This window comes from Thiorhodococcus minor, assembly GCF_010820565.1.
Taxonomy (GTDB): domain Bacteria; phylum Pseudomonadota; class Gammaproteobacteria; order Chromatiales; family Chromatiaceae; genus Thiorhodococcus; species Thiorhodococcus minor.
This window is the reverse complement of record NZ_JAAIJQ010000010.1, coordinates 1-57,336: the sequence shown is the minus strand read 5'-3', so window position 1 is coordinate 57,336 and position 57,336 is coordinate 1. Positions and strand designations below refer to the sequence as shown.

At 65.8% G+C, this 57,336-nt stretch carries 49 protein-coding genes (1 of these 49 only partly in view); 20 read left to right on the top strand and 29 right to left on the bottom strand.

Translation table 11 applies throughout. From position 1 onward, the window contains the following. From mdh to uvrD, 6 genes are all read right to left on the bottom strand, one after another. Positions 1 to 402 carry the beginning of a malate dehydrogenase gene (gene mdh / locus G3446_RS05025; protein ID WP_164451331.1) on the bottom strand. It extends 531 nt beyond the left edge of the window, so 402 of the gene's 933 nt are visible here — the first part of the coding sequence; its start codon is at positions 400 to 402; its stop codon lies beyond the left edge, outside the window. A 106-nt stretch (positions 403 to 508) separates the two neighbouring features. Then, positions 509 to 1,771, bottom strand: a complete 1,263-nt coding sequence (locus G3446_RS05020) for a malic enzyme-like NAD(P)-binding protein (protein WP_245232308.1) — start codon at positions 1,769 to 1,771, stop codon at positions 509 to 511. Positions 1,772 to 2,077: 306 nt separating this feature from the next. Further along, on the bottom strand, positions 2,078 to 2,278 hold the full coding sequence (gene rpmE / locus G3446_RS05015) for a 50S ribosomal protein L31 (RefSeq protein WP_164451327.1): 201 nt from the start codon (positions 2,276 to 2,278) through the stop codon (positions 2,078 to 2,080). Positions 2,279 to 2,395: 117 nt separating this feature from the next. Next, positions 2,396 to 3,598 carry a radical SAM family heme chaperone HemW gene (gene hemW / locus G3446_RS05010; RefSeq protein WP_164451384.1) on the bottom strand — a complete coding sequence of 401 codons (1,203 nt, stop codon included), beginning with the start codon at positions 3,596 to 3,598 and terminating at the stop codon, positions 2,396 to 2,398. 44 nt (positions 3,599 to 3,642) lie between these two features. Then, positions 3,643 to 4,854: a 30S ribosomal protein S1 gene (locus G3446_RS05005; protein WP_164451326.1), complete on the bottom strand. Its 1,212-nt coding sequence runs from the start codon at positions 4,852 to 4,854 to the stop codon at positions 3,643 to 3,645. Between the two features lie 94 nt (positions 4,855 to 4,948). Continuing rightward, entirely contained in the window at positions 4,949 to 7,123 is a 2,175-nt protein-coding gene (gene uvrD, locus G3446_RS05000) for a DNA helicase II (RefSeq protein WP_164451324.1), read from the bottom strand. A 474-nt stretch (positions 7,124 to 7,597) separates the two neighbouring features. Here uvrD and hemE point away from each other — a divergent pair, with 474 nt between their 5' ends. Next, a complete protein-coding gene (gene hemE, locus G3446_RS04995) occupies positions 7,598 to 8,662 on the top strand; it encodes a uroporphyrinogen decarboxylase (RefSeq protein WP_164451382.1) in 1,065 nt (354 codons plus the stop codon). Between the two features lie 176 nt (positions 8,663 to 8,838). On the opposite strand, the gene G3446_RS04990 is transcribed toward hemE, so the two are convergent. The 7 genes from G3446_RS04990 to glgC form a co-directional block, all read right to left on the bottom strand. Then, positions 8,839 to 10,251: an FAD-dependent oxidoreductase gene (locus G3446_RS04990; RefSeq protein ID WP_164451323.1), complete on the bottom strand. Its 1,413-nt coding sequence runs from the start codon at positions 10,249 to 10,251 to the stop codon at positions 8,839 to 8,841. A gap of 250 nt (positions 10,252 to 10,501) precedes the next feature. Next, positions 10,502 to 11,308: an ABC transporter permease gene (locus G3446_RS04985; protein ID WP_164451321.1), complete on the bottom strand. Its 807-nt coding sequence runs from the start codon at positions 11,306 to 11,308 to the stop codon at positions 10,502 to 10,504. Continuing rightward, a complete protein-coding gene (locus G3446_RS04980) occupies positions 11,305 to 11,931 on the bottom strand; it encodes an ABC transporter ATP-binding protein (RefSeq protein ID WP_164451319.1) in 627 nt (208 codons plus the stop codon). The genes G3446_RS04985 and G3446_RS04980 overlap by 4 nt, the downstream gene beginning before the upstream one ends. Beyond that, positions 11,931 to 12,635 carry a tRNA (guanosine(46)-N7)-methyltransferase TrmB gene (trmB, locus tag G3446_RS04975; RefSeq protein ID WP_164451316.1) on the bottom strand — a complete coding sequence of 235 codons (705 nt, stop codon included), beginning with the start codon at positions 12,633 to 12,635 and terminating at the stop codon, positions 11,931 to 11,933. Before trmB ends, G3446_RS04980 begins: the two co-directional genes overlap by 1 nt. A 182-nt stretch (positions 12,636 to 12,817) precedes the next feature. After that, entirely contained in the window at positions 12,818 to 13,615 is a 798-nt protein-coding gene (locus G3446_RS04970; protein WP_164451314.1) for a thiazole synthase, read from the bottom strand. 54 nt (positions 13,616 to 13,669) lie between these two features. Beyond that, the gene (gene thiS / locus G3446_RS04965; RefSeq protein WP_164451312.1) at positions 13,670 to 13,870 is read right to left on the bottom strand and encodes a sulfur carrier protein ThiS; all 201 of its coding nucleotides are present in this window, start codon (positions 13,868 to 13,870) and stop codon (positions 13,670 to 13,672) included. A gap of 11 nt (positions 13,871 to 13,881) precedes the next feature. Further along, positions 13,882 to 15,153, bottom strand: coding sequence for a glucose-1-phosphate adenylyltransferase (glgC, locus tag G3446_RS04960; protein WP_164451310.1), 1,272 nt, complete (start codon positions 15,151 to 15,153; stop codon positions 13,882 to 13,884). Positions 15,154 to 15,492: 339 nt separating this feature from the next. Here glgC and glgB point away from each other — a divergent pair, with 339 nt between their 5' ends. From glgB to G3446_RS04940, 4 genes are all read left to right on the top strand, one after another. Beyond that, entirely contained in the window at positions 15,493 to 17,766 is a 2,274-nt protein-coding gene (gene glgB, locus G3446_RS04955; protein ID WP_164451308.1) for a 1,4-alpha-glucan branching protein GlgB, read from the top strand. After that, complete coding sequence (locus G3446_RS04950; protein WP_164451306.1) at positions 17,753 to 18,115, top strand: DUF2288 domain-containing protein; 363 nt, start codon at positions 17,753 to 17,755, stop codon at positions 18,113 to 18,115. Before glgB ends, G3446_RS04950 begins: the two co-directional genes overlap by 14 nt. Then, positions 18,076 to 18,528, top strand: a complete 453-nt coding sequence (locus G3446_RS04945; protein ID WP_164451304.1) for a YaiI/YqxD family protein — start codon at positions 18,076 to 18,078, stop codon at positions 18,526 to 18,528. The genes G3446_RS04950 and G3446_RS04945 overlap by 40 nt, the downstream gene beginning before the upstream one ends. A gap of 104 nt (positions 18,529 to 18,632) precedes the next feature. Further along, positions 18,633 to 19,205, top strand: coding sequence for an NnrU family protein (locus tag G3446_RS04940; protein WP_164451303.1), 573 nt, complete (start codon positions 18,633 to 18,635; stop codon positions 19,203 to 19,205). Positions 19,206 to 19,320: 115 nt separating this feature from the next. Here G3446_RS04940 and G3446_RS04935 read toward each other — a convergent pair whose 3' ends face one another. Together G3446_RS04935 and G3446_RS04930 are read right to left on the bottom strand one after the other, a co-directional pair. After that, positions 19,321 to 20,079, bottom strand: a complete 759-nt coding sequence (locus G3446_RS04935; RefSeq protein WP_164451301.1) for a slipin family protein — start codon at positions 20,077 to 20,079, stop codon at positions 19,321 to 19,323. Positions 20,080 to 20,091: 12 nt separating this feature from the next. After that, entirely contained in the window at positions 20,092 to 21,519 is a 1,428-nt protein-coding gene (locus G3446_RS04930; RefSeq protein WP_164451299.1) for an NfeD family protein, read from the bottom strand. 67 nt (positions 21,520 to 21,586) lie between these two features. Between G3446_RS04930 and moaE the strand changes: the two genes are divergently transcribed. Continuing rightward, complete coding sequence (moaE, locus tag G3446_RS04925) at positions 21,587 to 22,045, top strand: molybdopterin synthase catalytic subunit MoaE (RefSeq protein ID WP_164451297.1); 459 nt, start codon at positions 21,587 to 21,589, stop codon at positions 22,043 to 22,045. A 98-nt stretch (positions 22,046 to 22,143) separates the two neighbouring features. Here the strand turns inward: moaE and G3446_RS04920 are convergent, their stop codons facing one another. The 6 genes from G3446_RS04920 to G3446_RS04895 are packed head-to-tail and all read right to left on the bottom strand — an operon-like array spanning position 22,144 to position 27,968. Beyond that, a complete protein-coding gene (locus G3446_RS04920) occupies positions 22,144 to 22,485 on the bottom strand; it encodes a Na+/H+ antiporter subunit G (protein ID WP_164451295.1) in 342 nt (113 codons plus the stop codon). Between the two features lie 8 nt (positions 22,486 to 22,493). Further along, entirely contained in the window at positions 22,494 to 22,763 is a 270-nt protein-coding gene (locus tag G3446_RS04915) for a K+/H+ antiporter subunit F (RefSeq protein ID WP_164451293.1), read from the bottom strand. After that, positions 22,757 to 23,251 (bottom strand): Na+/H+ antiporter subunit E, encoded by a 495-nt coding sequence (locus G3446_RS04910; RefSeq protein ID WP_164451292.1) that lies wholly within the window; start codon positions 23,249 to 23,251, stop codon positions 22,757 to 22,759. Before G3446_RS04910 ends, G3446_RS04915 begins: the two co-directional genes overlap by 7 nt. Then, entirely contained in the window at positions 23,248 to 24,804 is a 1,557-nt protein-coding gene (locus G3446_RS04905) for a monovalent cation/H+ antiporter subunit D (RefSeq protein WP_164451291.1), read from the bottom strand. The genes G3446_RS04910 and G3446_RS04905 overlap by 4 nt, the downstream gene beginning before the upstream one ends. Next, a complete protein-coding gene (locus tag G3446_RS04900; RefSeq protein ID WP_164451290.1) occupies positions 24,801 to 25,142 on the bottom strand; it encodes a Na+/H+ antiporter subunit C in 342 nt (113 codons plus the stop codon). Before G3446_RS04900 ends, G3446_RS04905 begins: the two co-directional genes overlap by 4 nt. After that, the gene (locus G3446_RS04895; protein WP_164451289.1) at positions 25,143 to 27,968 is read right to left on the bottom strand and encodes a monovalent cation/H+ antiporter subunit A; all 2,826 of its coding nucleotides are present in this window, start codon (positions 27,966 to 27,968) and stop codon (positions 25,143 to 25,145) included. It abuts the gene before it with no gap. Here G3446_RS04895 and G3446_RS04890 point away from each other — a divergent pair. The 3 genes from G3446_RS04890 (at position 27,967) to G3446_RS04880 (ending at position 30,354) form a co-directional block, all read left to right on the top strand. After that, positions 27,967 to 28,572, top strand: a complete 606-nt coding sequence (locus tag G3446_RS04890) for a hypothetical protein (RefSeq protein WP_164451288.1) — start codon at positions 27,967 to 27,969, stop codon at positions 28,570 to 28,572. The genes G3446_RS04895 and G3446_RS04890 overlap by 2 nt on opposite strands. Before the next feature lie 378 nt (positions 28,573 to 28,950). Next, positions 28,951 to 29,523 carry a Uma2 family endonuclease gene (locus G3446_RS04885; RefSeq protein ID WP_164451287.1) on the top strand — a complete coding sequence of 191 codons (573 nt, stop codon included), beginning with the start codon at positions 28,951 to 28,953 and terminating at the stop codon, positions 29,521 to 29,523. 90 nt (positions 29,524 to 29,613) lie between these two features. After that, entirely contained in the window at positions 29,614 to 30,354 is a 741-nt protein-coding gene (locus G3446_RS04880) for a DUF3581 family protein (protein ID WP_164451286.1), read from the top strand. Between the two features lie 80 nt (positions 30,355 to 30,434). On the opposite strand, the gene G3446_RS04875 is transcribed toward G3446_RS04880, so the two are convergent. Both G3446_RS04875 and G3446_RS04870 read right to left on the bottom strand, forming a co-directional pair. After that, positions 30,435 to 31,049, bottom strand: coding sequence for a Uma2 family endonuclease (locus tag G3446_RS04875; RefSeq protein ID WP_164451285.1), 615 nt, complete (start codon positions 31,047 to 31,049; stop codon positions 30,435 to 30,437). A 138-nt stretch (positions 31,050 to 31,187) separates the two neighbouring features. Further along, positions 31,188 to 32,396 carry a hypothetical protein gene (locus G3446_RS04870; RefSeq protein ID WP_164451284.1) on the bottom strand — a complete coding sequence of 403 codons (1,209 nt, stop codon included), beginning with the start codon at positions 32,394 to 32,396 and terminating at the stop codon, positions 31,188 to 31,190. A 163-nt stretch (positions 32,397 to 32,559) separates the two neighbouring features. On the opposite strand from G3446_RS04870, the gene G3446_RS04865 reads away from it, so the two are divergent. Continuing rightward, a complete protein-coding gene (locus G3446_RS04865; protein WP_164451283.1) occupies positions 32,560 to 33,699 on the top strand; it encodes a glycosyltransferase in 1,140 nt (379 codons plus the stop codon). Between the two features lie 348 nt (positions 33,700 to 34,047). On the opposite strand, the gene G3446_RS04860 is transcribed toward G3446_RS04865, so the two are convergent. The 3 genes from G3446_RS04860 to G3446_RS04850 form a co-directional block, all read right to left on the bottom strand. After that, entirely contained in the window at positions 34,048 to 34,485 is a 438-nt protein-coding gene (locus tag G3446_RS04860) for a thiol-disulfide oxidoreductase DCC family protein (protein WP_164451282.1), read from the bottom strand. After that, on the bottom strand, positions 34,482 to 36,047 hold the full coding sequence (locus G3446_RS04855) for an ATP-dependent DNA ligase (RefSeq protein ID WP_164451281.1): 1,566 nt from the start codon (positions 36,045 to 36,047) through the stop codon (positions 34,482 to 34,484). The genes G3446_RS04860 and G3446_RS04855 overlap by 4 nt, the downstream gene beginning before the upstream one ends. A gap of 237 nt (positions 36,048 to 36,284) precedes the next feature. Then, on the bottom strand, positions 36,285 to 38,276 hold the full coding sequence (locus G3446_RS04850) for a Tn3 family transposase (protein WP_164451280.1): 1,992 nt from the start codon (positions 38,274 to 38,276) through the stop codon (positions 36,285 to 36,287). A gap of 115 nt (positions 38,277 to 38,391) precedes the next feature. Here G3446_RS04850 and G3446_RS04845 point away from each other — a divergent pair, with 115 nt between their 5' ends. From G3446_RS04845 to recD, 10 genes are all read left to right on the top strand, one after another. Then, positions 38,392 to 38,997: a recombinase family protein gene (locus G3446_RS04845; RefSeq protein ID WP_164451380.1), complete on the top strand. Its 606-nt coding sequence runs from the start codon at positions 38,392 to 38,394 to the stop codon at positions 38,995 to 38,997. A gap of 38 nt (positions 38,998 to 39,035) precedes the next feature. Next, positions 39,036 to 39,290: a UPF0175 family protein gene (locus G3446_RS04840; protein ID WP_164451279.1), complete on the top strand. Its 255-nt coding sequence runs from the start codon at positions 39,036 to 39,038 to the stop codon at positions 39,288 to 39,290. After that, positions 39,280 to 39,792 carry a PIN domain-containing protein gene (locus G3446_RS04835; RefSeq protein ID WP_164451278.1) on the top strand — a complete coding sequence of 171 codons (513 nt, stop codon included), beginning with the start codon at positions 39,280 to 39,282 and terminating at the stop codon, positions 39,790 to 39,792. Before G3446_RS04840 ends, G3446_RS04835 begins: the two co-directional genes overlap by 11 nt. Before the next feature lie 144 nt (positions 39,793 to 39,936). Continuing rightward, complete coding sequence (locus G3446_RS04830) at positions 39,937 to 40,185, top strand: hypothetical protein (RefSeq protein WP_164451277.1); 249 nt, start codon at positions 39,937 to 39,939, stop codon at positions 40,183 to 40,185. 1 nt (position 40,186) lies between these two features. Next, complete coding sequence (locus G3446_RS04825) at positions 40,187 to 40,546, top strand: CIA30 family protein (RefSeq protein ID WP_209262267.1); 360 nt, start codon at positions 40,187 to 40,189, stop codon at positions 40,544 to 40,546. Between the two features lie 565 nt (positions 40,547 to 41,111). Further along, a complete protein-coding gene (locus G3446_RS04820; protein WP_164451275.1) occupies positions 41,112 to 43,898 on the top strand; it encodes a DUF4214 domain-containing protein in 2,787 nt (928 codons plus the stop codon). Between the two features lie 370 nt (positions 43,899 to 44,268). Next, on the top strand, positions 44,269 to 44,676 hold the full coding sequence (locus tag G3446_RS04815; protein ID WP_164451274.1) for a VanZ family protein: 408 nt from the start codon (positions 44,269 to 44,271) through the stop codon (positions 44,674 to 44,676). A gap of 102 nt (positions 44,677 to 44,778) precedes the next feature. After that, positions 44,779 to 48,312, top strand: coding sequence for an exodeoxyribonuclease V subunit gamma (gene recC / locus G3446_RS04810; protein ID WP_164451378.1), 3,534 nt, complete (start codon positions 44,779 to 44,781; stop codon positions 48,310 to 48,312). Positions 48,313 to 48,965: 653 nt separating this feature from the next. Then, positions 48,966 to 52,697: an exodeoxyribonuclease V subunit beta gene (recB, locus tag G3446_RS04805; protein WP_164451273.1), complete on the top strand. Its 3,732-nt coding sequence runs from the start codon at positions 48,966 to 48,968 to the stop codon at positions 52,695 to 52,697. Next, positions 52,694 to 54,958, top strand: coding sequence for an exodeoxyribonuclease V subunit alpha (recD, locus tag G3446_RS04800; RefSeq protein ID WP_245232307.1), 2,265 nt, complete (start codon positions 52,694 to 52,696; stop codon positions 54,956 to 54,958). The genes recB and recD overlap by 4 nt, the downstream gene beginning before the upstream one ends. Positions 54,959 to 55,204: 246 nt before the next feature. On the opposite strand, the gene G3446_RS04795 is transcribed toward recD, so the two are convergent. From G3446_RS04795 to G3446_RS04785, 3 genes are all read right to left on the bottom strand, one after another. Then, the gene (locus G3446_RS04795) at positions 55,205 to 55,642 is read right to left on the bottom strand and encodes a bacteriohemerythrin (protein ID WP_164451272.1); all 438 of its coding nucleotides are present in this window, start codon (positions 55,640 to 55,642) and stop codon (positions 55,205 to 55,207) included. Positions 55,643 to 56,104: 462 nt separating this feature from the next. Then, the gene (tsaA, locus tag G3446_RS04790) at positions 56,105 to 56,554 is read right to left on the bottom strand and encodes a tRNA (N6-threonylcarbamoyladenosine(37)-N6)-methyltransferase TrmO (RefSeq protein ID WP_167757065.1); all 450 of its coding nucleotides are present in this window, start codon (positions 56,552 to 56,554) and stop codon (positions 56,105 to 56,107) included. Positions 56,555 to 56,606: 52 nt separating this feature from the next. Continuing rightward, positions 56,607 to 57,221 carry a histidine phosphatase family protein gene (locus G3446_RS04785; protein WP_164451271.1) on the bottom strand — a complete coding sequence of 205 codons (615 nt, stop codon included), beginning with the start codon at positions 57,219 to 57,221 and terminating at the stop codon, positions 56,607 to 56,609. Positions 57,222 to 57,336 lie beyond the last annotated feature (115 nt).

Genomic DNA, 57,336 nt, shown 5'->3' with positions numbered 1-57,336 from the left:
GCCAGTGCGCTGCGCTACCCGGTAGGTCAGCGCATCGACCGGGTTGGAGACGATCAGCACCATGGCATTCGGTGCGTGCGCAAGGATGTTGTCCGTCACTTCGTCGACAATGCGGACATTGGTCTCCAAGACGTCCGCCCGCGACATGCCAGGCTTGCGCGGGATGCCCGCGGTGACGATGACGAGATCGGAGTCCTTGAGGATGCGCGGGTCGTTGCTGCCCTGAACCGCGCAGTCGAACTCGAAGAAGGGAGCGGTCTGCAGGATGTCGAGAGCGATTCCCTCCGGGACATCCTCGCGCACATCGAGCAAGGCGATCTCTCGACAGTACTCTTCCTCTGCCAGGATCTGCGCGGCTGTCTCACCGACGCGTCCGGCACCGACAATGCTGATCTTTCTCACGTCTCTGCTCCTCCGGTCAATGGGGTTGTTCCGTCGGATGCTCGGGATCTCCGAGAGCTGCCAGCATCGGTAACCGTCCGCCCGAGCGTTCAGGCAATCATACTGGTCATGACGCGGATTGCGGAATACGGGCGACACCGCTTTGAATCGCCGCCAGGGCTACCGCGCGAGGCACCCTGTCCCGCAGACGCGGATCGAACGGCTTGGGAATGATGTATTCCGGACCAAAGCCCAGCGTTTCGATCCCATAGGCTTGGAGCACCTCGGCCGGCACCGGCTCGCGGGCCAGGGCGCGGAGTGCCTCGACGGCCGCGATCTGCATATCCTCGTTGATGCGCGAGGCCCGCACGTCGAGCGCGCCACGGAAGATGAAGGGGAAGCCGAGGACATTGTTGATCTGGTTCGGATAATCGGACCGCCCCGTGGCCATGATGAGGTCGTCCCTCACCTTCATGGCGACCGCCGGGCGGATCTCCGGAACCGGATTGGATAGCGCGAAGACCACCGGACGCGGTGCCATCGAGGCCAACATCTCCGGCGCGACCAGATCCGGCCCGGATACGCCGATGAAGACGTCGGCGCCCTCCATCGCATCGCTCAGGCTGCGCCGATCGGTGTCCGCCGCGACCCCGAACTTATAGGGATTGAGGTCTTTCCGGCCCGTGTGAATGATTCCCTGGCGGTCGACGCAGAAGATATTGGAGCGGTGTGCGCCCAAGGTCATCAGCAGCCGCACGCCGGCGATACCCGCGGCACCGGCTCCGAGCACGACGATGCGCGCTTCTTCCAGGCTCTTGCCTTGTAGCTCGAGCGCGTTCAGCAGCCCCGCGGCGATGATGATGGCGGTGCCGTGCTGATCGTCGTGGAAGACGGGGATATCGAGCTGCTCGATCAGCGCCTGCTCGATCTCGAAACAGTGCGGCGCGGCGATGTCTTCGAGGTTGATCCCGCCGAAGGTCGGGGCGATCCGCATGACGGTCTCGATGAATTCCTGGGGGTGCTGGGCCTGGACCTCGATATCGAAGCAATCGATATCCGCGAAACGCTTGAAGAGAACGGCCTTCCCTTCCATCACCGGCTTGCTGGCTAGCCCGCCGACGTTGCCGAGACCAAGCACCGCACTGCCATCCGTGATCACTGCAACCAAGTTGCCCTTGTTGGTGTAGTCGTACGCCTGCCGAGGATCGTCGTGAATTCGCCGTACCGGCTCGGCGACGCCCGGCGTGTAGGCGAGCGAGAGATCGTGCTGCGTTTCCGCTGGCTTGGTCACCGAGATACCGATCTTGCCTGGCTTGGGGCGCGCGTGGAAATCCAGCGCTTGCGCGTTCAGGTCTGCGTCGGGATGGGCGAAGCTCTCAGGGTCAGTCAAGGTGCACTCCAGTGGATAAGGGTCGGCCGTTTGCTGGCCGAGCCATAGCCCGCCCCGCTCGAGCAAATCTCGAGCCTTCCCAGTGCGGGCGAGAACGTCCATGAGGGCGCACGAGAATTCCGTGCATCGGCAGGCGGCGAGGATGCCATCCTCTCCTCGCATCCAGGACGAGTCAAATGAAGGCTGCAAGGATAATAGATCGGGCCAATATTCGGGCGGCCCAAATGCGGGCGAAGGGAGGGGCGGGAGGCCGATCCGCGCGCTTGTCGCGACGACGATCGGGCGCCCCGCGCTCGATCCGAAACCTCAGCGCGAGTATTTGCGACGGAACTTGTCGACCCGGCCCGCAGTGTCCAGCACTTTCTGCTTGCCGGTATAGAACGGGTGGCAAGCCGAGCAGACTTCCACGTGCAGCTCTTCGCCCTTGGTCGAGCGTGTGGTGAAGTTGTTGCCACAGCTGCAGACCACCTTCACGTCGGTGTAATTGGGGTGGATTCCTTCTTTCATGATGACCCTTTTGGCCGTGTGGGCCGGTTGGAGAACTTGGAAAACGCTCAAAGATACCAGGCGCCGTTACCCTGCGCAACGCGAACTTCGTGCTTGGACTTGACAAAGCGCCTCGAATCAGCGCCTCGAGGCCTCGGGCGGCAGGAATAGGGCGACAAGATCGTCTAAGAAATCACGGCCAAGGTCGGTCGGCAGGAGACGCTCCTCGTCCTCCTGCAGCAAGCCTCGCCGGATGCCCTCGGCGACATGCGGCTCCATCAGCGTCCAAGGCCGGCCTGTCATCGCGGAGAAGAGGGAGCGCTCGCAGCCTGAGGTCAAACGCAACGCATTGAGCGCAAATTCGAGCACCAGGTCCGTGTCCCTCAGATCCCTAAGGCCGCTGAGCAGCGCTCGGGGCGAGCGCTCGAGATAGGCATCGGGATGGCGATGCTTTGCCATGCGTTGAATGCGAAAGCCGTCTTCCGCCTGGCCTGTCGTCGTGAGCTTTCCGTGGGCACCAGCCCCGATCCCCAGGTAATCCCCGAATTGCCAATAGCCCAGATTGTGTCGGCAACGTCGGCCAGGCTGTGAATAGGCCGAGACCTCATAGCGCCCATAGCCGGCGGTGCCGAGGATCGTCTCGCCTTGCTCGCCCATGTCCGCGACCAGGTCGGGGTCGGGCATTCTGGGTGGACGCGCATGGAAGGACGTGTTGGGCTCCAAGGTGAGCTGGTAGTAGGAGAGATGCTCAGGCTCCAGGGCGATCAGCGCCTCCAGGTCCTCCGCCGCTGTCTGCAGACTTTGATCCGGGAGGCCGAACATCAGGTCCAGATTGAGGTTATCGAAGCCGGCCGAGCGCGCCATGCGAACGGCCGCTCGCGCCTCGCTCGGATCATGGACGCGCCCTAGGTGCTCGAGCTGAGTCGCCGAAAGACTCTGGATGCCGATCGACAAGCGATTGACACCAGCTCCGCGATAGGCGGCGAAGCGGCCGGCCTCAGCGGCACCAGGGTTCGCCTCCAAGGTCACCTCGACATCCCCCGCCAGCTCGACCCGAGCCGCAATCCCGTCCATCAGGCGATGAATGGCCGCGCCGGGAAAGAGGCTCGGGGTTCCGCCGCCGATGAAGATGGATTGCAGCGGCCCAGAAACGCCGAACCGAGCGAGATCGGCATCGAGATCCGCAATCAGACGCTCGACGTAGCGATCGAAGGGCGCAGTTTCGGCCAGGGCATGCGAATTGAAATCGCAGTAGGGGCATTTCCGGATGCACCAGGGCATATGGACATAGAGCGAGAGGGGCGGCGCCGGGAGCCGGAGCAAGGAATCGGGCAGACGCATCGGATGCCGCGGATCCAGCCAGGAGCCCCCTGGCTGGTCGTCGCTCACTCACCTTTGTCGAGCGTCTGTTTCAGCAGCTCTCCAAAACTGCCCATCGCCTTCTCCCCCGTGCCTTCGGACGGCTTGGCTTGCTTGTTGGGCATGGGGACTGGCGATTCGCCCGCGCGCTTCTCGTCGAGCGACAGACTGATGCGGCGGCGCTCGACATCGACACCGATGACGCTGGCCTCGACCAGGTCACCTTCCTTGAGGACATCGCTCGGATGGTTGATGCGCTTCTCCGCGCCCAGCTCGCTGATGTGAGCCAGACCATCGACGCCTGGCGCCAGCTCGATAAAGGCCCCGAAGGGCTGGAGTCTGACCACCTTGCCCTGGGTGCGCGTCCCGAGCGGGAAGGCCTCGATCGCGTCCAGCCAGGGATCGCGGCTCAGTGCGCGAATCGAGAGTGCGATCTTCTCGCGCTTCTTGGCCCCGCTCGGTGGCTCGATCCGCAGCACGCTCACCTCGACCGTCTGCCCCGCCTCCAGGATCTCCTTCGGGTGCTTGACGTGCCCGAAGGCAAGCTCGCTGATGTGGATCATGCCTTCGAGTCCGCCGATATCGACGAAGGCGCCATAGTCCTTCAGCGAGGTCACCTTACCCGTGAGAACGGCACCTTCCTTGAGCTTCGCGCGGGTCTCTTCGGCCAGACGCTGCTGCTCTTCTTCCAAGAGCGCGCGCCTGGACACCACGAGATTGGGCCGTCGTCCGCCCTCGAGCTTGGTGACGCGGAAGTCGAGCCGCTGTCCGACGAATTCCGACAGATCTTCGATGAAGCGGATGTCGACCTGAGACGCCGGGCAGAAGGCACGCAGACCGGCGACTTGCACCTCGACGCCGCCCTTGACGGCCCCAGTGACCTGGCCTTGGACGGGAAGCCCTTGGCGGAAGGCCCGCTCGACCTCCTCGAGGCCGTGATACTTCTGACCATGCTGGCTGCCGAGCAGCAGCATGCCGGTCTCCTCGTCCTTCCCTGTGACGTGACTCTCGATCTTGTCGCCGACGGCGTGCTTGAGCTGACCCTCAGCGTCCTTGATGGCTGTCAGCTCCAACCGGCCCTCCGCTTTCGCGCCAAGGTCGACAAAGGCAACTTCCTCGCCGATGGCAATCAGAGTCCCCGTGACCCTGTCGCCGATCTTGGGCTCCCCCTTGCTCGTCTCCGGGTGGGCTTGGTCGAACTGATTGAGAAGATCTTCGAAACTTTCTGATTCAGACATGGCTTAGGCTGGCGCCGTCGGGTTACTGATTTCGGCTATTGTAGGGCGGAATTACCCTGGACCACAGCCACCGCCGAGATCATCTGCCCGCGGCTCAGCCGGCGGCCTCGAGCCGCGCGTAGGCGACCACGAGCCACTTGGCGCCGACATCCTGGAAATTGATCTGGATGCGCGCCTGCGCACCACGTCCCTCGCTATTGAGCACGACGCCCTCGCCGAACTTGGGATGACGGACGCGCTGACCGAGCTGAAAGCCGTCCGGGGCCGCCGCCCCAGAGAAGCTGCCGGTCGCGGCGGACGCCCCCGTCAACTGCCGCTTGACTCCACCGCCCCGGACCTCTTCCACCAGCTCGGGCGGGATCTCTCGCAGGAAACGCGATGGGGCGGGATAGTCTTCGCGGCCGTAGAGGCGGCGGCTCTCGGCGTGGGTGAGGTAGAGCTGCTGCATCGCTCGGGTCATGCCGACGTAGCAGAGTCGCCGCTCCTCTTCGAGCCGGTCCGGGTCCTCGGCGGACAAGCTATGCGGGAAGAGCCCTTCTTCGAGACCCACCAGGAAGACGATGGGGAACTCGAGTCCCTTGGCGCTGTGCAGCGTCATCAGCTGGACACTGTCTTCGAACTGATCCGCCTGGGTCTCCCCGGCCTCCAGCGCCGCATGGGCCAGGAAGGCCCCGAGTGGATCGCCTTCCTCATCCTCGAGCTCGTTCTCGAAACGCGCCATCGTGTCGACCAGCTGCTCCAGGTTCTCGACGCGATCCTGTCCCTTGCCGTCCTTGCTCTTTCGATAGTGATCCGGCAGTCCACAGGTCTCCACCATGCGGTTGGCGACATCGACCAATGGAAGCCCTTCGGCCGCTTCCCTCAAGCCCTGGATGAGATCGAGGAACTTGCGCAGCGCTCCGCTCGCACGGGCCCCGAGGGCGCCTGTCGTGCTGAGGTCCTGCGCGGCTTGCCACAGCGAGACGCGCGCCTCCCGCGCATGCTGGCGAAGCAGGTCGAGCGTCTTGTCCCCAATCCCGCGGGTCGGCGTATTCACCACCCGCTCGAAGGCCGGGTCGTCGTTCGGATTGGACAGCAGGCGCAGATAGGCCAGTGCATCGCGAATCTCGGCACGCTCGAAGAAGCGCAGACCGCCATAGACCCGATAGGGGATCTGGGCCTGGATCAAGGCCTCCTCGAAGAGCCTGGACTGCGCCGTCGTCCGATAGAGGATGGCGCACTCGTCGCGCCGATAGCCCTCCTCCTGCACGAACCGGCGAATCCGCTCGACGACGAAGCGCGCCTCGTCCACCTCGTTGAAGGCGCTATAGCGGCGGATGGGGTCGCCCTCGGTATCCTCCGTCCAGAGGTTCTTTCCCAGCCTTGACGGATTGTTTGCGATCAAGGCGTTGGCCGCGGCCAGGATGTTGCCCGTCGAGCGATAGTTCTGCTCCAGCCTGATGATCCGCGTGCCAGGATAGTCGTTCTGGAAGGACTGGATGTTCTCGACGCGGGCACCCCTCCAGCCGTAGATCGACTGATCGTCGTCGCCGACGGCGAAGAGATTCTCGTTCTGGCCGGCCAGGAGTCTGAGCCAGGCGTACTGGATGGCATTCGTATCCTGGAACTCATCGACCAGGATATGCCGAAAGCGCTGCTGGTAGTGATGCAGGATGTCCGCTCGGTCTCTCAGCAGCTCGAGCGAGCAGAGCAGCAGATCCGCGAAGTCCAGCAGTCCGCCACGGATGCGCACCCGCTCGTACTCCTGATACACGGCGACCATCTTCTCCATGAAGAAGTCGCCGCCGCTGTCCAGGTGCTGCGGACGCAGCCCCTCGTCCTTCTGCTTGTTGATGAAGCCCTGCACCTGGCGTGGCGGGAAGCGCGATTCGTCCAGCTCCATCGCCTTCAGGATGCGCTTGACCGAACGGAATTGGTCGTCCGCGTCCATGATCTGGAAGTGCTGCGGCAGCTTGGCGTCTTGCCAGTGTGCCCGCAGGAAGCGGTGCGCCAGGCCATGGAAGGTGCCGACCCACATCCCTCCGACCGAGGTACCGAGCATCTCCTCGATACGTCCCCGCATCTCGCGCGCGGCCTTGTTCGTGAAGGTGACCGCCAAGACCGACCAGGGCGGCACGCGCTCGACCTGAAGCAGCCAGGCGATGCGATGAACGAGCACGCGTGTCTTGCCGGAGCCAGCACCGGCTAGGACCAGCAAGGTCCCGGCCTCGGCGGAAACAGCATCGCGTTGAGCGTCGTTGAGGGTATCGAGCAAGTGGGAAACGTCCATCGCGAGATTCTAGCAACCTTGCCAGGGCTGCCCCAATCGCTCCTTGGGCTTGGCTGCGCCCAGGTCGTGAATTTGGGCACCTGCGCTTGGTTAATTCAACTAAGCAGAGTTAAAGATAGTAATAATAAGCCCTGTGGATAAGGCCGATTACGAGAATATCACTTTTAAAACAAAGTGTTAGAGTTAATTCTTGGTTGCTCGAGTCTGTGGATAACCCGTGATCAACATTTCGACTCGATTTGCTGCACAAGATATCCACAGCCGGGCACCCCTGCTTATCAACAGCTTTTTGATCATCGTAAGCGATTGATTTATAAAGATGCGCCTTGAGCGCCAGCCGAGATTCACCGGTGCCGAATGTGCGACTGCCCTGTCCTCGTCGCCTGCGGATGGCCAAGGCGCGACCCGACCGTAGTAGAATGGCTGGCTCGACCAGTCGTGGACCTTCACAATTTTCAGATCGGGCACCGCCTCATGACCCAGTTGACCAATGACACCTTTCTCCGCGCGCTGATGCGCGAACCCGTTGATTACACTCCGGTTTGGATGATGCGCCAGGCTGGCCGCTACCTGCCGGAGTACCGCGCGACACGCGCGAAGGCGGGCAGTTTCATGGCGCTCTGCAAGAATCCGGAGCTGGCATGCGAGGTCACGATTCAGCCGCTCGATCGTTTCCCGCTGGACGCGGCCATCCTCTTCTCGGACATCCTGACGGTGCCGGATGCCATGGGGCTGGGGCTCTACTTCGCCGAAGGCGAGGGCCCGCATTTCGAGCGTCCGGTGCGCACGGCCGCGGACGTCGACCGCATTGCTATCCCGGATCCGGAAGGCGAGCTGAAGTACGTTATGGATGCCGTGTCGACCATTCGCCGCGAGCTCAATGGCCGGGTGCCGCTGATCGGCTTCTCAGGCAGTCCTTGGACGCTGGCGACCTACATGGTCGAGGGCGGGGGCGCGAAGAACTTCTCGCATACCAAGGGGATGATGTTCGATCGTCCTGATCTGCTGCATAAGCTCCTCACCAAGACGGCGGATTCCGTCACCACCTACCTCAACGCCCAGATCGCCCGCGGCGCGCAGGCCGCGATGATCTTCGACACCTGGGGTGGGGCACTGGCGCCCGCGAACTACCGCGAGTTCTCCTTGGCCTATATGCAGCGCGTCGTCGAGGGTCTGACCCGCGAGTCCGAGGGCCGTCGCGTGCCCATCATTCTCTTCACCAAGAATGGCGGGCAGTGGCTGGGCGATATGGCGAAGACAGGCTGCGATGCCTTGGGCGTGGATTGGACGACCGATCTGGCGGATGCCCGCCGCATGGTCGGCGACAGCGTGGCGCTGCAGGGCAACTTGGATCCCTGCACCCTCTACGCCTCGCCCGAGCGCATCCGCGAAGAGGTTGCGCGTGTCCTCGCAAGCTACGGCAAGGGCCCCGGCCATGTCTTCAACCTGGGGCACGGCATCACCCCGGACGTCAATCCGGAGCACGCAGGTGCCATGGTCGAGGCCGTTCACGAGCTGAGCCGGCAGTATCACGTCTGAACCGAGACTCGGGCCGTCTGGTCTCGAGGGGATTGGGACTCGGGGGCTTCGGCCCCCGAGCTTCTTTCGACCGCCCTCTCCGGAGCCACTTGTCGGCGCGCCGAACGGGCGCCAACTGCCTGCGTTCAACCAGCTGGCCGGTGGAAGCTGACAGCGCTTCCGAGGCTCACCAGGCCTCAGGATGCAGCGGCAACCGCCTCCTGGTCGGCGGCCGGGCTCTGGCCGCGGGTATCTTCGTAGCCCGTCAGCATCTCACGCTCGAACGCGCCTTCATTGATGCGCGCCCCCAAGTAGGCGGCGATGGTGCGCATGTCCTTCTCGCCGCTGCCCAGACAGCTTGTGCCGCCCGGAGAGGGGGTCATGTTGAAGATGATCCCATTGCCGTCCGTGAACTTGGCCTCGCCCATGCGCAGCTTGCGCGCGGCCTTGTCGATGAGCTGAGGGCGGATGCCGCCAAAGCCCTCGGCGTAGCTGATGTCCTCGACGCGAATCGAAGGAACGATCTTGCGGATCTCCCGGGCGAAGAGGTGCCGGTTGAGCTTCGGGACCTCGTAAAGAAAGTTGCGCAGGATGTAGTTGCGGATATCCGGGACCTTAAGCTGATCCCAGACCACGCCGGCGACTTGCCGGTCGAGGCGCAGCACCTTGAAGAACTCCTTGATCGTCGAGCGATCGTAGCGCTCGAGCATGGGCAGCATCAGTGCGGTCGGTCCGAAGCGCGTCTTGCCGCGCTCCTTGACGTCGTGATCGCCATGCACCGCGGCAAAGGGCAGATTCGGATTCTGGACCCTGTAGACCTTGCCGTTGAGCGCCTCGGGCGCGAAGTAGAAGGACCCGGCGACAGGCAGGCAGGAGTATTCGAGCCCAAGCCCCATCTCCTGGGCCATCAGGAGCGAATGGCCGCCGGCGCAGACCACGACGGCGCGCGCCTGCAGCAGGCCTCGGCTAGTCTGCAGCACATAGCCGTCTGTCTCCTTGCGAATGCCGTCGACCTTGGTGCCGAAGAGCTGTGAGATCTGTTTGTTGGTCGTTCGATCCAGACGCGCGCAAGCGTTCGAGAACGACTGCGCCAGGGCCTGAAAGTCGACCGCGCAGTAATCGTCAGGGGTCCCGGTGGCGACGATCTCCTCGTCCCGCCATGTGCCGTTCTTAATGGCGACATTCGGCTCGATCTCCGCAATGTCTTCGCGCTCGAGCAGTCGCATGCGCGGAAACAGCTCCTTGAATCCCTCGTAGCGATTGCGGATGTAATCGCATTCCTGCTTGCCAACGCCCAGCACCATCTTGGGCATCCGGAAGACGATCTTGTCGCGCTCCTCGGCGGGGAGCTTGGTGGCGTAGTTGACCACCATGTAGGCGGTCCGCTTGACCGACGCGGCCTTTTCGAGCGTGTAGTTGGTCTCGATGTCGCCGCAGTGGATGGTCTGGCTGTTGCTGTGGGCGTGCGAGTTGACGCTGGCGACACTGTCGTACTTCTCGACGAGACAGAGTCGATTCAGGTCGGTGAACTTCGCGAGCTCATAGAGGAGGGCGGTTCCGGTGACTCCGGCGCCGACGATGAGAACGTCGTAATGGGTCGAGGCAGACATGACCTGGGTCTCCTTCAGCGGCTAGGGTGCCGTTCATCGCAGACAGGCACGAGCCGGCCTTTGTGCGACGCAACAATGGCAGCACACTAGCCGAAGCCAAGACCCAAGAGAACGCAAGGCTCCGGATTTAATAGATTAAAATAGTCAATTATTATTCGGCGCCGCAGACCCTATCTGCTGCGCCTTTCCGTTGCCTGAAGTGTGCTCGGGAAAGTATGGAAATCGAGATCGATCAGTCGCTTAGTGCGGGTCAGAATTTCGACCCATCGGCCAGGCGGTCGAGTCGCAGCCGTTGACGGTCATCGAAGAGGCGCCGAGAGCCCAGCCAGACCGCGACCATGGAGCCCAGTCCGGTCCCTCCGGAGATGAGGAACATGATCAGCAGCTGATACTTGGCTGCCTCCATCGGAGGGCTGCCGGCGAGGATCTGGCCCGTCATCATGCCGGGCAGGCTTACCAGACCCGCGGTGCTCATGGCGTTCACGATGGGGATGAGGCCGGAGCGCAGCGCGTCGCGACGGATGTCCTGGATCGCCGTCTCCCAGCTCTGGCCGCCGAGCAACCGCGCCTCGATCTTGCCGCGCGACTCCCACGCCTGGCGGGTGAGGTTGTCGAGCGCGATCGCCACGCCGTTCATGGTGTTGCCGAGCATCATGCCGAGGAGCGGGATGAGGTACTGGGGCTGGTACCAGGGCTCGACGCCGATGACGACCGTCAGCGCCATCAAGGTCACGCTGAAGGAGGACAGGAACATCGAGAAGGCCCCGATCCCATAGCCCCAGCCGCCGCGATAGCGCCGCTTTTGGCGCTGCATGACCTCGAAGCCGGCGACCGAGAGCATGACCAGTGCCATGAGTCCGATCAGCGCCAGGTTGGTCTGGGCGAAAAGCAGTTTCAGCACCATCCCCACCAGGGTGAGCTGAACGGCACTGCGTGATGCGGCGATGAGCACGCGCCGCTCGACCCCCAATCTCAGCCTCCAAGACATGCCCGCGAGCAGAAAGATGAGGATGGACGCGATCCCTAGATCCCAGGGACTGAGGTGGATCATGGTCATGGCTCTGGCACCAAGGCTCCATCCAGGATGGTGTAGGCACGGCTGCCAAGGCGCTGGCGCTGCACGGGGTCGTGGCTCACCCAGAGCACGGCTGCGGTCGCCGTGCGGCGGTAGTCGTCGATGAGGCGCTCGGCCTGATCGCGATTGGCTGGATCCAGGTTGGCCGTGGCTTCGTCCAGGAGCAGTGCTTCCGGGCCTTGGGCGAGCAGGCGGATCAGGGCCAGCCGCTGGCGCTCGCCGGTCGAGAGCCGCGCGACCTCCCAGTCGAGCACGTCGCGCTCGAAGCCGAGGATGCCGAGCCAGCCGCCGATTCGGTCTTGTGTGGTCGCGGCGTCCATGACGCCATGGGGGAGGTGCTCACCGACGGCGTCGCCCCACCAGAAGGGCTCCGCGGGCAGAAGTCCGACGCGGCGGCGCCAAATCGGCGGGGCCAGCGCAGATCTCGCTTCACTGCCCAGCCAGACCTCGCCCTGGTGCGGATCGAGATCCGCGATGGCCCGCAGCAGTAGACTCTTTCCCGAGCCCGAGGGACCGGAGAGGAAGACCAGCTCGCCGGCGTCGATGTCCAGGTCTAGGGGACGGATGAGGGGGTGACTGATCGCCTTGAGGCGGAGCGCAGCCATCAGCGGCGCCGGTATAGGAGATCGTGGACCGGGTGGCCGAGGCGCTCGCCGCGCTGCTCGAACTTGGTGAGGGGCCGTGTCGCTGGCCGTGGCGCGTAACGCCCGACGCCGACCGTGCTCTCGAAGTGGTCGCTCGCGCCATCCAGAACCTCAAGCATTTGCTCGGCGTAAGGCTCCCAATCCGTCGCGGCATGGAAGATGCCGCCGGGCCGAATGGTCTTTGCGAGCAGCGCGATCAGTTGTGAGCTCAGGATGCGCCGCTTGTGGTGCCTGCGCTTGGGCCAAGGATCTGGAAAGAAGAGCTGGACGGCGTCCAGGCTGCCTGGCGCGATGCCTTGCGCCAAGACCTCGACCGCGTCATGGCGCATCACCTTGAGGTTGGTCAGCTCTCGGCGCTCGATCTCGAGCAGCAAATGCCCGACCCCGGGGCGATGCACCTCGATGCCCAGCCAGTTTCGATCAGGATCCGCGGCGGCCATCTCAGCGAGGGACTCACCATTCCCGAAGCCGATCTCCAGCACAAGAGGTCTTGCCGAGCCGAAGACTGTGCTGAGGTCGATCTGCTCGCCGGGCGTCCAGTCGATCCCGTGGAGCGGCCAGAGCTCCCGGAAGGCGCGCTCCTGCGCGGCGGTGAGGCGGCCCTCGCGCAGGACGAAGCTGCGAACGGGGCGGCGATGAGGGGTGTCTGTCGAGTGGGCGTCCAAGTCTCGGTCTATCCAGGTTGTGCGAATCGGTCGTCGGGAGGGCGTCGCTGCCGAGTGCTCGACAGGTGCGAGGGCAGGCGGTCGATCGAAGGCCGAGGGGCGCTGCGTGGTCTCGGGGCGATCCGAATGGCAAGCGCGGGGCTCGGGCCGGTGGGCTTCCAGCCCCGCGCGGCGGTAGGCGCTTAGAAGAAGAGCCCCTCGATCGGAGAGGAGGCGGAAGCAAACCGCTTCGCCGGCATCCGCCCGGCAAGGAAGGCCTCGCGCCCGGCCTCGATCCCCTTGCGCATCGCACTCGCCATGAGCACGGGATCCTTGGCCGCGGCGATGGCCGTATTCATGAGCACGCCGTCACAGCCCAGCTCCATGGCCTCGGCCGCGTCGGACGCCGTGCCCACACCGGCGTCGACGAGGACGGGCACCTTGGCATTCTCCACGATGGTCAGGATGTTGAGCGGATTGCGAATGCCGAGGCCCGAGCCGATGGGCGCCGCGAGCGGCATGACGGCGATACAGCCGATGGCCTCCAGCTCGCGCGCGACGATCGGGTCGTCGTTCGTATAGACCATCACGTCGAAGCCGTCCTTGACCAGCTCCTCCGCCGCCTTGAGCGTTGCCATGACATCGGGGAAGAGGGTCTTCTCGTCGCCCAGGACTTCGAGCTTGACCAGGTTGTGACCGTCGAGCAGCTCGCGCGCCAGCCGGCAGGTGCGTACCGCGGTCTCCGCGTCATAGCAGCCGGCCGTGTTCGGCAGGATGGTGTAGCGCTCCGGGGAGAGCACGTCGAGGATGTTCGGCTCTCCAGGGTTTTGGCCGAGATTGGTCCGGCGCACGGCGATTGTCACGATCTCCGCGCCGCTGGCACCGATGGCGCGGGCGGTTTCGTCCATGTCCTTGTACTTACCCGTACCGACGAGCAGGCGCGAGCCGTATTCCTTGCCGGCGATGATGAGGCGATCGTGACTCTGATTCTCTGTAGACATGAATCTCTGTGGCAGCTGCTAGTGTGTGAAATGCGGATGCGTGAGCCTGAGCATTCAGCCGCCGCCGACGGCTTGAATGATCTCGACCTTGTCATTCGGGCTCAGTTGGTGCTCGGCGAATCGGCTGCGGGGGACGAGCTCGGCATTGACCTCGACCGCAAAACGCTGGCCGGTGAGCGAGAGCGTCTCGACCAGCTCGGCCATGCGCGTCCCCTCGGCGACCTCGCGCGGCTCTCCATTCAGAGTGATTTGCATCAGATGCGTCCTCAGCGAACGTGGTTGGCGTCCTGGCCGAGCATCTCGGGGGTGACGAGCGTGATGCCCCCCTCGCTCACGTAGAGCCCGGCACGGCGATCGGCCTCTGGATCCACGCCGATCTGCGTGCCTTCGTCGAGCTGGCAGAAGCGGTCTATGACTGCGTTGCGAATCACACAGTTCCGCCCGATATCGACGTCCGGCAGGATCACGGAGTCCTCGACGCTGGCGTAGGAGTTCACCCGCACGTTGGAGAACAGCAGCGAATGGCGCACGGTCGCTCCGGAGATGACGCAGCCGCCGGAGACCATGGAATCCACCGCCATGCCGCGCCTGTCGTCGTCGTCGAACACGAACTTGGCGGGGGGCAGCTGCTCCTGGTAGGTCCAGATCGGCCAGTTCTTGTCGTACAGGTTCAGCGGCGGCGTCACGCCGATAAGCTCCAGGTTGGCCTCCCAGAAGGCGTCCAGGGTGCCGACATCGCGCCAGTAGGCCTGCTCGCCGCTGCGCGGGTCCTTGAAGGTATGGGCCATGACCCGGTACATGCGGATCACATTGGGAATCACATCCTTGCCGAAGTCGTGGCTGGAGCCAGGCATATCGGCGTCTTTGAAAAGCTGTTCGAACAGGAAGCCGCGATTGAAGACGTAGATGCCCATGGAGGCGAGGCAGCGGTCCTTGGTGCCCGGAATCGGCTCCGGATCGGCGGGCTTCTCCGCGAAACTGGTTACACGCTGATCTTCGTCGACGGACATGACGCCGAACTCGCGCGCGCGCTCCGTGTCGACCTCCAGGCAGCCCACGGTCATGTCGGCGCCGCTCTCGACGTGATAGGCGATCATGGCGCCGTAATCCATCTTGTAAATGTGGTCGCCGGCGAGCACCAGGATGTATTCCGGGTCGTGGTCACGGATGATGTCGAGATTCTGGAAGACGGCATCCGCGGTGCCTGCGTACCAAGCCGTTTCCGCGACCCGCTGCTGCGCCGGCCAAAGCTCGACGAACTCACCGAACTCTCCGCGCAAGAATCCCCAGCCCTTCTGGATGTGCAGGATCAGCGAATGGGCCTTGTACTGCGTCAGCACACCGATGCGACGGATTCCGGAGTTGATACAGTTCGACAAGGGGAAGTCGATGATGCGAAATTTTCCCCCGAACTGAACGGCTGGCTTGGAGCGCCATGCGGTCAAGTGCTTCAGCCGCGATCCCCGTCCCCCGGCAAGGATCAGCGCCAGGGTGTTGCGCGTCAGGCGGCTGATGAACCTGGGGTTGGATTGGGGCATAAATCCTCCTGTCAGAGACGACGCTGCGGGGTGTATCAGATCGCCCTTATGGTACCATCAAGCAGCATTCCAACCCCCTCGGATGGGGGCCGGGCGCGGAGATATGGGGTCGAATTCCGCGCTTTCGACAGCAATGTAGTCGTGGGCGCAAATAATTCCAGACGAGACGACTGGACGTCGAGGAGACGCCCTGCTTGGGCCCGCCTTCCTCGCTCAGCGCGACGGTGCCATCAGCACCACGGCCTCGCGCTATCCATGCTCACCCGAATCCACACTAGACGAGAGTCGCCGCGTCCGGCGTGCCGGACCCGCCGCTAGCACGAGGTAGACACTTTAGAGATGGCAACCACAACTGGCTCGGCACCCAAGCTCCCAGACACCCTTCTACGCATCGTCGAGGCGCGTCACCATGACCCCTTCTCTGTGCTGGGTCGGCATGAGGAAGGCGGCAAGGCCGTGGTTCGCATCTTCCTGCCGTTGGCCGAGACGGCGCGCGTCGTCGAGGCGGACCTGCCGCTGGAGCGCGTCGAGGGCACGGATCTCTTTGTTGGTGAGGCAGATCCGGGCAAGGTTCCCGAGCGTTACCAGATCGAGTGGACGGACGGGGCCGGTACGACGCACAGGGCGCATGATCCCTACTGCCTGCCGCCGCTCCTATCGGACTTCGACCTTCACCTCTTCGGAGAGGGTCGCCACTGGCATGCCTACCGCGTCCTGGGCTCGCACTATCGCGAGATCGACGGCATCTCGGGGATCCAGTTCGCCGTCTGGGCGCCCAATGCGGAGCGCGTCAGCGTGGTTGGCGACTTCAACGCCTGGGACGGACGCATGCACCCGATGCGGGTGCGCGGCGGTTCCGGTGTTTGGGAGCTCTTCATCCCAGGCCTGCAGCCCGGCGGCTACTACAAGTACGAAATTCGCGACCGCGCGACGCACATCCATATCAAGATCGACCCCTACGCCCAGGCGTTCCAGGAGCGCCCGCAAACAGCCGGCATCCTGGCCGCGTCCAGCGCCTTCCGCTGGTCGGACGAGGACTGGATGGAGGCGCGCAAGGATGTGAGCTGGCAGCATCGGCCCATGTCGGTGTACGAGGTTCATCTCGGCTCCTGGCGGCGTGACGAGGACGGCAACTTCCTCAACTACCGCATCCTTGCCAAGGAGATCGCCAGCTACGCGCAGGACCTCGGGTTCACCCACATCGAGCTGCTGCCCGTCACCGAGCACCCGCTCGACGCCTCTTGGGGCTACCAGTGCACGGGCTACTTCGCCCCGACGGCGCGCTTCGGCACTCCTGACGACTTCCGCTTCTTCGTCGACTACATGCACCGCCAGGGAATCGGTGTGCTGCTGGACTGGGTGCCGGCCCATTTCCCAAAAGACGCCTATGCCCTCGCGCGCTTCGACGGCACGGCGCTTTACGAGCACGCCGACCCGCGCATGGGAGAGCACAAGGACTGGGGCACGCTCATCTTCAACTTCGGCCGCAACGAGGTGAAGAACTTCCTGCTCTCGAGCGCCCTCTATTGGCTCGAAGAGCTCCACATCGACGGCCTGCGCGTCGATGCGGTCGCCTCCATGCTGTACCTCGACTATTCGCGCAACGCCGGGGAGTGGATCCCGAACAAGTACGGGGGCAATGAGAATCTCGAAGCCGTCGATTTCATCCGCGAGCTGAACATGGTCACCCATGAGCAGCATCCCGGCACCCTCATGGTTGCGGAGGAATCCACCTCCTGGCCGGCGGTGTCGCGGCCGACCTACCTCGGTGGCCTCGGCTTCAGCATGAAGTGGAACATGGGCTGGATGCACGACACCCTGTCGTACATGCAGAAGGACCCCATCTACCGCCACTTCCACCATGACCTGCTGACCTTCGGGCTGCTCTACGCCTTCACGGAGAACTTCGTGCTGCCCTTCTCGCACGACGAGGTGGTGCACGGGAAGAAGTCGATGCTGGACAAGATGCCGGGCGACGCCTGGCAGAAGTTCGCCAGTCTGCGGCTGCTCTACACCTTCATGTTCAGCTATCCGGGCAAGAAGCTGTTGTTCCAGGGCTGCGAGTTCGGCCAGGGACGCGAGTGGAACTTCGCGGCCTCTCTCGACTGGGAGCTCCTCGAGCGGCCTCAGCATCAGGGTCTGCAGCAGCTGGTCTCGGACCTCAACCGGCTTTACAAGACCTTGCCCGCGCTTCACGAGGTGGATTTCGAGCCCTCCGGCTTCGAGTGGATCGACTGTCACGACAGCTCGCAGTCCGTTCTGAGCTATGTTCGCAAGTCGAAGTCCGGCAAGGAGATCGTCGCCGCCGTCTTCAACTTCACACCAGTGCCTCGCGGAAACTACCGCATCGGCGTGCCGGCGCCGGGCTTCTATCGCGAGGCGGTCAATTCCGACGCCGAGCTCTACGGCGGCAGCAATGTCGGCAATCAAGGGGGCATCGAGTCGGAGCCCGTGAGCTGGATGGGGCGACCGCACTCCCTGATGGTTGCGCTGCCACCCCTCGCAGGGCTGATTCTGGTGCACGAGCCTGACCAGGGCGAGCTGTTGGAGGCGGAGGCCGAAGAGCCGAGCGAGTCGGCGCTCGAAGTGGAAACGCCGAATGGATCTCATTGAAGGCTCTGAAGCGATGGAAGGTGCCGACGCGCTCGAGCGTGCCAAGCTCAACCAGGAGACCGCGAAGATCCGCTGGACCGAGCTTCAGCGCTTCTTCGCCCAAGGTCTCGTGCTTTGCGTGCGTCCAGGTCTCGACCTCGTCGACGTCGCCTTGGCCATGGCCAAGGACGATGCGGAAAAGATCGGGGCCGAGCGCTCGGCCGGCCGAATCGCGGCCGTCACCGACCAGCAGGCGCGTGAATGGCTCGCACAAGACGCCTGTCTCTGGGCGGTCGTCGTTAAGCCCTGGATCTTAGCTCAGGAGGCCCAATGCACATCTGGGTCGATGCCGACGCCTGCCCGCGGGTAATCAAAGACATCCTCTTCCGCGCCGCGGAGCGCCACAAGGTGTCGCTCACCCTGGTCGCAAACCAGCCGATGATGCATCCGCCATCGCGCTACATCCGCGCCATCCGCGTGTCGGCCGGATTCGATGTCGCTGACAACGAGATCGTCAAGCGTCTCCAAACGGGGGATCTGGTCATCACCGCCGACATCCCGCTGGCCGCGGAAGTCGTCGCCAAGGGCGGTCACGCCTTGAATCCGCGCGGCGAGAGCTATACCAAGGAAAATGTCCGCGAGCGGCTCAACATGCGGGATTTCATGGAGACGCTGCGCGCCAGTGGTGTCGATACCGGCGGTCCCGCGAGCCTAGGCGCACGCGACCGTCAAGCCTTCGGGAATGCGCTCGACGCCTTCCTGGCCAAGCGTCTGAGCCGTTGACACCCGCAAGAACGCCTTAGCGTCTCTCGCGGGCGGCGCCGCGAAGGCTTGCGAGCCAAGTCGTGGCTGGGCTTCCAGACAATCAAGACTTAAGGAGTCGTCGGATGGCAGTACTCATTCTCGGACTCGTCCTCTTCCTCGGGACGCACGCGATCTCGATCTTCAAGCCCGGTCTCCGCACCCAGGTCATCGACCGGTTCGGCGTCGCCGCCTGGCAGGGCGTCTTCGGCCTGTTGTCACTGATCGGCTTCGTCCTCCTCGTCAATGGCTATGCCGCCACCCGCGAGGCACCCCTCGTCCTCTACGATCCCCCGAGCTGGCTGCGCCACGTCAATCTGCTATTGATGCTGCCGGTCTTCCCGATTCTGTTGTCGACCTATCTGCCCGGTCGCATCCAGACCGCCGTCAAACACCCGATGTTGCTGGCGGTCAAGATCTGGGCCTTCGGTCATCTACTCGCGAATGGAACCCTTGCCGACGTGCTGCTGTTCGGCTCCTTCCTGGCCTGGGCGGTCGCGGATCGGATCTCGCTTAAGCACCGCGCTGGCCCGCCCGTGCAGGGCGCACCGCCAAACCGCGTCAACGACGCCATCGCCGTTGTCGGCGGCCTAGTGCTCTACCTGCTCTTCATCTTCTGGCTGCACAAGGCGCTCATGGGCGTTGCGCCCATTGGCTGATCCGATCCACTCCGTCGAGCGGCGAGCAGCGCATCGCTGCCTCGCTCGCGCCTTCCGAAGCGCGTCCGGTCGGCGCGTCGGCTTGCAGCGCGGCAAAATGCCTTCGGTCCAGGCCTCACTCCGCGTCGCGCCTCTTACCCAGTAAGGGCTCGATGAGGTCCATCGGCAGTGGGAAGACGATGGTCGAGGCGCGGTCTCCGGCCACCTCGGTCAGCGTCTCAAGAAATCGCAGCTGCATCGCCTGCGGCTGCTCGGCGAGCTTGCGGGCCGCTAGCATCAGCTTCTCTGCCGCTTGTTGCTCGCCCTCCGCGTGAATGACCTTGGCGCGCCGTGCGCGCTCCGCCTCGGCCTGTCGCGCGATGGCGCGGATCATGGATTCGTCGAGGTCGACATGCTTGATCTCGACGTTGGCGACCTTGATGCCCCAGGCGTCCGTCTGGTTGTCGAGGATCTGGCGCACATCGTTGTTGAGCTTTTCGCGCTCGGCGAGCATCTCGTCGAGCTCATGCTGACCGAGCACGGAGCGCAGCGTGGTCTGCGCCAGCTGGCTGGTCGCCATGCGATAGTCCTCGACCTGGATGATGGCGCGCTCGGGGTCGATCACGCGGAAATAGACCACCGCATTGACCTTGACCGAGACATTGTCACGCGAGATGACGTCTTGGCTCGGCACGTCCATGACCTGAACGCGCAGGTCCACGCGCACCATGTTCTGAATGCCGGGAATGACGATGATGAAGCCGGGTCCCTTGACGCCGGTGAAGCGGCCCAGGGTGAAGATGACGCCCCGGACGTATTCGCGCAGGATGCGAATCGAGGCGACGAAGAGTCCGCCTAGCAGAATCACTGGAAACAGATAGATCTCGATAGGCATGAGCAGTCTCCTTCAGGACTTGGGGCCGGGCTCGACGATCAGCGTCAAGCCGTCTCGGCCGATGACAGAAACCTGGGTGCCGGGCGAAATCGCTCCTTCCGAGCGGGCGCTCCACACCTCGCCATGCAAATGCACGCGGCCCGCGCCGGGAAAACCGGAGACGGCTCGACCGGTGGCACCCACGAGCTCCTCGCCGCCGGTGACGATGGGGCGCCGGTGCGCCTTGAGCGCGAAGCCCAGGACGACGAAGACCAGGATGGCGCTCATCAGCGCCAGACCGACGATGAGCGCGAGCGAGATGCCGAAGCCCGGCGCCTGGGTGTCGATGAGGATCAGGGATCCAAAGACGAAGGTGGCGATGCCGCCGAGCCCCAGTCCCCCGAAGCTCGGCGAGAAGACCTCCGCCACCATGAGCGCCAAGCCCAATCCGATCAGCGCCAGCCCGGCATAGTTGATCGGCAGGAGCTGGAAGGCGTAGAGCGCCATTAGCAGGCTCAGGGCGCCGGCCGTTCCGGGCAGCACCACGCCTGGGTTGGAGAACTCATAGATCAGACCATAGATCCCGACCAGCAGAAGGATGTAGGCCACGTTGGGGTTGCTGATCACGGAGAGCAGGCGCGTCTTCCAATCGGGCTGCAGGGTCACGACACCCGAGCCTAGGATGCGGACTTGAGTACGCCCGTCTCCCAGCCTCAAGGAGCGGCCGTCGATGGTGTCGAGCAAGGCCTCTAGGCTCGGCGCGACGGTGTCGATGACATCGCGCTGCAGCGCCTCCTCGGCGGATAGGCTCGCGCCCTCGCGGACCGCACGCTCCCCCCACTCGGCGTTGCGGCCATGCAGGGCCGCGAGACTGCGGATGTAGGCCGCCGCGTCGTTGACCACCTTGCGCGTCTTGGCGTCGCCGGAAACCGCCTTCTTGGCGCTCGGCTCCGAGCCAGGCTCAGCGTCGGCCGCCTCGGACGCCGCCTCATCCTCCGACCCTCGGCTTGGCGATGGCGTGGACGTCGGCAGTCCGCCGAGCTGGACAGGCGTCGCCGCGCCAAGATTGGTGCCTGGCGCCATGGCGGCAAAGGGACAGGCGTAGAGGATGTAGGTCCCGGCGCTCGCCGCGCGCGCACCCGTGGGTGCCACGTAGCAGGCGATGGGCACCTCGGCCGAGGTGATCGCCTTGACGATGGAGCGCATCGAGGTGTCCAGGCCACCCGGGGTGTCCATGCGGATGACGAGAAGCGGGGCATTCCGCTCCTCGGCTCGGCCGACCGATGCCTGGACATAGCTGGCGGTCGCCGGGCCGATGGCACCTTCGATATCCATCACCAGGATGTCGCGGTTGCCGGTATCATTGGGTGCGTCCGCCGTCGCGAATCCCGGCGCTACGCCCAGCAGGAGGTAGACGAGCCAGATTGCGGCCGACCGCCACCACGCGAATGAATCTGCCATTGCCTCTTCTCCACAACGGCCCAGATGGGTCTCCATCCAAAGCTTAGACCTTGTTTCGGAGTCAGCCGTGACACCGCGTATCCGCGTTCAGCCCGAGCCCTTCGATATCGCCGCCGAGCAAGCCGCTCTGTATCAGGGAAATCCGCGCGTCGGCGCCCTCGTGGCCTTCGTCGGGCTGATGCGCGATCTCAACGATGGAAGGCAGGTCCATCGCATGACCTTGGAGCACTATCCGGGGATGACCGAGAAGGCGCTGCGCGAGATCGCGGAAGAGGCGGCTGCGCGCTGGAGCCTGGAAGGGCTCACCATCATCCACCGGGTCGGCCCCTTGGAGCCGCAGGACCCCATCGTCTTCGTCGGCGTGGTCAGTCAGCACCGCGGCGAGGCCTTCCGCGCCTGCGAGCTTCTGATCGACTATCTGAAGACAGGCGCGCCCTTTTGGAAGAAGGAGCACACGGCAGAGGGCGAGCGCTGGGTCGAGGCCCGCGCGTCAGATGATGACGCCGCTGGCCGCTGGCGGGATTGATTCGAGGTTTTGGATTGGAGCCGCAAAGGCCCAAAGGACGCGAAGAAGCACGAGGGCTTGCTCGGCTCGACGACCACCGCGAAGTTGACGACCAGGGGCTATTTGCATTCCCCCGCGTCCGCTTCCTCGACCTCGCGCGGCGGCGCCACCAGGGATTTCACCCGCAGATGCAGCGCCGCCTTCGAGAGCAGATGCGCGCTCACGGGCGCGGTGATGAAGAGGAAGAGCGTCACTAGGATCTCGTGGAAGCTGATCCCGTCGTCTTGGGTGCTGAAATAGATCATGGAGGCGATGAGCAGGCTGCCCACGCCCAGCGTCGTCGCCTTGGTCGGACCGTGCAGCCTGCTGTAGAAATCCGGCATGCGGGCCAGACCGAGCGAGCCGATCAGGGTGAAGATGGCTCCGACGACGATCAGAATGGAGAGCGCGGCTTCCAGCATGCTTGGACCTATTCGATGATGTCCCCGCGCAGCAGGTACTTGCAGAGCGCGACCGTGCCGACGAAGCCCATCATGGCGATGAGGATGGCGGCCTCGAAATAGAGCTCGGAGCCCAGATGGATGCCGAGCAGCACCAGCAAGGCGATCGAGTTCACGTACAGGGTGTCCAACGCGAGGATGCGGTCCGGCTGATCAGGTCCGCGCAGCAGACGCCAGAGCGTGAGTGCCATGGCTGCGGTGACCAGACCGAAGGCGATGGCCAAGGCCGTGCTCAACATGGCTCGAAGACCTCCAGTAGGGGCGCCTCGTAGCGGCGCTTGATGGTTTTCACCAAGTCATCCGGATCCTGCACGCTGATCCCCTGAACGACGAGGCTGCGCCGATCCGGACTCAGCCAAGACGAGACCGTGCCCGGCGTGAGCGAGATGGTGTTGGCCAGGAAGCTGATGCCGATGTCCGTCGTCAGGCTCAGCGGGACCACGACGAAGGCCGGCTCGATGTGCCTCGGGCCGCGCAGGATGAGCCAGGCGACCGCCAGATTGGCGACCAGGATGTCATAGAGCACCACGAGGATGAAGCGCAGCAGGGTGAGGGGTTTGCGCAAGCGCACCTGATCCGGCCAGAAGCGCAGCGTGAAGAGCGGGATGGCCCAGCCCAGCAGAAGACCCAGGATGATCGCGCCGGGCGAGAGGCTGTTGACCAAGAGGACCCAGATGATGGCCAGGGTCGGCGTCAGGATCGGATGGGGTAGCAGCCAGTGTTTCATCGATCGACCCCGCCAGTCACTGGGCTCAAGACAGCCTGGATATAGCCTTGCGGATGGAGGAGCTGCTCGGCGGTCGCGGTGCAGAAGCCCAGGACGGGGCCGGATGCGGCGAGCAGTCCAAGGCAGAGCGCGAGCAGCCCCGCGACGGCCACCAGCCGCATCGTCTCCTGCCACTCTCCCAGCGATGCAACGACAGGTGCGGAGGGGGCCGCCTCGGCCGGCAGCGCATCCGCCGTCTTGAAGAAGAGGACGCTGCCGGAGCGCCCCAGGGCGATCATCGCGAGCAGTCCGGATGACAGGACGCTCGCCAAGACCCAGGGCCAGCTCGACGCGTCCAGCGCCGCCTGCAGGACCAGGAGCTTCCCGACGAAGCCCGAGAGCGGCGGCAGCCCGGCCATGAGCAGTGCCGCGAGGAAGAAGAGTCCACCGAGCAAGCCGGCCTGCCGCATTTGAGGTCCGGCGGTCAGCCGGTCGAGCGACGCGCCCCGCCGACAGGCGATGACGTCCGCCAGCAGGAAGAAGGCGGCCGTGGCGAGGGTCGTATTCACCAGATAGTAGAGCCCGGCGGCGATACCCGCCGTGCTGTCCAGCCCGAAGGCGGTCAGGAGGAGTCCGACCGAGACCACGACGAGGTAGCCGACCTGACGCCTCAGCTCATCCGCCGAGAGGGCCCCCAGGGCGCCGAGCAGGAGTGTGATCAGACCCAGCGGCAGCAGCCAGGTCGCGTAGAGCCCCGCGACCGGACCCGCCTCGGGTCCGAACATCAGGGTGCCGACCCGCAGCAGGCAGTAGGCGCCGACCTTGGTCATGATGGCGAAGAGCGCCGCCACCGGCGCCGAGGTGGCCGAATAGGCCTCCGGCAGCCAGAGGTGCAGCGGAATCAGGGCCGCCTTCAGCGCGAAGACCGCGAACAGCAGCAGCCCGGCGGTGCGCGCCATCCCCAGGTTCTCCGGCGTGGTCTCCGCCAGCTTGACCGCGAGGTCGGCCATGTTCAGGGTCCCGAGCACCCCATAGAGGGTGCCTGCGGCGAAGAGAAAGAGCGTGGAGCCCGCCAGATTGAGCACGACGAAGTGCAGCCCGGCGCGGGTGCGGCGCGCGCCGCCGCCATGCACCAAGAGCCCATAGGAGGCGAGCAGCAGGATTTCGAAGAAGACGAAGAGATTGAAGAGATCGCCGGTCAGAAAGGCGCCGTTGAGACCGAGCAGCTGCAGCTGGTAGATGGAGTGGAAATGCCGGCTGCCGCGATCCGTCCCCTGCACGGCATAGAGCAGGGCGAAGAAGGCCAGCAGCGCGGTGATCAGGAGCATCCAGGCGGCGAGTCGGTCGGCGACCAGGACGATGCCATAGGGCGCTGGCCAGTTGCCCAGGTTGTAGGTCAGGACATCGCCGCCGCCTACCGCCGTCAAGAGCGCCAGGGCCACGGCGACCTGGACGCCCACCGCGGCGAGATTGAGACCGCGACGGAGCCACAAGGGCACCTGGTGCCGGGTCAGGAGCAGCGCGATTCCCGCCAGCAGCGGGACGAGGACGGGCGCGATCGTCAGTGTCGTCACGGCGCCTCCTCTTGGCTCGGGCGGCCGTCGACGTGGTCATTGCCCAGCTCGGCGCGGGCCTTCAGCGACAGCATGATGACGAAGGCCGTCATCGCGAAGCTGATGACGATCGCGGTCAGGACCAGTGCCTGGGGCAGGGGGTCGGTGTAATGGGTCGCCGACTCGCGGATGATGGGCGGGGCGCCGACGGTCAGCCGGCCGCTCGCGAAGAGAAAGAGGTTCACCGCATAGGTCAGGAGTGTCAGCCCGAGCACGACCGGGAAGGTTCGCGCTCGCAGCATCAGGTAGACGCCGGCGGCGGTCAGCACGCCGACGATGAGGCTCATCAAGGCTTCCATTCAGCGCGGCTCCTCTTGCAGCTCGGGGCCGGGATGACTTGCATCATGCATGAGTCCCAGGTGGATGAGGATCAGCAGGGTCGCGCCGACGACGACCGCGAAGACGCCGAGGTCGAACGCCAGGGCCGAGGCGAGCTCGAAATCCCCGACCACCGGCCAGTGGACATGGGTGAAGGCCGAGGTGAGGAAGGGATAGCCGAGCGCGATGCTCGTCAGGCCCGTCAGGGTCGCGATCAGCAGGCCCACGCCGATCAGGGGATGCATGTTGCTCGACATGCGCTCGTGGGTCCAGGCGACCCCATTGGCCAGATATTGCATGATGAGCGCGACCGCCGTGATGAGCCCGGCGATGAAGCCGCCGCCGGGCTGATTGTGTCCGCGCAGGAAGATGAAGACAGAGACCAGCAGCGCCAACGGCAGCAGCAGCCGGGTCAAGGCCGCCATGATGCTCGGGTGGCTGTCCCAGTTCCAGGGACCGCCCCTGGAATCGCACTTCAGGCCGGGGAGCTCCAGATCCTTGAGCATGGCGTAGATCCCCAGTCCAGCCAGTGCCAGGACCGAGATCTCGCCCAGGGTGTCATAGCCGCGGAAGTCCACGAGGATGACATTGACCACGTTGGTGCCGCCTCCCCCCGGGACGCTGTTGTCGAGAAAGAAGCTCGAGATGGGGGCATGCGGACGCGTCAGCATCGCCCAGGTCAGGGCGCCGGCGGAGCCGCCGGCCAGCAGGGCCAGCGCCGTGTCGCGGAGGCGCCGCGGTCGGCTCGACTCGGCGGGGCTGTGCTGCGGCAGGAAATAGAGCGCGAGCAGCAGCAGGACGATGGTGACTACCTCCACCGAGAGCTGGGTCAAGGCCAGGTCGGGCGCGGAGAACTTCACGAACACCAAGGTCACCAGCAGCCCAGCGGCGCCGATGATCACCAGGGCCGCGAGCCGTTTGCGGTGCAGCATGAGGGTCGCCAGGGTGGCGGCGATCAGCGCCAGGGTCATGGCGATGCTGACGGGGTCGGCCGCAAGTAAGGCGCGCGATCCGGTCAATGGGCTGCCGCTCCCCAGGGCACCCGCCAGGCCGATCGCGATCACCGAGACCACGAAGATGACGACCAATCGCTGCAGTGAGCCGCGGTCTAGCGTCTGCGTGACGGCTCGCGCGAAGCCGATGATGCCGCCGAGGGTCCACGCATAGGCGGCACCGGCGTCCAGCACACCCTGGAGTCGCTCCGCCAGCCGAAACAGCGGCCGGCGCGCGGCGTAGACGAGCAGGCCCCCGAGGAGCGCGATCACGCTCATCAGCAGCGGGATGTTGAGCCCGTGCCAGATGGCGATGTCGAAACGCGGCGGAGGTGCCTGAAGCACGCTGGTCGCAGCGACCCGAAGCGGCCAGGCAACCGTCATTGCGGGGAACAGCCCCACCAGCACGCAGATGCCCACTAGGATCTCGCCTGGCAGCTTCATCCAAAACGGTGGCTCATGCGGGGTCTTGGGGAGATTGACGGGGTCGCCGTTGAAGAAGACGTCGTGGATGAAGCGCAGCGAGTAGGCCACCGCCAGCACCCCGGCCAATGCCACCAGCGCGGGCAGCATCCAGCCCCAATTGAAATCGAGGAAGAAGTCGGCGGTCTCGGCGAAGAACATCTCCTTCGACAGGAAGCCGTTGAACAGCGGCACGCCGGCCATGGAGGCGGCGGCCACCATGGCCAGCGTCGCCGTATAGGGCATGAACTTCCAAAGGCCGTTGATGCGCCGCATGTCGCGGGTGCCGCACTCGTGATCGATGATGCCGGCGGCCATGAAGAGCGATGCTTTGAAGGTGGCGTGGTTGATGATGTGGAAGAGGCCGGCCACCGCCGCCAGCGGCGTCCCTAGACCGAAGAGCAGCGTGATCAGCCCGAGATGGCTGATGGTCGAATAGGCGAGCAGGCCCTTGAGATCATGCTTGAAGAGCGCGAACCAGGCGCCGACGAGCAGGGTGCTGAGCCCCGCGCCGATCACCAGCCAATTCCACTCGGCTGTGCCTGAGAGCACCGGGAAGAGGCGCGCGAGCAGAAAGATACCGGCCTTCACCAGGGTTGCCGAGTGCAGATAGGCCGAGACCGGAGTCGGGGCCGCCATGGCGCGCGGGAGCCAGAAATGGAAGGGGAACTGCGCCGACTTGGTGAAGGCCCCGATCAGGATGAGCACCAGCATCGGGGTGTAGAGTGGGTCGGCGCGGATGACATCGCCTTGCGCCAGGATGGCGGAGAGGTCGTAGCTACCCGCCATCTCGCCGAGCAGGATGAATCCGCCGAGCAGCGCTAGACCGCCCAAGCCCGTCACCGTGAGCGCCATGCGCGCACCCTGCCGGGCCTCTTTGTCTTGGTATGAATAGCTGATCAGCAGAAAGGAAGAGAGGCTGGTCATCTCCCAGAAGATCAGCAGGACGATCAAGTTCTCCGACAGGACCACGCCGAGCATCGAGCCCATGAAGAGCAGCAAATAGGCGTAGAAACGTCCCATGCCGGGCTTGGGATTCTCCGCATCGTCGGAGAGGTAGTAGCGGGCGTAGAGGATGACCAGCAGCCCGATGCCCAGAATCATGGTGGTGAACAGCAGGGACAGGCCATCGAAGCGGAAGGCCAGCTCGACTCCGGCTTGCGGAATCCAGCTCCAGCGTTGGATGATCAGCTCGCCCTGGAAGGGCGCCGCCATGCTTGGCGCGAGCATCGCCAAGGCAAGCAGGGTCATGCCGCCGGCGACCCAGGCGGTTCGCCGCGCGCCGAAGCGCGCGGCCCAGGCGGTCAAGATGGCCCCGACGAATGGGGCGAGCACGACGAGTGGGAGATTCATGCGATTGCGTTCTGTGATGAAGACCCTGTTCCGAGGCGGGCACAAGGATACCATCGATGGCGAAGTCCCTTGTGCATGGCGACCCGAGGTGCCGACTGTAATGCCGAACCGCCAGATCAAAGCCTCCCTGCTGCTCGCGCTGAGCCTTGTCTTGCCCGCTGCCGCCCAAGCGGGCGAGAGCCGGATCGATCTGACCGACGGCAGCCTGATCTCGGGCGAGCTGATCGGGATCGAGGGCGGCCACTACCATATCCGCTCCGCCACGCTCGGCAGCCTCTCCATTCCGGAAACCAGCATCCGCTCTCTGCAGCCTCTGGGCGCTGCGGGCGCAGCACCTTCTCATGCGCCGAGCGCGACCGCAGCAACAGACTATTCGGCGGACATCGCCTCCATCCAGAAGCAGCTCATCACGGACCAGGGCCTGATGGAGCAGGTCACGGCACTGCAGCAGGATCCGCAGATCCAAGAGGCCCTATCGGACCCAGAGCTGACCCGCATGGTCCTCTCCGGTGACCTCGAGGGATTGCGTGCCGACCCGCGCTTTCAGCGGCTGATGCAGCACCCCAGCATTCAGGCGCTCATGGGACAGGTCCTGGGCCACTGATCTCCAAGAGCGCTGCCAGGCTCCAGCCTCCAGCCTCCAGCTTTTCGCAACCGGCCACACGGCTATCAAGTGATGGCAGTGTGGACTCAGGCGGTTTCCGGGAATCTTCGTACCAATCGCCCGCAAGCGGGCTCCTCCCGAGACGGGCGTGTAGGAGCCCGCTTGCGGGCGACGTCTCGGGGATAAGCGGGATCAAGGCTCCACTCAGAGGCTCTGCGACTTCATCCCTTCGCTGGTTTCCGGAGGACGATGGGGTGTTGGTACGGCGATTTTGAGAAACCGCCTCACCCGGCGAGTGAGGGCATCAGCAATCCCAAAGTGCGGCAAATAGTCGCTGGCGGCTGGCTATACTGACACCAACGCGACAGGAGACACCCAATGTCCCTACAGCCAAAGCCCAGCATGACCTTCGAGGACTGGCTCGCTGCTGAGCGCGTCGCCCTGGACAGCCGCAGCGAATATGTCGGCGGCGAGCTCTTTGCGATGACCGGCGGGAGCGAGTCGCACAACCTCATCGCCGCCAATGTCGTTGGCGAGCTGCGCAATCAATTCAGAAGTCTGCCCTGCCGCGTCTACGGCAGCGACATGAAGATCTGCGCGCCCATCGCCGAGGCCGGCTTCTATCCGGATGTCTCGGTCGTCTGCGGTGAGCGTCAGTTCCACGACGACCGCCGCGATGTCCTAATCAACCCGACCCTGATCGTCGAGGTCCTGTCCGACTCGACCGAGGCCTACGACCGCGGCGACAAATTCGTCGCTTACCGCGGGCTCCCGAGCCTCCAGATCTACCTGCTCATCTCCCAGAGCCGTATTCGCGCCGAGCTCTACGTCCGCCAACCGGACGACACCTGGAGCCTCAGCACCTACAGCGACCCGCAGGCCCGCATTCCGCTTGCCGCCGTCGATGCCTCGCTCGCCATCGCCGAGGTCTACGACAAGACCGACCTCTAGCCCGCTCGAGAAGGGGCTGCCAAGATCATTTCCGAATCCCGACGGGGCATGGCGTACCCTATGCGGCTCCCTCGTTTCAGGAGCCTCTGCATGTTTCTCGATCTTTTTCACACCGCCGAAGGCGAAGCGCTGCGCATCTCCGCGTCGCAGGGCAGCGCCTTCGCGAAGCAGATCGCGGGTGACTTCAATCCCATCCACGATGCGACCAATCCACGCTTCTGTGTCCCCGGCGATCTCCTGTTCGCGCTGGTGCTCGGCAAATTCGGTGTTGCGAGCCGAATGGCCTTTCGCTTCACTGGGATGGTGGCAGCGGATGCCGCGCTGCGCATCGTCGAGACCGACTCAGGCCTCGTGGTCGAGTCGGCAGACGGCAAGCCCTGTCTAGAGGTCGAGCGCGCCGGAGCGGTGAATCCGGACCCGGGCCTGACGGAATCGCTGCTTCGCCGCTACGTGGCCTTTTCCGGCCAGAATTTCCCCCACATCCTGGTGCCCCTCATGGAGCAGCAGGGTGTGATGATCAACCCGGATCGGCCCCTGGTGATCTATGACCGCATGTCGTTCGAGCTGGACCGCTTGGACTACCCCGATCTGGAGGTCGCTCTGGAATCGACTGAGCTCGAGGTGAAAGGCAAGCGCGGCGAGGTGCGTCTGGAGTTCAGTCTGACTGCCGATGGGCAAGCGGTCGGGCGGGGCGCCAAGACCTTGATCCTGAGCGGGCTGCGCGCCTATGACGCGGCTGCGCTGCAGGGGCTCGTCGACCGCTATGCGGGCTGGAAGGCGGCCTATCTGGCCGAGACCGAGTCCGGCGTGTCACGCGGAGCCGCGATCTAATCACCCCATTCGGCAGGGTCAGTGCTGGGAGCGTCGGCCTCCAGGCCGACAGCTGCGGACCTGGAGGTCGGACTCCCAGGCTAGTCGATCCCAGGGCGTTGGCTCGGTAGCGGCTCGGACTGAGCGGGAAAAGACACCCGCTCGTAGATGTCGGTGAGCCGTAGACTGCAATCGATGCGCGTCAGTGCGATGCGCTCCTCCGGGTCAAGGTACTCCGTCAGCAGCCAGTGCCTGCCCGCTTGACGGACATAGTGCTCGACACGGTATTCGCTTTGGCTGACGAGCAGATAATGGCTCAGCGAGGCGAGATTGCGGTAGTGCGCGAAATTGGCTCCACGGTCGTAGCGCTCGGTCGAATCGGATAGCACCTCAATGATGAGGCTCGGGTTGAGCAGGGTGTCGACTTCGGCGTCCTCGAACTGCGGTGGCTCGCAGAGGGCGGCGATGTCAGGGTAGGTATAGAGTCCGGTTTCCGTGACCTTGACGCGCATGTCGGCGGAGTAGACTTCGCAAGCTCGCCTCCTCAACTGGCCATGGAGCGCGGCGAAGGTGTTGCCGCAGATGAGGTTGTGCGCGCGGCTCGCGCCTGTCATCGCGAAGATCTCTCCACCGACGTATTCATGGCGCGTCTCCTGCCGACGCTCCCACTGCAGGTACTCAGGTGGCGTTAGTCTTGGTAAGGCCTGGGCACTCACTCCACTGTCTCCGGATTGGTCACGGCTGATTCATTTTGGGCGATCGCCAGCGCGAAGGCGAGACGCATGCCCAGACCTCCAGGATCCGGGAGCTGATGATGTCGTCCGCGCCCGCCAGGCGGCTCAGCGACCCGCTCGCTAGCGGCGATGCCTGTAAGGCGCGACGAAGAAGAGCACCGCGAGTCCGATGAAGGCGAGCGTGGCCAGCGCGGACGAGAGCCGATAGGTCAGCCGCCACCCGGTGTTGGACTTGCGGGTGATCTGGAAGTCTTCGATGTAGATCGTCTCGCAGGCGCCATTGCCCCGGTCGGTGCGGGTGGTGCTGGTGCCGCGCTGGAAGCCGCCAGCGTGCGAGTACCTTGCCAGCTTGCCGCGAAAGCGGATCTGATCGCCGATCTCGGCGGACTTGATGGCCTTCTGGATGGTCTCGTCGTGCGAGAGCACGTGGTTGTTGCTGAGCTGGTCCCAGGCGAAGCCCTTGTAGGCGACCGGGTCATTGGTCGAGATCCAGCAGGTCCAGGTGGTGTTCTTGTAGTGCATGTCGCGGAAGACGCCCGTCGCGACATTGTCGCCCCAGACCACGCAGAGGTCGCGGATGTTGATGAAGTCCTTCCAGTCCTTGAAGTGGTAGATGTCCCAGAAGGCGTCGCTGTCGTGCAGGCTCACCACCACGCCGTCTAGCTCGTAGTCGAACAGCGGCTCGATGTTGTACGTAATATTGTTGGCCTCGACCTGGAAGGGCCCGGCTTCGGTCGGCTCCTGCCTCGGCTCCTGCAGCTCGGTCAGGTCGTAGACGCTCGGCGGGGGAAGCTGGTTCTTCTTCCAATGGCTCCAGATGGCCAGGCCGAGACTGGATAAGAAGACAAGTAGCAGCAGCTGGTTGACCAGCCGATAAGGAAAGCTGTCCTGCTTGGCGCGTGCGGCCGCTGCCGCGCGGGTCTGCTCGGCGCGTCGCTGCACTTGCTCCAGCTTGGCGTATACAATCCCGCAGTTCGCGCAGCGATCGCCCGGCGGCTGCTCGAAGTCGCACTTGGGGCAGCGCATGGTGACGCGCTCCACGTCCAGCTTCGGCGGCGACTTGAAGGCCTCTGCCGCGGGCCTCGGCTCGGTCGGGCGGGGTGCCTCCTCGCGCAGCTCGCAGCCGATGCCGGCCTGCTCGAAGCGGTTTTTCGCCTCCGCCGCGCGCTCGTAGGTCAGCAGCCCTTTCAGCGGCCTTGGCTTGCCGCGCAGCGCGGCGTCTGCTTGCGGAAGCTCGAGCCGCAGGAGCTCGGCCAGGGCGGCGACGGCCTCGTGACGTCGCACGCTGGGCAGGATCTCTCCGGTCAGGGTCAGGGAATAGCGCTTCATGCGGGTCTCTCGGCCGGCAGTTCTTCGAACAATCTTCCGGCGGGCATCTTAGACCGCTCTGCCGACGGCGATTGCGTAGCACTCGACAAATTGGGTGCCCGAGCGCTTGGCCAAGGCCATCTCGGCTCAGGCCGCACGCCGCCATCTTCTTCCGAGAGAGCCAATGCCCGACTTATCTGCTCCCGTGGGGACGGACCCCAGCCGCATCGCCTGTTTCTTCTCCACCTCCGGCCACAGTGGGGTCGACCGTGCGGCGCGGCATCTCATCCCGGCGTTGGCGCGGCGCGGCTACCAGGTGGATCTCCTCAAGGTGCGGCGTCACGGCCCCCATCTGCCGGAGATTCCGGCGGGTGTGCGGGTGATCGACTTGGGCTCGCGTCACACCCTGGCCTGCCTCCCCGCGGTTGCGCGCTACCTCCGTCAGGCGCGGCCGGCCGCCATGCTCTCGGACAAGGACCGGGTGAATCGGGTTGCCCTCTTCGCGCGCGCCATCGCACGGGTGCCGACACGGCTCACTCTGCGCTCGGGCACGACCATCTCGATCGACCTGGCGACACGCGGCGCATTGGAGCGCTGGGTGCAGCGCATGTCCATGGGCCGCCTCTATCCCTTTGCCGATCAGGTCATCGTCGCCAGCGCCGGGGTTGCCGACGACATGGCTGACTACACGGGGCTGGCGCGCGCGCGCATCCGGGTGGTGCCGCCGCCAGTGGTCCCGGAGCGCCTATTGGCGGCCGAGCTGCCGCCACCCGATCACCCTTGGATCGGTGAGCGCGATTGTCCGCTCATCCTCAGCGCCGGCGAGCTCTGCAGCCGCAAGGATTTCGAGACCCTGATCCGCGCCTTCGCGCGCCTGCGCGCCGAGCGTCCGGCTCGGCTGATGATCCTCGGACGCGGGGGCGCCCGCGAGCGTTTGCTGGCGCTGGCGCGCGAGCTGGGCGTCGCCGAGGACGTTGCACTGCCCGGCTATGTCGAGAACCCCTATGCCTATATGGCACACGCCGACCTCTTCGCCTTCACCTCGCGCTGGGAAGGTCTCGGCTTCGTGCTCATCGAGGCCCTGGCGGTGGGCACGCCCGTGGTCGCCACCGACTGCCCGAGCGGCCCGAGCGAGATCCTGCACGGCGGGCGCTATGGCTCCTTGGTCCCTGTGGGCGACGATGCGGCGTTGGCTGCAGCCATGCAGGCGACCCTGGATGACCCGCTGCCGCCATCCCGGCTCAAGGAGGCGGCGCGCCGCTATGAGATCGAGGCCAGCACGGATGCCTATTTGGATGCGATGGGGCTGAGGCCTTGGGCGTGACGCAGGGCCCCGAGAGCCCGAATCGCGCACGCGGGACCTTGGGATGCTGAAATACCTTTGTCCTGTCGCCCGTTGCCGACGCACCCAGTCCGGACGCTACAGAAGAAGTGCGGTAGCTGCGCCCCAGTTCTGAGCTGGCTCCAAAACGCCCGTAAGCGGGCTCCTACGCGAGCGTCGCCGCCGTAGGAGCCCGCTTGCGGGCGATGCGCTCGGCACCAGGCGTACTCAGGGTTTCGGCTCGCAGCCCGAAAGCAGGGTTTCCAAGCTGCTCCATTTCAAGCAGGTACCGTGCTCGAAATGCCGGACCATCCTTGGCCCGGACGGGAAACGCAATAAATCAGCGTTTCCTTAGCGCTCAGTTGTCGGCGCCGAGAGGTCGGCATCCGGGGGCTGGATGTCGCAGCTAGCTTCCGTGCAGCGCGACCCGAGTCGCCGCTCGGCGAACCAGCTGTAGCCGCGCTCCAGTAGGCCTTGGAGCCTTAGGGTGCGCACGATCGACGCAAGGTGCCGCCAGCCCGGCATCGCGGACCACAGCAGCAGGAAGGCGGCCGCGCCGCCGCGCGCCCTCTCGCCTTCGAAGACATGGAAGCGCGCCATGGCCGCTTCCCAAGTGACCCCGAGGCGCTCGGGCGCCTGGGGATCGGCGTGGATGTCGACCCACTCCACGGGGCGGAGCGGTCGCAGCCCTTGATAGTGTGCGATCTCGCGCCGGCAGACTGGGCAGCCGCCGTCGTAGAGGACGCATAAGGCGGGCGGTGTCTCGGTGGTCGATGTCTGATGGGTCATGCGGATGTCTCCTCAGGTGCTGCAAAGCGGCTGCGGTAGATCTCGCGCACGGCTTCGATGGTGTCTGCCTCCTGGGCGGACTTATCCGGCCGAAACCGCTTCACGCGCGCGAACCGCAGCGCCATTCCAGCGGGATACTGGGGGCTGGTCTGGACCTCGTTGAAGGCGATCTCGACCACGACCTCGGGCTTCACATACACCAGGTTGCCCTCGCGTGCGACGGCGATCTCCTGCAGCCGCTGGGTCTGCCAGGCGAGCTGGGCGTCCGTGAGCCCCTTGAAGGTCTTTCCCAGCATCACGAAGCCACCCGTGGCCGGATCGCGCGCGCCGAGGTGAAGATTGGACAGCCAGGCCTTGCGCCGGCCGCTGCCCCATTCGGCGGCCAGGATCACCAGATCCAGGCTGTAGCTATGCTTGATCTTGCGCCAGGCGCTGCCCCGGTTGCCGGCCTCGTAGGGCGCGCTCGGAGCCTTGGACATGATGCCCTCATGCCCGGCATCCAATGCCTGCTGCAGGAAGGTCTCGCCGGCGACTGGGTCCGAGGTGATAAGCCGGGGCATGATGTCGGGCTCGGGAAGCAGGTCGTCGAGCGCGCGCTGACGCTCCAGCAGGGGCCGATCGAAGACCTCCTCGCCGTCGACCAGCAAGAGATCGAAGAAGAAGCCGCGCGCCGGCAGCTCGGCGCTCAGGCGCGCGACATCCAGCTTGCTGCCGAGCCGCGCCATGGTCTGCTGGAAGGGCAGGGCGCGCCCCTTGGCGTCCAGCACCAGGGCCTCACCGTCCAGGACGAGCCGGCGCGCGGGGAGCGCTGCGATGCTGGCGACCAGCTCCGGGATCTGCGCCGAGACATCGTTGAGCTGGCGGGTGAAGAGACGGACCTGGTCGCCGTCCTTGTGCGCCTGGATGCGGATGCCGTCGAGCTTGTACTCCAGCACGCGCTCGCCGGCGTCACCCAGGGCGGTCGCGACGTCCTCCGCCGTCTGGGCGAGCATCGGCCTCAAGGGCTGCAGGAGCTGGAGACGAAAGGCGTCGATGCCGGCCAGGCCCTCGCGCCGGGCGGTTGTGGCCACGCGGGCGAGGTCGCCGACCAGCATGTAGGCGCGCCGGACCCGCTCCGGTGGGAGCACGAAGGCCTCGGCCAGGGCGTCCGCCAGCACGCCCTCCAGCGCGCCCTGACGCAGCTCGCCGAGCAGCAGCTGGGCGAGAAAGCGCTGCTCCGGGGCGGTCGCGCGGGCGAAGAGGGCGCCTAGCGCCTCCGCGCGCCTCTGGGTCGAGCCTTGACCGCCGATGGCGGCGATGTCCGTCAGTCGGGCGTCGACCTCGGCAAGCGAGAGGCGGCTCTCCCCAGCAGGCGTGACGCCAGCGGCCTGCTTGAGCGCTGCCGGCCCGACACCGATTCGGCCTTGCGGCAGCACCCCGCTCAGATAGCTGACGCCGGTCGGCAGCTCGTCCGGCTTCAGCGCGTGCAGACAGCCTGCGAGGCTGGCGACCTTCTTCAGCCGGCTGCGGGTCGAGCCGACCTCGCTGGAGGTCGCTGCGATGAGGGCGAGCGTGGGGGGCATGCGCGTTTTGGGCGAGGCGACTGGCATTTCGCAGAAGATGCGTCATCTTCTGGGCTTTCCAAAGGCGCCGATGGGAGGGGCCGCCATCATGCTGCTGTATTCAGCAATGGAGACCGCAGGCCGCGCACCAGCGACCTGGCGCTTGATCACGGACGGGGTCATGGGTGGGGTTTCGTCCGGGCGTCGTCTGGAGGCCGGGTCTGATCAGGATACGTGTAAATTTCAGCAATCTCTGAGTCAGATCGACCTTTCGGCGAGGACTCGCAGCGCCCGAAGCACGAGCGGAGGCGACGCGTCCTCCATGTCGAGCACATAGCGCCCAAAGCGGCGGAGATGCTCGCGCATGTACGGGCTCAGCCCGGCGAGGAGCTCTCGGGTCAGTGTCCAGCCCTCGGCCTCCATGTCGGCGAGGATCTCCGTCAAGTCATGGACGTTGTGCAGCATGATGATGTTGGCGACCAGATCCATGTACTTGACCTGCTTGGTCTGCTCGATCGGGTCGCCGCTCTTGAGCCCGGGTCCGCCGAAGCCGATCCAGTCGAGGAAGTCGTTGTAGGACTCCACCTTGGTCGTCTCCGCGCGGATGCTGCGGCGTAGATCGGCCTCGGAGATGTAGCGCAGCAGGAAGTGCGTTCGCACCACCCGTCCCAGCTCGCGGAAGGCCCGATTCAGTTTGTTCTGGCGGCTATGGCTACCGAGCTTGCGCAGTAAGGTCGACGGCAGGATCTTGCCGGCTTGGATCGATAGCACGACCTGCATCATGTCCTGCCAGTGGGTCTCGATCAGCGTCCAGTCGATGGACTGGGTGAACAACGCGTCGATGTGCTGGTAGGTGCGCCCCTTCTCCGGCCGGTAGAAGATCACGTCGCTCCAGTTGCGCATGCGCGGAAACAGCTTGATTCCGATGAGGAAAGCCAAGCCGAAGACCGGTTCGCTCTGCCCCTGCGTGTCGGCATGGAGGACGTCCGGCTCGATCTCTGAGCGCTGCTCGAGCAAGGCGTCGAGAATGTAGACCGCCTCCCAGACACCGCAGGCGATGAACTTGCTGAACAGTGCGATGTAGGTCGCGGAGATGTGGTGGTAGGCAATGCCGCCGAACCCACCGTAGCGAATGTGGCGCTCACCGAGCAGGTTGTTCTCGCGCAGCTCCATCTGGGTACCGTCGGCGATCACCACCTTGTCGGATCCCCAGCAGCTCGGCAGCTCGAACCGCCGATACTGGTTGACGATGTCCGCGGCCGCGGCCTCAAGCTTGTTGGCATCGACGTGCTGAGCATTGATGCGGTGCAGACTCTGGCGACTGAGGCTCTCGGGGGCATGTCGCGCCGTCTCGCTTGCGCCGAGATTGCAGCCGAATCCGAACACGGTGAACAGGTAGCGGCGCACGGCATCGGACAACTTCGGGTCCGAGTCGGAGGGCGGGCCGAAATGAGGTGTGTACGGCACCCAGTGATGGACATGCCTCAGGACATCGAGCAGGTGGCGCTCGGGCATCCGCGCGCGCACCGCCTCTTGAAACGCCTTCAGGTCTTCAGGGGGTGGCGTGGCGCGTTGCAGTTTCAGGTGCGGTGTCCCATCCGCATCAAGGCTGAGCGCGCTGTTGGCAGGAAATCCCTGGTCGACGCTGTCGGCCAGCGCGCTGAGCTGCTGACGCAGCTGGGCGACCAGCGCCGGTCCCGATACCGGGATCTCCACCGCCTCACAGTAGGCGTGCAAACGCTCGGCGCACTCGGTCCAAGGCAGTAGCTGAGCTCGGTAGTCGGCGTAGGAGAACGAGCCCGGCACGAACAAATCTCCGGCTTGGAGCGCCTCGGCGATGTGCGTGAAGATGCAGACTTCCAGGGCGCGGCGGTCCAGCGCCGGGTTCCCATGGGCATCCGTGGTTTCGACAAAGGCGCTCCAGCGCAGCGACAAGAAGCCAAGGTCGATGTCACGGGGCAACGTGGCTTGGCGGGCTCGACGATGATGCAGAACGTATCGCCAGGCCTCGATCAAGGCACTGTCTTGCGTCGCCGAGGCCAATCCGATCAGCTCCAGCACGCGAAACAGCGCCGAGCGATGGTCCGCGTGGAACGGCCAAAGCAACGGCAGGTGGTTGTCGTGGTGATAGGCGGAGACGGATTCGACTTGGGCGCCGAGCAGATCGACGCCGCCTTCAGCGTCGAGCACCTGCCGGACGCGGCGCCCGAGATCATGATCGCTACACTCGTCTTTGGCTTGGGACAGCACCTGTCCGAGGACGCCGATCAGCGATTCTTCCAGTCCGAGCCTTCATCTTTCAGGGGTTTACGCGCGGGCCGCCGAGGGTACCAAAACAAAATGTTTTTGGTATACCCTTACCTGCATGGGTAAGCGGGTTGCCATCTATGCCAGGGTCTCGACGGGCGAACAGACGCCAGACAATCAGCTCCAAGAGCTGAGAGCTGTCGCCGAACGCATGGATTGGCGCGTCGCCGCCGAGTACATCGACCACGGCATCAGCGGTGCCAAGGGACGGGACCGGCGACCAGGATATGATCAGCTTTACGACGCCATCGTGCGGCGGGAGATCGATCTGGTAATGGCTTGGTCGGTGGATAGGCTGGGGCGGTCGCTGCAGCAGCTCGTCGCTCTGCTGTCTGACCTTCAGTCCAAGGGCGTCGATCTATACCTGCACCAGCACGGCATCGACACCACGACGGCGGCCGGAAAGGCCATGTTCCAGATGTGTGGTGTGTTTGCCGAATTCGAGCGAGCCATGATCCGCGAGCGGGTTCGCGCCGGGCTCGAGCGTGCTCGGGCACAGGGCAAAACCCTCGGCAGACCCCGCATGCCAGAGATCGTCGAGGAACGGATCCGAACGGCGCGTCGACAGGGGAAAGGCATCAAGAAGATAGCCACTGAGTTGGGTATCGGCGTCAGCACGGTGCAGCGAGTCGTGCACGGACCGGCCCCGAATCCAGCACCTTGACTCCGCAACCTGAATCCGTGAACACCATGAGCGAAGCCATGACGACCACGATCACCTTCGACTTCGATGCATCGGCCTTCGGCGCGTTGCGCCTGGCACCGAGGGAGTTCGCGCGGGAGATGCGCATCGCCGCGGCGGTCCAATGGTACGCACAAGGGATCGTGTCGCAGGGAAAAGCCGCCGAGCTCGCCGAGCTGACCCGAGCGGAATTCTTGGAAGAGCTCCACCGCCGCAAAGTCCCGGCTTGCCAAGTCACGGCTGGCGAACTCGCCGACGAGATCCATGGCGCTTAGCCGCTGGGTCGTCAACGCCTCGCCGTTGATCTTGCTTGGCAAGGTCGAGCAGCTCCCTCTGATTGGCGCCTTGGCGGGAGAAATAGCGGTACCCAGAGCGGTGATTCGAGAGGTCAGCGCCAAACCGGACGGCGAGCGCACGGTTCAGACGCTGGCAGCCCTCGAGTCGACGATCGTCGTGGACGACGAAGCCCCACCAGTGAACATCCTGAGCTGGGACCTGGGTGCTGGGGAAACCCAAGTCATCAGCCATGCCGTCGCGCATTCCGCCGACCGCGTCGTGATCGACGACTTGGAAGCCAGGCGCTGCGCAAAGGCCATGGGGCTCGCAATCATCGGCACCCTGGGTATCGTGGGCCGTGCAAAGGTCAGTGGGTTGATCGACCAAGCCGAGCCGGTGATTCGGAGACTGCGGGAAACAGGGCTCTACGTTTCAGACGACTTGGTCCAGAAGCTCCTTCGGGAAGTGGGCGAAAGCACGGCCTCTGGGCAAGATTACTAAAATTTGCACGTATCCTGATCAGACCCGTACTACAGCGTCACCACCAAAGGCGCCGGCAGTGCGGACGAGGAGGTCACGGTCACCGCCGCGGCCTTGGTGATCGCTCGCGGCAGCGCCTTTGCCACCGCGCTCGACGGCCGGGCGATGAAGACGCTGACCATCGTTGCCGACAGCGTCGCGCTGCAGATGGCCATAGCCTTCCCGGGGACCGAGCTGCACATCCACGCCCGCGAGCTTGTAGTGGGCGAGAACTGCAGCTTCTCCACCCGGCCGGCCGACTATCCGGCCCCGGCTGCACCCGGGAAAGACGGTGCCGACGGGCGGCGTGGCGGCATCCTGATCAGACTCGGAGGCGGAGCGAGACGGCCAGCCCTGCCCGTGCATGCAGGCTGAGGTGAGCACGGAGAACAACGGCGGCTTCGTCCAAATGGCCCTGGACCTGGCGGATGGCGAAGCCTTGGATGCCAGCAGCTACGCCGGTCTGGAGATCGAGGTCTTCGGCAACGGCGAGCGCTACAATGCCCACCTGCGGACCACAGACACCCGGCTGCCCTGGCAGGCCTACCGCGCGAGCTTCTCGGCCGAGCCTCAGTGGCGGCGGCTCCTTCTCCCCTTCAGCGACTTCGCGCCCCACCGCATCGACCAGCCCTTGCGACGGGATCGGCTGCGCCGCCTCGGTCTGGTCGCGATCGGCCGGCCCTTCACAGCTGAGCTCTGCGTGGCGCGGGTAGCGCTCTATCGGGGCGACGACTGAGGTCCGCTGCCGTGGGAGCGCCGCCCCGGCGCGACGGGCGTCAGGTCGCGGCGACAGCATGGTGCCGCTGTCGGCAGGGCGTTCGTGCGCCCGCCGCAAGACCGGCTAATCACCCCCAATTCGTACAGTTTTCACCTCTCGTGCTCGATGTCTATACTCGGCACTCATCGATAAGGGCCGGCAACGCCTGTCGCCATTGACGGCAGCCGTCGAGCCACGAAGGCGGAAAGGACAGAAAGCAGCACCAGAGAGTGATTGCTGTACATCCTTCGCCCGCCAGGTGCGCCTTATCGGGGGCACGAGCCAATGAAATCATTACGTGCTCGTCTCGGCTCGGCCGCGCTTCCTCGCTTCGCCAGTCGTCCGCGTCGGTTTGTGGCTCGTCACCATCTGCTGCGTCTACATAGTGGGGTAGCTTCGAATGGATCGCACACCTTTCCTCTACGCGGGCCGCTCTGTGGTCGATGGCTCGGCGCCACCCGGTGGTCGGCGTCGTCGCATGGCGCCGTCGTTGTCTCGCCCGCGGCCGTCTCCGTCTCGGATCAGCTTCGCCAGAGGCGTCGCCGTGCTCCTGGCCGCGGCTTGCTTGTCTCGGGTCGCGCTTGCGGATCTCACGCTCGCCACCGCCGTCACGCCCAACCCGGTCGAGCCAGGCGAGAGCTTTATGATGGCCTTGACCGTTACCAACACGGATACCTTCGACCGCTCCGATGTCGTCCTGAGCCTGCGCTACCCTGAGCAGCTGAGCGCGCTCGCCTATCGTTTCGCGAGTGACGGAGGCGTCTGTGCGCCGGGCAACGTCTATTGCGACCCTAACGAAACGCTCGCTTGGAGTCTAGGTACGCTGCGCGCGGGCGAGGGCCGCACGGTCACCGTGCCGCCAAGCGTGCTCGCGGATGTCCCGTCGGGCTCTGCGGTCGATTTTGCCCGCATCGAGGTGACGGACAGCTCTGGTGGTCTCGTCAGCGCGAGCTACGTCCTGCCGGTGGTCGCGGACCGGGCCTTAGAGCTGGCGGTCACCGAGGCGATCGAGCCCGTGCAGCCGGGCGGCGACCTGAGCTACCGCTTGTCCTACGGGCACAGCAAGGCCTCCGCCCAGGTCACCGACGCGGAGCTGGAACTCAAGCTTCCCGCTGCTGTCTCGCTCGTCTCCGCCTCTGGCGGCGGTATCTACGCAGATGGCTACGTGCGCTGGGCGCTCGGCACGCTGGGTCCCGGCGAAGGTGGGCGCCAAGAAGTCGTCGTCGCGGTCGACGCCAGTGTCTCGCCGGGCACAGCGCTTGAGGCGCAGGCAAGGCTGAGCGCCGCATCCCAGACCGACAGCGTGATTCGCGAGCTGACGCGGGTGGAGGCCGAGGCGCCGCTGCGGCTGGCCGTCGAGGCCGCGCCCGATCCCGCGGCACCCGACGAGCTCGCCCGACTCGCCCTGACGGTTTCGAACGTGAGCGCCTTTGCAAGATCGGACGTGACGCTAAGGCTCCGCTACCCCCTCGGGCTCGCGGATCTGCGCAATGCCTACATCAGTGACGACGGGACCTGTAGCGCGTTCGGCAACGCCTATTGCAACCCCATGGAGTGGGCGACCTGGAGCCTCGGTGACCTGGCGGCGGGCGCCGGCGTCACCGTCACCCTGCCGCCTAACATCGCCTCTGACGCCATGGCCGGCGCGCTCGTCTCCTTGCGCCCAGTCGCGACCGACAGCAGCGGCCTGCACGTCGAGTCAGGGCGCACCATACTGGTCGGCGAGAGCTCGCTAGAACTGGCCGTGGCCGAGGCCCGGGATCCGGTTCAGCCGGGCGATACTCTGACGCTGGATATTAGTGCCAGCAACAGCCAGCCCTCCACCTCCGCCACCGGCCTGCGGCTCGAGCTGCCACTGCCGCCGCATACCGGCCTCGACTCGGTCTCCGGCGGTGGGCTGTTGCAGGGCGATCGGCTCGTCTGGGACCTGGGTGCCCTCGACGCCAGCGAAGTGGCCCAGCGCCGGGTATTGCTCACGGTCGACCCGGCTGCGCCGCTCGGGAGCCTGCTCGCAAGTCAGGCTCGCCTGACGGGCGCGGGGCGCCCGGAGGTGCGGGACGACATGGTCAGCCGCGTCGCGTCCGAGGTGCCCCTGCGGTCGATCATCGAGGTGCGCGACCCCGAGTTCGCGGCGCAGCCGGGCGACACACTGGATACCTGGCTGACGGTCGAAAGCCTGAGCAGCTTCGCGCGCTCGCACGTCATGCTGCATCTGCGCTACCCCGAGTACCTGGATGCCTTGAGGAACGACTTCATCAGTGACGAGGGCGGCTGTGAGGCATTCGGCAACGCTTACTGCGATACGCGCGAGTGGGCTGCCTGGACCTTCGGCAGCTTCGCTGCAACCGGCCTCGAGGAGGTGGATTTGCCGCCGGTCGTTAGCGCCGACGTCGTGCCCGGCAGTCTCGTCTTCTTCGACGCGACGGTGTCGGACAGCACCGCACGCTCGCGTGCCGAATATGTCTTCCCAGTTGGAACGATCGTCGACGAGCCGGCGCCGGCGGACGCCTTTCGGCTGCAGGTCGCCGTGTCCGGTAACGGCACGGTCACCAGCGCGCCGTCCGGAATCCTCTGCCCGGGCGCCTGCGGGGCCGATTACCTCGCTGGCACAGCAGTGACGCTGGCGGCGGAGCCCGGCACTGGCGCCAGCTTCACGGGCTGGAGCGGAGACTGCGTTGGGGCCAACCCGACCTGCAGCCTCGACATGGCCGCCGCGCGCAGCGTGTCCGCCAGCTTCCAGGGCGGCGACACGCCGGTCGAGCGCGATACGCCATGGCAGGTCGCCGAGATCTATATCGCCACCATGGGCTATGCGCCTGACAACGACGGCCTGCAGTACTGGGTCGACCAGATCCAGACGGTCGTCGCCTGGACGCCAGATACCGTAGCGCAGAGCTTCTTCGATCAGCCGTTGGTGCAGGCGCAGTACCCGGAGAGCGCGGGCTTCGGTCCCTTCATCGATGCGCTCTACCGCAACATCTTCGGTCGGGGCGCCGATTCCCAGGGCTACGACTACTGGCTCGCGGAGCTCCAGTCCGGGCGCGTCTCGCGCGACCAGATGATCAACGCCCTCATCAACGGCGGCTGGGCCAATCCGAGTCCTGAGGCGCAGGAGGACATGCAACGCTTCGGCAACCGCGTCCAGGTCGGTCTCGCCTTCGCCCGATACCAGGCCGAGAACGGGATCAGCTACAACCAACTGTCCTTCGATGACCAATCGGCGCTCCGTCAGGCCGGCTATGACGTGCTTCTCAACGTCACGGCAGATGCGGCGACCCGGGACGCGGCCATCGCGTCCATCCCTGGCCTGCTCGGCCCCTTGGCCGACTGAGGCCCATGGGCTTTGGGGGGCTTGGGGGCGGGGCGGGCGTCTCCGCCCCGCAGCGCCTCGTCCCTCCCCGCTGAGAGGGCGCGGCGAGGCCGATCAACCCGAAGAGAGCGCTTGAACCGCGAGGAGCGCGAAGGGTTTCAATGCGTTGTGCAGCGGATGTTGCTCAGCCTGACCACGCCTTCACCGGCTCCACCACTCGCCGGCCATCCGCCCGGTCGCCGTGGCAGCGCCGCCCTGGCGCGATGACCACTCGGTCGCGGGGAGGCGCCGCTCCCAGCGATCGAGCGAGCGGCCTATCCGACCATCAAGGCCGACTCTCGGTGATTGTCTGACACGCAGATAGAGCCTTCCGGCTAGGGGATCACCCTTGTTGTCACGACTGTTTAGACCCCTCGCCAAGACTGCCCTGGCGATCTGCGTCCTGGCTGTGGCCTATCTCGCCTTCGCGCCGCTAGAGACACCCCCAGGCTTCTCATACGATAAGGGCAACCACCTGCTCGCCTTCTTCGTCATGGCGTGGCTGGCGGATATCGGCTGGCCGGGCAGACGCTATGAGCTGCCGCGCTGGAGATGGCTGCTGGCCTATGGGCTTCTGATCGAGCTGGTCCAGCGCGGGCTGCCGTTTCGCGAGTTTTCCTCGCTCGACCTCCTGGCGGACGCCCTGGGGATCGGGCTCTATGTCCTGCTGCGCCTGGCCGCCGAACGGTTGTGGCTCAAGGGTCGAGGCGAGTCCGCTGGTCCGCTTGGCGTGGGCTGGCTGCGGGGCCGGGACTCTTGACCTACACTCTTGGCCCAGAGTTTGGTCCGGCCGGTCCGAGAAAAGGAGATCCACTTGCCTGCTCAACTGAAGGATGCCGTCACCCAATGGCCGACCGGCTTCATGCTGATCCAGGGCAATCGCCTGGAGGATCTGCGCAGCCTCATGGTCACCTGGATGCGGCGCTATCCGCTGGCGCCGCTGGAAGACGAGGTGATTCTCGTCCAGAGCAATGGTATCGCCCAATGGCTCAAGCTCGCCCTCGCCGCCGACCCGGGTGACGACCTGAGCGGCGGCTGCGGAATCGCCGCCGCCGTGCAAGTCATGCTGCCGGCGCGCTTCATCTGGCAGGCCTATCGCGGCGTCCTCGGTGAGCTGCCCGAGTCCTCGCCCTTCGACAAGGCGCCCCTCACCTGGCGGCTCTATCGCTTGCTGGGCGATCTATCGAGCGATCAGCCGACCGCCGAGCCCGGTCTCACGCAGTGCCTGGCCCCGCTGCGCGGCTTTCTCGACGGCGACGACGAGCCGCGTCGCCGCTACCAGCTCGCCGAGCGCCTCGCGGACCTCTTCGACCAGTATCAGGTCTATCGCGCCGACTGGCTGGAGGCCTGGCATTCGGGCCGGGATGTGCTGATCCGACCGAGCGGCAAGGACGAGCCGCTCCCGGAGGCACAGACCTGGCAGCCGGCGCTCTGGCGCATCCTCACGGCGGACGTCGCGGCGGAAGCCGGCCTGGAAGCGGACCCCTTGAGCTTCGCCAGTCGGGCCGAGGTGCACCAGGCCTTTCTGCGGGCCTTGCGCGATGCCGCCGCGGCTCCAGGCGCCTCGGTCGCGCTGCCTCGCCGCATCATCGTCTTCGGCATCTCCTCGCTGCCACGGCAGATGCTCGAGGTGCTGGAGGCGATCTCGCACCATGCGCAGGTCATGCTCTTCGTCCTCAACCCCAGCCAGCACTATTGGGGCGACATCATCGAGGGCCGCGACCTCTTCCGGCAGGCCTACCGCCGCAATCCGGATCGCAAGGTCCCAGAGGCCCTGGACGAGACCGAGCTGCATCTGCACGGCCATCCGCTGCTCGCGGCCTGGGGCAAGCAGGGGCGCGACTACATCCGTCTGCTCGACGAGCACGATGAGCGCGAGCGCTACGAAGCGGCCTTTGATGCGCAAGAGCTGTCGATCGACCTCTTCGACTCGCCGGGCGACCGGACCCTGCTGCAGCAGCTCCAGGACGACATCCTTGCGCTGCGGCCGCTCCACGAGCGCCAGGCCCTGGGGGCGCGCATCGACCCCAGCACCGACCGCAGCATCGAATTCCTCGTCGCCCACGGCCCGCAGCGCGAGGTCGAGATCCTGCACGACCAGCTACTGGACGCCTTCGCGCAGTCGGCAAAGCAGGGCAGCCCCCTGCAGCCGCGCGACCTGCTGATCATGGTGCCGGACATCGACGTCTACGCGCCGCACATCCAGGCCGTCTTCGGGCGGCTCGGCCCCGACGACCCGCGTCGCATCCCCTTCAACATCTCCGACCAGGGGCAGCGCAGGCGCAATCCGCTGCTGATCGGGCTCGAGGCGCTGCTGAGCCTGCCCGGCGCCCGCTTCGCGGTCAGCGAGCTGCTGGACCTCCTGGACATCCCCGCACTGCGCCAGCGCTTCGCCATCGAGGAGCTGGACCTCCCCCGGCTGCGCCAGTGGATCTCCGGGGCCAACATCCGTTGGGGACTGGACGCCGAGCAGCGCGCCAGTCTCGGGCTGCCGGAAGGCCTGGAGCAATGCACCTGGCGCTTCGGCCTGAGGCGCATGCTGCTCGGCTTCGCGGCGGGTGGCGCTGGGGCCTGGCGGGGCGTCGAGCCCTATGACGAGGTCGGCGGACTGGAGGCCGCCTTGGTCGGCCCCTTGGTCCAGCTGCTCGACATGCTCGAGCACTACTGGCAGGCCCTGCAGTCGCCACGCACACCGCGCGACTGGGCCGCCCTGATCTCCCAGCTCCTCGACGACGCCTTCGCCGAGGCCGGCGAGGCCGACGCCCTGGCCATCGCCCAGGTCGAGCAGGCGCTCGCGCAATGGCTGACCGACTGCGCCTGCGGCGGCCTCGACGCCGAGGCCCTGCCGCTGGACGTCGTGCAGGCGGCCCTGCTCCCCGCGCTCGACCAGCCCAGCCTGACGCAGCGCTTCCTCGCGGGCTCGGTCAACTTCGCGACCCTGATGCCGATGCGGGCCATCCCCTTCCGCCAGATCTGGCTGCTCGGCATGAACGACGGCGACTACCCGCGCAACCGCCGTCCGCCCGACTTCGACCTCATGGCGAACGACTACCGCCCCGGCGACCGCTCGCGCCGGGAGGACGACCGCTACCTCTTTCTGGAGGCCCTGCTCTCGGCGCGCGACAAGCTGGTCATCAGCTGGGTCGGGCGCAGCATCCGCGACAACAGCCTGCGTCCGCCGTCCGTCCTGGTCGGGCAGCTGAGGGATCACATCGCGGCCGGGTGGTGCTCGACGAGCCCGGGTGCATCCTTGGTCGACGAGCTCACCCTTGCGCACCCGCTCCAACCCTTCAGCCGCCTCTATTTCACCCCGGGGCGCCCAGAGCGTCTCTTCACCTATGCCTCGGAGTGGCGCCAGGTCCATGGCGCCCAGTCCGCGTCCGAGCCGGCCGTTGAGCCGCTTCCGCCGTGGTTTCCAGAAGGCCCGATCGACATCGGCAGACTCTTCCGTTTCCTCAAGTCGCCCGTCGACGCCTTCTTCAACCAGCGCCTGAGCGTCCCCGCGCCCGAGGAGTCCGCCGTCCTGCCCGATGTCGAGACCTTCAGGCTCGACGGGCTGGGCGCCTGGCAGATCAAGGACGTGCTGATGGCGCAAGCCTTCGAGCCAGGGCTCGGCGAGGAGGCGCTGAATGCCCGGCTGCGCGCCGGGATCCAGCGGCTCCAGGCCCAGGGCCGCCTGCTCGAAGGACCCTTCGGCGGGCTCATGGGGGGCGGGCTGACCGAGGGGCTGCCCGATCTGCACCAAGCTTGGAGCGCGGCGCTGGCCGAGTGGCCGCGGCCGTTGGAGCAGCCCGTGCCCGTCCGGCTGCAGGTCGCCGTCCCGAGCGGTGAGGTGCTGGGCCTGGAGGACAGCATCCTGGATCTGCGTGAAAGCGACAGCGGTCTGGGACAGGTGCTGCTGCAGACCAGCGGCTTGACCAAGAACCGCAAGTACCAGTGGCGCAACGCCATTCGGCCCTGGCTCCTGCACCTCGCGGCCCAGCTCGGCGGTCAGCCGGTGACCACCTGTCTGCTCACGCCCTCGGGCGAGGCGCGTTTCGAGCCCCTCGAGGCCGAAGCCGCGCGTGCCGCGCTCGAGCAGCTGCTCCTCGCCTGGTGGCAAGGCATGCAGCGCCCCTTGCCGGTGAGCCTGGGTGCCGCCATGGCCTGGCTCGACAACGGCGGCCCCAGCGGTCTCTCGGAGGAAGGCCCTCTCCTAGAAGAAGGGCTGGACTTGGAAAAGGCCTGGTACAGAGCGGCACAAGCCTTCGAGCAAGACGTTCAATACAGCGACTACCTCGGCCGCTGCTACGACAGCTTCGAGGCCTTGGACGTGGACGCCTTCGCCGCCTGGGCGCACACCCTCTACGCCAGCCTGTGCAGCGCGATCAAACCAGGGAGCGGCAACCACGCATGAGCCAGACAAAGCAATCTCCACACCTAGGGTGGACAAGCGAAAGCGCAGTCCACCGAGCCTCGCGCCGAGGTCGCCAGATCGCTTTGCGCTTTCAGGCGACGCCGGCGGTGCGCCAGGTGGATTTCGCTCCCGCTCATCCACCCGGCGGGGGGGGCGTCCAAATGACCACTGCCGTTCGACGCCTAGAAGCACTGCGCTTCAGCCTGTACAGCGCGCTAAAACCAGGGAGCGGCAAGCACGCATGAGCCAGACAAGCCAATACAAACACGTAGGGTGGACAAGCCATAGCGCAGTCCACCGAGCCTCGCGCCGAGGTCGCCAGATCGCTTTGCGCTTTCAGGCGACGCCGGCGGTGCGCCAGGTGGATTTCGCTCCCGCTCATCCACCCGGCGGGGGGGGCGTCCAAATGACCACTGCCGTTCGACGCCTAGAAGCACTGCGCTTCAGCCTGTACAGCGCGCTAAAACCAGGGAGCGGCAAGCACGCATGAGCCAGACAAGCCAATACAAACACGTAGGGTGGACAAGCCATAGCGCAGTCCACCGAGCCTCGCGCCGAGGTCGCCAGATCGCTTTGCGCTTTCAGGCGACGCCGGCGGTGCGCCAGGTGGATTTCGCTCCCGCTCATCCACCCTACGGCGGGGGGGCGTTCGCATGAATACCTCCGCCAAACCCCTCGACCCGCTGCGCTTCCCCCTGCACGGCTCGCGCCTCATCGAGGCCAGCGCGGGCACGGGCAAGACCTTCACCCTGGCCATGCTCTACCTGCGGCTCATTCTGAGGCACGGCCAGGAGGATGCGTTTCCCCGCGCCCTGCTGCCGCCGCAGATCCTGGTGGTGACCTTCACCAATGCCGCCACCGAGGAGCTGAGCGATCGCATCCGGCGGCGCCTGGTCGAGGCGGCGGCCGTCTTTCGCGGCCAGGTCGCGGATGCCGACGCCGACCCGCTGCTTCTGCAGCTCCGCGACGAGCTGGGCGAGGACGCGCCCACGCTCGGTGCCTGGCAATTGGAGTGCGCCGCCGAGTGGATGGACGAGGCCGCCATCTCGACCATCCATGCCTGGTGCTACCGCATGCTGCGCGAGCATGCCTTCGACAGCGGCAACGCCTTCGATCAGCAGCTCGAGGACAACGCCAACGAGCTGCTGCAGGAGGTCGCCGAGGACTACTGGCGCAGCTTCTACCTCGGCATGACGGAGGCCGACCTCAAGCAGATCCTGGGCTACTGGAAGGCCCCGGCCGATCTCGCCAAGCCGGTCCGCGGCCTTCTTCCCTATGCCGACCATCTCCCGTCGGCGGAGCCGCCGGAGCAGAGTCTGCGGCGCTGCGGGGCGGAGCAGGACGCGCTTGTCGTCCGGCTCAAGTCGCAATGGCGTGGCGGGGGCTACACGGATGCCCTGGAGCAGCTCTTCGATGAGGCCGCCGCGAAGGGTGACTTCCGTAAAGCCAGCCTGAACCAGGGCAACCGGGGCAAGGTGCTCAAGGCCCTCCGCGAGTGGATGGATGCGCGGGATCAGGTCGCACCTGCCTTCCTCGAGGGCAAGAGCCAATCCTGGCGCCGGATGTCGTCGCTCGAAGTCAGCGAGATTTGGAAAGATCCCGCCGCCGCGCCGGTCGATCACCCGGCCTGCCAAGCCCTAGCCGCGCTGCCCGAGCAGCTCGGCGATCTTCCCGATCCCTATCCCGACCTCTTGGCCCACGCCGTCCACTGGATCCGGGCGCGTCTGGAGCAGGAAAAGCAGAGGCAAGGCTTGCTGACCCAGCACGACTTGCTGGTGCGGCTGGACCGAGCGCTGGGCTCCGAGCGCGGCGAGCGGCTGGCCGCGGCGATCCGAGAGCAGTTCCCGGTGGCGCTGGTCGACGAGTTCCAGGATACCGACCCGCTCCAATACCGCATCTTCGATACCATCTACCGCATCCGCGACTGCGACCTGGGCCGAGGCTTCTTCATGATCGGCGATCCCAAGCAGGCCATCTATGGCTTCCGCGGCGCCGACATCTACACCTACCTGATCGCGCGTGCGGACACCGCCGACCGGCACTACACCCTGGGCACCAACTATCGCTCCTCGGCCGATCTCATCGAGGCGGTCAACGGCCTCTTCGCGCGCGGCGAGCGGGAGGCCGGGTGCGGTGCCTTCCTCTTCCGCGACGGCGGTGAAGACCCCGTGCCCTTCCGGCCCGTCGCGCCGCGCAAGGGCGCCACGGCTAGCCTCAGGCTCGACGGCAAGCCCTGCGCACCCCTGCGGACCTGGCTGATCGAGGAAGACCTCGGCAAGGGGGACTACAACGCCCAGATGGCACAGGCCGCCGCGCGCGAGATCGTCAGCCTCCTCAGGCTAGGCCAAGAGGAGCGGGCGCTGCTCCCCGATGAGGACGGGACCCAACGCCCCTTGAGGCCCAGCGATCTGGCCGTGCTGGTCAACAAGCGCGACGAGGCGGACCTCATCCGTGACGAGCTGCGTCGTCTGGGGGTGGCCAGCGTCTATCTCTCCGAGCGCAGCAATGTTTTCGCCACGGCCGTCGCCGTCGAGCTGACCGTGTTGCTGCGGGCCATCGCCAATCCGCTCGACGAGCGCCTGCTGCGCCAGGCCCTCGCGACCCGGCTCCTGGGCCTCCCGCTGGGGCGGCTGGACCGGCTCAATCGTGACGAGCTGGATTGGGAAGAGCAGGGCGAGCGGTTCCGCCGCTACCACGAGCTCTGGCGACGCCAAGGCGTGCTGTCCCTGCTCTATCGCGTGATTGCCGACTTCGACGTGGCCGCGCGCCTGCTCCGTGCCTCCGGTGGCGAGCGCGACCTCACGGACCTGCTGCACCTGGGCGAGCTGCTGCAGGCGGCGAGCCAGCAGCTCGATGGCGAGCAGGCGCTGGTGCGCTATCTCGAGGAGTCGCGCGCCGACTCCGAGGACGAGGCGCCCGAGGCGCAGCAGCTGCGCCTGGAAAGCGACGCGCACCTGGTCCGCGTCGTCACCATCCACAAGTCCAAGGGGCTCGAATACCCGCTGGTCTTCCTGCCCTTCATCGCCAACTGCCGACCCAGCAAGGCGGGCGACCTGCCGCTCAAGACCCATGACGCCGACAAGCGCCTGCAGATCCACCTCGGGCAGGACGAGGCGCTCGTCACCCAGGCCGACCGGGAGCGGCTGGGGGAGGACCTGCGCAAGCTCTATGTCGCGCTCACCCGCGCCCGCTATGCCAACTGGCTGGGGCTGGCGCCCACGCTGAACTTCACCGCGTCCGCCCTGGCCTACCTGCTGGGGGCCGGAGAAGCCGATCTCGGCGCCAGGGTGCGCAAGCTCCAGGGCCTGCAACTGCTCCAGATCGCCCAGACAGATCCGCCGTCCTACCGGCCGCAAGCCTCCGCCGCGCTCGAGCCGGCCCGTGCGGCGCCCGATCTCGCGCTCACACCCTGGTGGATCACCAGCTACTCCGCCCTAAAGAAGCAGGCGATGGCGGACGAGGCGTCTGAGTCGCTCCCTGCCGAGTCGGCCGAGACCGCCGGCCAGGAAACGGCCATGGAAGAGACGGGTCCAGCGCCGCAGCCGCCCGATGCCCTGTCACTGCGCCCGGACAAGCGTCTGCACGGGCTGCCGCGCGGCAGCCGCTATGGCACCTTTCTGCACGGCATTCTCGAGTGGGCCGCGGCCGCCGTCGCGACCGATGCGCAGGGCCGGCGGCTGTCCGGCTTCGCCGCGGCCGCGGAGGCGCAAGGGCTCAGGCGCGAGATGCTGGGGCAGCGCTGCAACCTGCGCCACCTGACCGAGTGGATCGCGCCCCTGGATCTCTGGCTCAAGGACTTTCTGGAGCGCGAGTGGGTTCTCGCCGCGCTGCCGGATGCTGAGGGCCAGGCGCCAAGGCTCAGGCTCCGCGACCTGCCGCCCGAGCGGGTCCAGGTCGAGATGGAGTTCTGGCTCGAAAGCCGCTCGGTCGATCTCGGGATGCTGGACCGACTGACCCAAGCACATGTCCTGGCCGGCCGGCCGCGGCCCCGTCTCGAGGCCGACCGGATCAATGGCATGCTCAAGGGCTTCATCGACCTGGTCTTCGAGCACCAGGGGCGCTACTACGTCGTGGACTGGAAATCCAACTGGCTCGGCCCGGACGATACGGCCTACAGCACGGACGCCATGCGCGACGCCATGCTGGAGGCGCGCTACGAGCTGCAATATGTGCTCTACCTCCTCGCCCTGCATCGCCAGCTCAAGGCGCGTCTGCCGGACTATGACTACGAGCGGCACATCGGCGGCGTCGTCTACGTCTTTCTGCGCGGCAGCTACGCCGAGACCCAGGGGCTCTTCATGGATCGACCGCCGCGCCCGCTCATCGAGCGTCTCGATCGGCTCTTTGCGGGCGAAGCCGTAGCGCCCGAGGAGGCAGGGGCATGACAGCCGTCTCTGTTTCGGATCTCCTCGATCGGCTCGCGCATTGGGTGAGCCTGGGTGCACTCAGGCCGCTGGATCTTGCCCTGACCCGATTCGTCCAGGAGCAGGGCGGCGAGGATGATCCAATGGTGCTGCTGGCGATCGCCCTGGTCAGCGAGCGCAACGGACACGGGCATGTCTGCCTCGATCTCGCCGCCGCGCTGGCGCAGCCCGAGGCGCTTCTCGGCCGTCTGCGCGACGACGCGCGCCAAAGCCCAGAGGTGCGGGCCGACCTGGCGGGGCTGCTCGCGGGACTCAGTCCGCGCGATTGGGCAATGCGCCTGGCCATAAGCAGCGCCGTCACCGACCTAATTCCCCTAGGGTGGACGAGCACGGCGAGTCCACCACCGCGCTCGCCTCTTGCGCCCGGTGCTGGTGGACTTCGCGCGGTTGAGGATCGCACTTCGCCTGAGACGCTCGAGCACGCGCCTCGTCCACCCTACGAGCTGCGGGATTCCGACGCCGGGTGGATGGGCGCAGCGAATCCACCGGATTCCGCCACACCCTTCGTCCTCGCCGGCTCGCCTGACCGCACCTTGCTCTACCTCAGGCGCTACTGGAACTACGAGACCCGCATCCGCCAGGGCATCCTGGAGCGCCTGGGGCGGCCCTCGTCGCTCCCCGAGGACAAGCTCCGCAAGCTCTTGGACCTGGTCTTCCAGAGCCAGGATCGCGCCGATCCCTGGCCCAAGATCGCCTGCGCCCTGGCCGCGCGCAGCCCCTTCGCCATCATCACCGGCGGTCCGGGCACGGGCAAGACGACCACGGTCGTGCGGCTGCTCGCGGTGCTCCAGGGGCTGGCGCTGAGCCAGGACGAGCCGCCGCTGCGCATCCGCCTGGCGGCGCCGACTGGCAAGGCGGCCGCGCGGCTCAACGAGTCCATCGCCGGGCGCGTCGCGGAGCTGCCCTTCGCCGAGCTGCCGGATGGCGAGCGGATGCCTGCGGAGATCCCGACCGAGGTGACGACCCTGCACCGCCTGCTCGGCCCCATCCCGGACAGCCGCCACTTCCGCCACCACGCCGGCAATCCGCTCCCGGCCGATCTGGTCGTGGTGGACGAGGCCTCCATGGTCGATGTCGAGATGATGGCCAAGCTCTTCGACGCCCTGCGGCCGAGCGCCCGGCTGATCCTGCTCGGCGACAAGGATCAGCTCGCCTCGGTCGAGGCCGGCGCCGTGCTCGGGGACCTCTGTCAGCGTGCCCGCGCCGCCCATTACACCCGGGAGACGGGGAATTGGCTGGAGCAGGTCACGGGCGCGCGCGTCGCGGCGGACGCTGTCGACCCGGGCGGTCGTCCACTCGATCAAGGCATCGCCATGCTGCGCAACAGTTACCGCTTCAAGGCCGAGGGCGGCATCGGTGCCCTCGCCGAGCTGGTGAACGAGGGCATCCTGGACCACCAGGTCGAGATGGACCGCTTCGGGGCGGTGCGGCAGCTCTTCGCGCGGTCGGCGAAGAAGACGGCGAAGAAGCTCGGCCTGATTCACGAGGTCCGGCTAAAGGGCGAGCATGACCCCGCGCTGGACGCGCTCATCCGCAAGGAATACGGCGCCTATTTCGCCGCCATTGCCGACCACGACCCGGGCGATACCGCCGATGCGCCGGCCATCGACGGCTGGGCGCGGACGGTGCTCGAGGCCTACGCCCGCTTCCAGCTCCTCACCGGACTGCGGCGGGGGACCTGGGGCGTCGAGGGGCTCAATGCGCGCGTGATCGCCGTCCTGGGTGTCCGTCGCCCTCGCGCCGGGCCGGCGCAGCGCGGGGTGAGCGGAGAAGGCTGGGGAAGCTGGTTTCCTGGCCGCTCGGTGCTGGTCACCCGCAACGACTATGGCCTGCGGCTGATGAATGGGGACATCGGGATCACGCTCGAGGTGCCCGTGCGGCGAGAAGACGGCAGGTTGCGGCGCGCCCTGCGGGTCGCCTTCCCCGCCGGTGACGGCTCCGGAGGCATCCGCTGGGTGCTGCCGAGCCGGTTGCAGGCGGTGGAGACCGCCTTCGCCATGACGGTCCACAAGTCACAAGGCTCCGAGTTCGATCACACGGCGCTGGTGCTGCCCGACAAGCCGAGCCCCGTCCTGACGCGGGAGCTCATCTACACCGCCATCACGCGCTCCAAGGACAGCTTCACGCTGCTCTATCGCGCGGACGGCGTGCTGCGCGACGCCCTGGAGCGCCAGGTCCTGCGCATGAGCGGCCTCTCCGCCGCGCTTGCCGTCGCTTCGTAGGGTGGACGAGCGAGAGAGACTGTGAGAGTCATCCAAGCGCACCGCGAAGATCGCAGATTGGTGTAGGTTGGGCCGACGCAGGAGGCCCAACAATCAAAGCGTTAGGCTAGCCGCCATGTTGGGCTTCGTACCTCAGCCCAACCTACGCAGAATTTCTTCACAGTCTCGAGAGCGAAGTCCACCTGGTCTGGCTCCGGTGCTGGTGGACTGCACTGCGTTCGTCCACCCGACGAGGACTTTGCCGATCTATCCGAAGAAGCGCCCGAGCGTGCGCTTCAGCCAGCTCTGACTGAGCACCTTGGAGGCATAGGGCGCGTAGTCGCGGTCGTCGTTCTTGATGTGGTTGGTGAGCCAGATCTGGAGCTCGGATGCGAGCTTGCGTGAGACGTCCTGCCCTGCGTCATGCTGAGCAGCGTATTTGTCGATGTGCGCGGTGAAGGCGTCGTGCACGCGCTTGTGTGAGGCGGACAGCGGGTAGCCGGCCTGCTGCATCATGTCTTCCTCGAAGGCGAAGTGGGTGCGCGTGTAGTCGACCAGCCCCATGAGGATTTCGGTGATCTTATCCTGGTCTCGGCTGGCCCGGGCGGCATCCAGCTCATTGATGTAGTCGACGATGCGTCTGTGCTGACCATCGATGACGTCGATGCCGACCGAGAGGGAATCATCCCAAGTCCAATAGCTCATCGCGCAAGCCCCTAGCCTGACCAATATTCGTCCAAGCTAGCATGGTCCGGGGTGCCGTCCAACGTCGGTTTTTCAGATCTGTGTGCCGGTTCTCATGGAAGTCGTTTGAGCCTAGAAAAAGCCGTCAGCCGCCCGCGGTCAGCCTCCGGCTGTTGGTTGACCGGGGTTTTCCTCATCGAAGCCCTTGCCCATTGGGTAAGCCCGCGCGGGCACCCTGCGCCGGCCAACCGACTGATCCTAAATCCTAGATTCGGCAATCGGAACCGCAAAGGCGCGAAGGACACGAAGAAAAACAGAGGCTTGCATTGCTGCGTCGCTTCACCCTCTGGGTGAGCATCGCTTCGCAGACAAGGTGTTGAAATCCTTTGCGCTCTTTGTGCCCTTTGCGGTTCAACTGCTCTCTTTAGGCAAATGGCTGGCTGCTGGCTGCTGGCTGCTGGTAGCTCTTTTCAGGTTGAGTGATCAGCGCCCGTCGCGGTACGGCTTGATGTCGACCACGGGCGTATCCGCATAGGCGTCGATCTGGTCGATGACGATGAGGTTCCCCTGAACCGACAGCACCCGGCAGCGGCTGAGCGCGATGAGGTTGGGACGCAGGGGCGCGCGGGTCGCGAAGACCCCGCGCAACGGATTGGCGGGGTTGCCCCTGGGGTGCACCTGCAGGATCGAGCGCTGCTCTGGCGTGTCGTTGCGGTCGAGCCAGTAGAGCACCCAAATGGACTCCAGCCCGTCGACGCCCAGCAAGGCATCCGCGTATTCGGGCGCGATCTGGATGCTGGTCTGTCCGTCCGCCTTTCGGACCCAGCCGACGGGCTTCATCTCCATCGTTTGCGCCATCCCCCCGGTCGATACGGCGCCCAGCAGCAGCGCCAAGAGCCAGCCCCATCTCGGCTTATGCAGAAGACTCTTCATTGTCGCGTCCTCCTTTGACGAACGCTTGCCAAAGCGCCGCCGCTTGCGGGCGTCAGACCGACCGCAATGGACCGGGTCCCTCCCGGAAGCCTCCAGTGCGCAGGGCTTCCAGCCAGAGCGACTCGCCGTTGCGGCGCTTCATGTCGAGTATGGCGGCACGCGGCTGAGCGCGCACCTCGCGGGTGATGACATCCATGACCCAGCCGTGGGTGATGATCAGCGTCCTCTCTTCGGGGGCTTCGGCGGCGATCTGGATCAGCGCCGCCATGACCCGGTGCGCGAAGGCGTCCATGGTCTCGCCGCCCGCGAAATCGCAGGCCGGATTGCGCCGCAGAATCTCCTGGTGCAGACCGGGATGCGTCACCAGCAGCTCGGCCTTCGGCATGCCCTGCACGTCTCCGAAATGGCGCTCCTTGAGCCCGTCAGAGGCGCGGGGGGCCGGCAGCCCCAAGTCCGCCGCGACGATCTCGGCCGTCTCCAAGCAGCGGCACAGCGGGCTGGAGCAAACCTGCGTGAAACCGGCCCCAGATAGCGCTTGAGCGAGGGCATGGGATTGCTCCCGGCCCCGATCGTTGAGCGGCACATCCGTCCATCCCTGCAGGATCCCACTGTTGTTCCAGTCCGTCTCGCCGTGGCGGGTCACGCAAAGTCTGGTCACTGTCGTCATCGGGTCTGGAAGCGCTCACCAAGGAAACGAAGGGGGCAGTGCGGCCTGGCAAGGCCGCGTGTTCTAGCGGGTGTGACTCCCGCCTGGGTAATCGTGCGCCGCGAGCCCAGTATCG

Bases quoted from the DNA above. Each gene is read 5' to 3' on its own strand.
- G3446_RS04895 (WP_164451289.1), bottom strand. From the start codon at position 27,968: ATGAATCTCCCACTCGTCGTGCTCGCCCCATTCGTCGGGGCCATCTTG.
- G3446_RS04935 (WP_164451301.1), bottom strand. From the start codon at position 20,079: ATGCCTATCGAGATCTATCTGTTTCCAGTGATTCTGCTAGGCGGACTC.
- thiS (WP_164451312.1), bottom strand. From the start codon at position 13,870: ATGCAAATCACTCTGAATGGAGAGCCGCGCGAGGTCGCCGAGGGGACG.
- G3446_RS04885 (WP_164451287.1), top strand. From the start codon at position 28,951: ATGTCCCTACAGCCAAAGCCCAGCATGACCTTCGAGGACTGGCTCGCT.
- G3446_RS05005 (WP_164451326.1), bottom strand. From the start codon at position 4,854: ATGTCTGAATCAGAAAGTTTCGAAGATCTTCTCAATCAGTTCGACCAA.
- G3446_RS04980 (WP_164451319.1), bottom strand. From the start codon at position 11,931: ATGGCTGCGCTCCGCCTCAAGGCGATCAGTCACCCCCTCATCCGTCCC.
- G3446_RS04830 (WP_164451277.1), top strand. From the start codon at position 39,937: ATGAAGACGCTGACCATCGTTGCCGACAGCGTCGCGCTGCAGATGGCC.
- G3446_RS04795 (WP_164451272.1), bottom strand. From the start codon at position 55,642: ATGAGCTATTGGACTTGGGATGATTCCCTCTCGGTCGGCATCGACGTC.
- G3446_RS04915 (WP_164451293.1), bottom strand. From the start codon at position 22,763: ATGTTGAGCACGGCCTTGGCCATCGCCTTCGGTCTGGTCACCGCAGCC.
- tsaA (WP_167757065.1), bottom strand. From the start codon at position 56,554: ATGAAGAGTCTTCTGCATAAGCCGAGATGGGGCTGGCTCTTGGCGCTG.
- rpmE (WP_164451327.1), bottom strand. From the start codon at position 2,278: ATGAAAGAAGGAATCCACCCCAATTACACCGACGTGAAGGTGGTCTGC.
- G3446_RS04890 (WP_164451288.1), top strand. From the start codon at position 27,967: ATGCGATTGCGTTCTGTGATGAAGACCCTGTTCCGAGGCGGGCACAAG.
- uvrD (WP_164451324.1), bottom strand. From the start codon at position 7,123: ATGGACGTTTCCCACTTGCTCGATACCCTCAACGACGCTCAACGCGAT.
- G3446_RS04785 (WP_164451271.1), bottom strand. From the start codon at position 57,221: ATGACGACAGTGACCAGACTTTGCGTGACCCGCCACGGCGAGACGGAC.
- G3446_RS04845 (WP_164451380.1), top strand. From the start codon at position 38,392: ATGGGTAAGCGGGTTGCCATCTATGCCAGGGTCTCGACGGGCGAACAG.
- G3446_RS04930 (WP_164451299.1), bottom strand. From the start codon at position 21,519: ATGGCAGATTCATTCGCGTGGTGGCGGTCGGCCGCAATCTGGCTCGTC.
- G3446_RS04985 (WP_164451321.1), bottom strand. From the start codon at position 11,308: ATGACCATGATCCACCTCAGTCCCTGGGATCTAGGGATCGCGTCCATC.
- recC (WP_164451378.1), top strand. From the start codon at position 44,779: ATGCTGATCCAGGGCAATCGCCTGGAGGATCTGCGCAGCCTCATGGTC.
- recD (WP_245232307.1), top strand. From the start codon at position 52,694: ATGACAGCCGTCTCTGTTTCGGATCTCCTCGATCGGCTCGCGCATTGG.
- G3446_RS04840 (WP_164451279.1), top strand. From the start codon at position 39,036: ATGACGACCACGATCACCTTCGACTTCGATGCATCGGCCTTCGGCGCG.
- G3446_RS04880 (WP_164451286.1), top strand. From the start codon at position 29,614: ATGTTTCTCGATCTTTTTCACACCGCCGAAGGCGAAGCGCTGCGCATC.
- G3446_RS04835 (WP_164451278.1), top strand. From the start codon at position 39,280: ATGGCGCTTAGCCGCTGGGTCGTCAACGCCTCGCCGTTGATCTTGCTT.
- hemE (WP_164451382.1), top strand. From the start codon at position 7,598: ATGACCCAGTTGACCAATGACACCTTTCTCCGCGCGCTGATGCGCGAA.
- G3446_RS04940 (WP_164451303.1), top strand. From the start codon at position 18,633: ATGGCAGTACTCATTCTCGGACTCGTCCTCTTCCTCGGGACGCACGCG.
- G3446_RS04860 (WP_164451282.1), bottom strand. From the start codon at position 34,485: ATGACCCATCAGACATCGACCACCGAGACACCGCCCGCCTTATGCGTC.
- G3446_RS04950 (WP_164451306.1), top strand. From the start codon at position 17,753: ATGGATCTCATTGAAGGCTCTGAAGCGATGGAAGGTGCCGACGCGCTC.
- G3446_RS04865 (WP_164451283.1), top strand. From the start codon at position 32,560: ATGCCCGACTTATCTGCTCCCGTGGGGACGGACCCCAGCCGCATCGCC.
- G3446_RS04990 (WP_164451323.1), bottom strand. From the start codon at position 10,251: ATGTCTGCCTCGACCCATTACGACGTTCTCATCGTCGGCGCCGGAGTC.
- G3446_RS04910 (WP_164451292.1), bottom strand. From the start codon at position 23,251: ATGAAACACTGGCTGCTACCCCATCCGATCCTGACGCCGACCCTGGCC.
- G3446_RS04920 (WP_164451295.1), bottom strand. From the start codon at position 22,485: ATGCTGGAAGCCGCGCTCTCCATTCTGATCGTCGTCGGAGCCATCTTC.
- G3446_RS04945 (WP_164451304.1), top strand. From the start codon at position 18,076: ATGCACATCTGGGTCGATGCCGACGCCTGCCCGCGGGTAATCAAAGAC.
- G3446_RS04870 (WP_164451284.1), bottom strand. From the start codon at position 32,396: ATGAAGCGCTATTCCCTGACCCTGACCGGAGAGATCCTGCCCAGCGTG.
- G3446_RS04900 (WP_164451290.1), bottom strand. From the start codon at position 25,142: ATGGAAGCCTTGATGAGCCTCATCGTCGGCGTGCTGACCGCCGCCGGC.
- glgC (WP_164451310.1), bottom strand. From the start codon at position 15,153: ATGCCCCAATCCAACCCCAGGTTCATCAGCCGCCTGACGCGCAACACC.
- hemW (WP_164451384.1), bottom strand. From the start codon at position 3,598: ATGCGTCTGCCCGATTCCTTGCTCCGGCTCCCGGCGCCGCCCCTCTCG.
- recB (WP_164451273.1), top strand. From the start codon at position 48,966: ATGAATACCTCCGCCAAACCCCTCGACCCGCTGCGCTTCCCCCTGCAC.
- G3446_RS04970 (WP_164451314.1), bottom strand. From the start codon at position 13,615: ATGTCTACAGAGAATCAGAGTCACGATCGCCTCATCATCGCCGGCAAG.
- glgB (WP_164451308.1), top strand. From the start codon at position 15,493: ATGGCAACCACAACTGGCTCGGCACCCAAGCTCCCAGACACCCTTCTA.
- G3446_RS04855 (WP_164451281.1), bottom strand. From the start codon at position 36,047: ATGCCCCCCACGCTCGCCCTCATCGCAGCGACCTCCAGCGAGGTCGGC.